This is a genomic window from Pseudomonas sp. HLG18 (assembly GCF_051903985.1).
GTDB lineage: Bacteria > Pseudomonadota > Gammaproteobacteria > Pseudomonadales > Pseudomonadaceae > Aquipseudomonas > Aquipseudomonas fluorescens_BT.
Genome location: NZ_CP195831.1, coordinates 5,461,932 through 5,516,776 on the forward strand (window position 1 = coordinate 5,461,932; position 54,845 = coordinate 5,516,776).

57 protein-coding genes and 2 tRNA genes (1 of these 59 only partly in view) are annotated in these 54,845 nt (G+C 59.8%); 26 read left to right on the forward strand and 33 right to left on the reverse strand.

The window, feature by feature from the left end; genetic code table 11:
- Window positions 1-3 precede the first annotated feature (3 nt).
- The gene (locus ACSPX5_RS25105; protein ID WP_085712711.1) at window positions 4-1,317 is read left to right on the forward strand and encodes an ATP-binding protein; all 1,314 of its coding nucleotides are present in this window, start codon (window positions 4-6) and stop codon (window positions 1,315-1,317) included.
- A 124-nt stretch (window positions 1,318-1,441) separates the two neighbouring features.
- Here the strand turns inward: ACSPX5_RS25105 and rimK are convergent, their stop codons facing one another.
- From rimK to rimA, 3 genes are read right to left on the reverse strand one after another with little or no spacing between them, the layout of a single operon-like run.
- A complete protein-coding gene (gene rimK, locus ACSPX5_RS25110) occupies window positions 1,442-2,347 on the reverse strand; it encodes a 30S ribosomal protein S6--L-glutamate ligase (RefSeq protein WP_007949201.1) in 906 nt (301 codons plus the stop codon).
- The gene (rimB, locus tag ACSPX5_RS25115) at window positions 2,344-2,823 is read right to left on the reverse strand and encodes a retropepsin-like aspartic endopeptidase RimB (protein ID WP_065257793.1); all 480 of its coding nucleotides are present in this window, start codon (window positions 2,821-2,823) and stop codon (window positions 2,344-2,346) included. Before rimB ends, rimK begins: the two co-directional genes overlap by 4 nt.
- Window positions 2,824-2,839: 16 nt before the next feature.
- A complete protein-coding gene (rimA, locus tag ACSPX5_RS25120; RefSeq protein WP_439820465.1) occupies window positions 2,840-3,619 on the reverse strand; it encodes a S6 modification regulatory phosphodiesterase RimA in 780 nt (259 codons plus the stop codon).
- Window positions 3,620-3,735: 116 nt separating this feature from the next.
- Between rimA and ACSPX5_RS25125 the strand changes: the two genes are divergently transcribed.
- Window positions 3,736-4,143, forward strand: a complete 408-nt coding sequence (locus tag ACSPX5_RS25125; RefSeq protein WP_439820466.1) for an RNA-binding S4 domain-containing protein — start codon at window positions 3,736-3,738, stop codon at window positions 4,141-4,143.
- A 68-nt stretch (window positions 4,144-4,211) separates the two neighbouring features.
- On the opposite strand, the gene ACSPX5_RS25130 is transcribed toward ACSPX5_RS25125, so the two are convergent.
- Window positions 4,212-5,012, reverse strand: coding sequence for a phosphatase PAP2 family protein (locus tag ACSPX5_RS25130; protein ID WP_169428401.1), 801 nt, complete (start codon window positions 5,010-5,012; stop codon window positions 4,212-4,214).
- Window positions 5,013-5,116: 104 nt separating this feature from the next.
- Here ACSPX5_RS25130 and hslO point away from each other — a divergent pair, with 104 nt between their 5' ends.
- Window positions 5,117-6,019, forward strand: a complete 903-nt coding sequence (gene hslO, locus ACSPX5_RS25135) for an Hsp33 family molecular chaperone HslO (protein ID WP_323161053.1) — start codon at window positions 5,117-5,119, stop codon at window positions 6,017-6,019.
- Window positions 6,020-6,200: 181 nt separating this feature from the next.
- Window positions 6,201-7,742, forward strand: coding sequence for a phosphoenolpyruvate carboxykinase (locus ACSPX5_RS25140; protein WP_323161054.1), 1,542 nt, complete (start codon window positions 6,201-6,203; stop codon window positions 7,740-7,742).
- 172 nt (window positions 7,743-7,914) lie between these two features.
- Here ACSPX5_RS25140 and ACSPX5_RS25145 read toward each other — a convergent pair whose 3' ends face one another.
- From ACSPX5_RS25145 to ACSPX5_RS25165, 5 genes are all read right to left on the reverse strand, one after another.
- Window positions 7,915-8,187, reverse strand: a complete 273-nt coding sequence (locus ACSPX5_RS25145; RefSeq protein WP_169428403.1) for a type II toxin-antitoxin system RelE/ParE family toxin — start codon at window positions 8,185-8,187, stop codon at window positions 7,915-7,917.
- Window positions 8,187-8,630, reverse strand: a complete 444-nt coding sequence (locus ACSPX5_RS25150) for a hypothetical protein (protein WP_134825142.1) — start codon at window positions 8,628-8,630, stop codon at window positions 8,187-8,189. The genes ACSPX5_RS25145 and ACSPX5_RS25150 overlap by 1 nt, the downstream gene beginning before the upstream one ends.
- A 158-nt stretch (window positions 8,631-8,788) precedes the next feature.
- A complete protein-coding gene (locus tag ACSPX5_RS25155) occupies window positions 8,789-9,088 on the reverse strand; it encodes a hypothetical protein (RefSeq protein WP_439820467.1) in 300 nt (99 codons plus the stop codon).
- A gap of 342 nt (window positions 9,089-9,430) precedes the next feature.
- The gene (locus ACSPX5_RS25160; protein ID WP_439820468.1) at window positions 9,431-10,558 is read right to left on the reverse strand and encodes a hypothetical protein; all 1,128 of its coding nucleotides are present in this window, start codon (window positions 10,556-10,558) and stop codon (window positions 9,431-9,433) included.
- Window positions 10,559-10,660: 102 nt separating this feature from the next.
- Complete coding sequence (locus ACSPX5_RS25165; RefSeq protein WP_169428406.1) at window positions 10,661-10,942, reverse strand: hypothetical protein; 282 nt, start codon at window positions 10,940-10,942, stop codon at window positions 10,661-10,663.
- A 304-nt stretch (window positions 10,943-11,246) separates the two neighbouring features.
- On the opposite strand from ACSPX5_RS25165, the gene ACSPX5_RS25170 reads away from it, so the two are divergent.
- The 4 genes from ACSPX5_RS25170 to ACSPX5_RS25185 all read left to right on the forward strand — a co-directional run bounded on the left by ACSPX5_RS25170 (window position 11,247) and on the right by ACSPX5_RS25185 (window position 15,858).
- Window positions 11,247-11,750, forward strand: a complete 504-nt coding sequence (locus tag ACSPX5_RS25170; protein WP_169428407.1) for a polysaccharide deacetylase — start codon at window positions 11,247-11,249, stop codon at window positions 11,748-11,750.
- Between the two features lie 383 nt (window positions 11,751-12,133).
- Window positions 12,134-14,062 (forward strand): RecQ family ATP-dependent DNA helicase, encoded by a 1,929-nt coding sequence (locus ACSPX5_RS25175; protein WP_439820469.1) that lies wholly within the window; start codon window positions 12,134-12,136, stop codon window positions 14,060-14,062.
- Window positions 14,063-14,171: 109 nt separating this feature from the next.
- Window positions 14,172-15,395: a 3-hydroxyacyl-CoA dehydrogenase NAD-binding domain-containing protein gene (locus tag ACSPX5_RS25180; protein WP_439820470.1), complete on the forward strand. Its 1,224-nt coding sequence runs from the start codon at window positions 14,172-14,174 to the stop codon at window positions 15,393-15,395.
- Between the two features lie 31 nt (window positions 15,396-15,426).
- Complete coding sequence (locus ACSPX5_RS25185; RefSeq protein ID WP_085712723.1) at window positions 15,427-15,858, forward strand: acyl-CoA thioesterase; 432 nt, start codon at window positions 15,427-15,429, stop codon at window positions 15,856-15,858.
- A gap of 64 nt (window positions 15,859-15,922) precedes the next feature.
- Here ACSPX5_RS25185 and ACSPX5_RS25190 read toward each other — a convergent pair whose 3' ends face one another.
- The 4 genes from ACSPX5_RS25190 to ACSPX5_RS25205 form a co-directional block, all read right to left on the reverse strand.
- Complete coding sequence (locus ACSPX5_RS25190) at window positions 15,923-16,402, reverse strand: glycine zipper domain-containing protein (protein WP_169428411.1); 480 nt, start codon at window positions 16,400-16,402, stop codon at window positions 15,923-15,925.
- A gap of 271 nt (window positions 16,403-16,673) precedes the next feature.
- Window positions 16,674-19,022, reverse strand: a complete 2,349-nt coding sequence (locus ACSPX5_RS25195) for an FdhF/YdeP family oxidoreductase (RefSeq protein ID WP_323161061.1) — start codon at window positions 19,020-19,022, stop codon at window positions 16,674-16,676.
- Window positions 19,019-19,858 carry a formate dehydrogenase accessory sulfurtransferase FdhD gene (gene fdhD, locus ACSPX5_RS25200; RefSeq protein ID WP_323161062.1) on the reverse strand — a complete coding sequence of 280 codons (840 nt, stop codon included), beginning with the start codon at window positions 19,856-19,858 and terminating at the stop codon, window positions 19,019-19,021. Before fdhD ends, ACSPX5_RS25195 begins: the two co-directional genes overlap by 4 nt.
- Before the next feature lie 92 nt (window positions 19,859-19,950).
- Window positions 19,951-20,838, reverse strand: a complete 888-nt coding sequence (locus tag ACSPX5_RS25205; RefSeq protein WP_169428414.1) for a LysR family transcriptional regulator — start codon at window positions 20,836-20,838, stop codon at window positions 19,951-19,953.
- Between the two features lie 137 nt (window positions 20,839-20,975).
- Here ACSPX5_RS25205 and lysM point away from each other — a divergent pair, with 137 nt between their 5' ends.
- On the forward strand, window positions 20,976-21,416 hold the full coding sequence (lysM, locus tag ACSPX5_RS25210) for a peptidoglycan-binding protein LysM (protein ID WP_439820471.1): 441 nt from the start codon (window positions 20,976-20,978) through the stop codon (window positions 21,414-21,416).
- A 41-nt stretch (window positions 21,417-21,457) separates the two neighbouring features.
- Here the strand turns inward: lysM and yrfG are convergent, their stop codons facing one another.
- A complete protein-coding gene (yrfG, locus tag ACSPX5_RS25215; protein ID WP_207866852.1) occupies window positions 21,458-22,120 on the reverse strand; it encodes a GMP/IMP nucleotidase in 663 nt (220 codons plus the stop codon).
- Between the two features lie 88 nt (window positions 22,121-22,208).
- On the opposite strand from yrfG, the gene nudE reads away from it, so the two are divergent.
- Complete coding sequence (nudE, locus tag ACSPX5_RS25220; RefSeq protein ID WP_169428417.1) at window positions 22,209-22,775, forward strand: ADP compounds hydrolase NudE; 567 nt, start codon at window positions 22,209-22,211, stop codon at window positions 22,773-22,775.
- 5 nt (window positions 22,776-22,780) lie between these two features.
- Window positions 22,781-23,614 (forward strand): 3'(2'),5'-bisphosphate nucleotidase CysQ, encoded by an 834-nt coding sequence (gene cysQ, locus ACSPX5_RS25225; RefSeq protein ID WP_169432583.1) that lies wholly within the window; start codon window positions 22,781-22,783, stop codon window positions 23,612-23,614.
- A 15-nt stretch (window positions 23,615-23,629) separates the two neighbouring features.
- Here the strand turns inward: cysQ and ACSPX5_RS25230 are convergent, their stop codons facing one another.
- From ACSPX5_RS25230 to rfbC, 4 genes are all read right to left on the reverse strand, one after another.
- Window positions 23,630-24,085 (reverse strand): YiiD C-terminal domain-containing protein, encoded by a 456-nt coding sequence (locus ACSPX5_RS25230; RefSeq protein ID WP_207866853.1) that lies wholly within the window; start codon window positions 24,083-24,085, stop codon window positions 23,630-23,632.
- Window positions 24,082-25,467 carry a sigma-54-dependent transcriptional regulator gene (locus ACSPX5_RS25235; protein ID WP_439820472.1) on the reverse strand — a complete coding sequence of 462 codons (1,386 nt, stop codon included), beginning with the start codon at window positions 25,465-25,467 and terminating at the stop codon, window positions 24,082-24,084. Before ACSPX5_RS25235 ends, ACSPX5_RS25230 begins: the two co-directional genes overlap by 4 nt.
- Window positions 25,464-27,272 (reverse strand): sensor histidine kinase, encoded by a 1,809-nt coding sequence (locus tag ACSPX5_RS25240; protein ID WP_207866854.1) that lies wholly within the window; start codon window positions 27,270-27,272, stop codon window positions 25,464-25,466. Before ACSPX5_RS25240 ends, ACSPX5_RS25235 begins: the two co-directional genes overlap by 4 nt.
- A gap of 104 nt (window positions 27,273-27,376) precedes the next feature.
- A complete protein-coding gene (rfbC, locus tag ACSPX5_RS25245; protein WP_169428421.1) occupies window positions 27,377-27,922 on the reverse strand; it encodes a dTDP-4-dehydrorhamnose 3,5-epimerase in 546 nt (181 codons plus the stop codon).
- A 309-nt stretch (window positions 27,923-28,231) separates the two neighbouring features.
- Between rfbC and ACSPX5_RS25250 the strand changes: the two genes are divergently transcribed.
- The 3 genes from ACSPX5_RS25250 to ACSPX5_RS25260 all read left to right on the forward strand — a co-directional run bounded on the left by ACSPX5_RS25250 (window position 28,232) and on the right by ACSPX5_RS25260 (window position 32,888).
- Window positions 28,232-31,144, forward strand: a complete 2,913-nt coding sequence (locus ACSPX5_RS25250) for an aminotransferase (RefSeq protein WP_439820473.1) — start codon at window positions 28,232-28,234, stop codon at window positions 31,142-31,144.
- 179 nt (window positions 31,145-31,323) lie between these two features.
- The gene (gene aguA, locus ACSPX5_RS25255) at window positions 31,324-32,430 is read left to right on the forward strand and encodes an agmatine deiminase (protein WP_169428423.1); all 1,107 of its coding nucleotides are present in this window, start codon (window positions 31,324-31,326) and stop codon (window positions 32,428-32,430) included.
- 245 nt (window positions 32,431-32,675) lie between these two features.
- Window positions 32,676-32,888: a hypothetical protein gene (locus ACSPX5_RS25260; RefSeq protein ID WP_169428424.1), complete on the forward strand. Its 213-nt coding sequence runs from the start codon at window positions 32,676-32,678 to the stop codon at window positions 32,886-32,888.
- Window positions 32,889-32,952: 64 nt separating this feature from the next.
- Here the strand turns inward: ACSPX5_RS25260 and ACSPX5_RS25265 are convergent, their stop codons facing one another.
- On the reverse strand, window positions 32,953-35,043 hold the full coding sequence (locus ACSPX5_RS25265; protein WP_439820474.1) for a TonB-dependent receptor: 2,091 nt from the start codon (window positions 35,041-35,043) through the stop codon (window positions 32,953-32,955).
- Between the two features lie 255 nt (window positions 35,044-35,298).
- Here ACSPX5_RS25265 and ACSPX5_RS25270 point away from each other — a divergent pair, with 255 nt between their 5' ends.
- From ACSPX5_RS25270 to ACSPX5_RS25295, 6 genes are all read left to right on the forward strand, one after another.
- Entirely contained in the window at window positions 35,299-35,967 is a 669-nt protein-coding gene (locus ACSPX5_RS25270; protein ID WP_439820475.1) for a DsbA family protein, read from the forward strand.
- Between the two features lie 299 nt (window positions 35,968-36,266).
- Entirely contained in the window at window positions 36,267-37,553 is a 1,287-nt protein-coding gene (locus ACSPX5_RS25275; RefSeq protein ID WP_169428427.1) for an OprD family porin, read from the forward strand.
- A gap of 232 nt (window positions 37,554-37,785) precedes the next feature.
- Complete coding sequence (locus tag ACSPX5_RS25280; RefSeq protein ID WP_169428428.1) at window positions 37,786-38,532, forward strand: 2OG-Fe dioxygenase family protein; 747 nt, start codon at window positions 37,786-37,788, stop codon at window positions 38,530-38,532.
- 79 nt (window positions 38,533-38,611) lie between these two features.
- A complete protein-coding gene (locus ACSPX5_RS25285) occupies window positions 38,612-38,989 on the forward strand; it encodes a GNAT family N-acetyltransferase (RefSeq protein ID WP_096821986.1) in 378 nt (125 codons plus the stop codon).
- The gene (locus tag ACSPX5_RS25290) at window positions 38,986-39,702 is read left to right on the forward strand and encodes an AzlC family ABC transporter permease (RefSeq protein ID WP_085702720.1); all 717 of its coding nucleotides are present in this window, start codon (window positions 38,986-38,988) and stop codon (window positions 39,700-39,702) included. Before ACSPX5_RS25285 ends, ACSPX5_RS25290 begins: the two co-directional genes overlap by 4 nt.
- Entirely contained in the window at window positions 39,681-39,998 is a 318-nt protein-coding gene (locus tag ACSPX5_RS25295) for an AzlD domain-containing protein (RefSeq protein WP_439820476.1), read from the forward strand. Before ACSPX5_RS25290 ends, ACSPX5_RS25295 begins: the two co-directional genes overlap by 22 nt.
- Here the strand turns inward: ACSPX5_RS25295 and ACSPX5_RS25300 are convergent.
- Window positions 39,915-40,841, reverse strand: a complete 927-nt coding sequence (locus ACSPX5_RS25300; protein ID WP_207866858.1) for a LysR family transcriptional regulator — start codon at window positions 40,839-40,841, stop codon at window positions 39,915-39,917. The genes ACSPX5_RS25295 and ACSPX5_RS25300 overlap by 84 nt on opposite strands.
- 379 nt (window positions 40,842-41,220) lie before the next feature.
- Here ACSPX5_RS25300 and ACSPX5_RS25305 point away from each other — a divergent pair, with 379 nt between their 5' ends.
- From ACSPX5_RS25305 to ACSPX5_RS25320, 4 genes are all read left to right on the forward strand, one after another.
- Entirely contained in the window at window positions 41,221-41,439 is a 219-nt protein-coding gene (locus ACSPX5_RS25305; RefSeq protein WP_007952610.1) for a tautomerase family protein, read from the forward strand.
- Window positions 41,436-42,080: a DsbA family oxidoreductase gene (locus ACSPX5_RS25310; protein ID WP_169428432.1), complete on the forward strand. Its 645-nt coding sequence runs from the start codon at window positions 41,436-41,438 to the stop codon at window positions 42,078-42,080. Before ACSPX5_RS25305 ends, ACSPX5_RS25310 begins: the two co-directional genes overlap by 4 nt.
- Before the next feature lie 33 nt (window positions 42,081-42,113).
- Complete coding sequence (locus tag ACSPX5_RS25315; protein ID WP_085608639.1) at window positions 42,114-42,824, forward strand: SDR family NAD(P)-dependent oxidoreductase; 711 nt, start codon at window positions 42,114-42,116, stop codon at window positions 42,822-42,824.
- Window positions 42,825-43,026: 202 nt separating this feature from the next.
- A complete protein-coding gene (locus ACSPX5_RS25320; protein ID WP_169428434.1) occupies window positions 43,027-43,257 on the forward strand; it encodes a hypothetical protein in 231 nt (76 codons plus the stop codon).
- 74 nt (window positions 43,258-43,331) lie between these two features.
- Here the strand turns inward: ACSPX5_RS25320 and ACSPX5_RS25325 are convergent.
- The 7 genes from ACSPX5_RS25325 to ACSPX5_RS25355 all read right to left on the reverse strand — a co-directional run bounded on the left by ACSPX5_RS25325 (window position 43,332) and on the right by ACSPX5_RS25355 (window position 48,856).
- Window positions 43,332-43,407: transfer RNA gene (locus ACSPX5_RS25325), tRNA-Thr, on the reverse strand.
- Between the two features lie 76 nt (window positions 43,408-43,483).
- Complete coding sequence (locus ACSPX5_RS25330) at window positions 43,484-44,299, reverse strand: FkbM family methyltransferase (protein ID WP_439820477.1); 816 nt, start codon at window positions 44,297-44,299, stop codon at window positions 43,484-43,486.
- A gap of 344 nt (window positions 44,300-44,643) precedes the next feature.
- On the reverse strand, window positions 44,644-45,879 hold the full coding sequence (locus ACSPX5_RS25335) for a methyltransferase (protein WP_439820478.1): 1,236 nt from the start codon (window positions 45,877-45,879) through the stop codon (window positions 44,644-44,646).
- Complete coding sequence (locus ACSPX5_RS25340; protein WP_439820479.1) at window positions 45,860-46,549, reverse strand: ABC transporter permease; 690 nt, start codon at window positions 46,547-46,549, stop codon at window positions 45,860-45,862. The genes ACSPX5_RS25335 and ACSPX5_RS25340 overlap by 20 nt, the downstream gene beginning before the upstream one ends.
- A complete protein-coding gene (locus tag ACSPX5_RS25345; RefSeq protein ID WP_169428438.1) occupies window positions 46,546-47,241 on the reverse strand; it encodes an ABC transporter permease in 696 nt (231 codons plus the stop codon). Before ACSPX5_RS25345 ends, ACSPX5_RS25340 begins: the two co-directional genes overlap by 4 nt.
- Window positions 47,242-47,319: 78 nt before the next feature.
- Window positions 47,320-48,069: an ABC transporter substrate-binding protein gene (locus ACSPX5_RS25350; RefSeq protein ID WP_169428439.1), complete on the reverse strand. Its 750-nt coding sequence runs from the start codon at window positions 48,067-48,069 to the stop codon at window positions 47,320-47,322.
- Between the two features lie 13 nt (window positions 48,070-48,082).
- Window positions 48,083-48,856: an ABC transporter ATP-binding protein gene (locus tag ACSPX5_RS25355; RefSeq protein WP_027922189.1), complete on the reverse strand. Its 774-nt coding sequence runs from the start codon at window positions 48,854-48,856 to the stop codon at window positions 48,083-48,085.
- Between the two features lie 552 nt (window positions 48,857-49,408).
- On the opposite strand from ACSPX5_RS25355, the gene gabP reads away from it, so the two are divergent.
- Complete coding sequence (gabP, locus tag ACSPX5_RS25360) at window positions 49,409-50,800, forward strand: GABA permease (RefSeq protein ID WP_169428440.1); 1,392 nt, start codon at window positions 49,409-49,411, stop codon at window positions 50,798-50,800.
- 70 nt (window positions 50,801-50,870) lie between these two features.
- On the opposite strand, the gene ACSPX5_RS25365 is transcribed toward gabP, so the two are convergent.
- Genes ACSPX5_RS25365 through ACSPX5_RS25375 form a run of 3 tightly spaced genes read right to left on the reverse strand, consistent with a single transcriptional unit; the run spans window position 50,871 to window position 52,716 of the window.
- Window positions 50,871-51,323 carry a hypothetical protein gene (locus tag ACSPX5_RS25365; protein ID WP_439820480.1) on the reverse strand — a complete coding sequence of 151 codons (453 nt, stop codon included), beginning with the start codon at window positions 51,321-51,323 and terminating at the stop codon, window positions 50,871-50,873.
- A gap of 6 nt (window positions 51,324-51,329) precedes the next feature.
- A complete protein-coding gene (locus tag ACSPX5_RS25370; protein ID WP_439820481.1) occupies window positions 51,330-51,743 on the reverse strand; it encodes a hypothetical protein in 414 nt (137 codons plus the stop codon).
- A 31-nt stretch (window positions 51,744-51,774) separates the two neighbouring features.
- Complete coding sequence (locus ACSPX5_RS25375; protein ID WP_439820482.1) at window positions 51,775-52,716, reverse strand: alpha/beta hydrolase family protein; 942 nt, start codon at window positions 52,714-52,716, stop codon at window positions 51,775-51,777.
- A gap of 264 nt (window positions 52,717-52,980) precedes the next feature.
- On the opposite strand from ACSPX5_RS25375, the gene ACSPX5_RS25380 reads away from it, so the two are divergent.
- Window positions 52,981-53,430: a carboxypeptidase regulatory-like domain-containing protein gene (locus ACSPX5_RS25380; RefSeq protein ID WP_169428444.1), complete on the forward strand. Its 450-nt coding sequence runs from the start codon at window positions 52,981-52,983 to the stop codon at window positions 53,428-53,430.
- Between the two features lie 119 nt (window positions 53,431-53,549).
- Here ACSPX5_RS25380 and ACSPX5_RS25385 read toward each other — a convergent pair.
- The 3 genes from ACSPX5_RS25385 to mutY all read right to left on the reverse strand — a co-directional run.
- A tRNA-Phe gene (locus ACSPX5_RS25385) sits at window positions 53,550-53,625 on the reverse strand.
- A gap of 91 nt (window positions 53,626-53,716) precedes the next feature.
- Complete coding sequence (locus ACSPX5_RS25390; protein WP_085712761.1) at window positions 53,717-53,989, reverse strand: oxidative damage protection protein; 273 nt, start codon at window positions 53,987-53,989, stop codon at window positions 53,717-53,719.
- A protein-coding gene (gene mutY, locus ACSPX5_RS25395) for an A/G-specific adenine glycosylase (protein WP_119428651.1) crosses the window boundary here: on the reverse strand, window positions 53,986-54,845 show its 3' portion. It continues 208 nt past the right edge of the window; 860 of the gene's 1,068 nt are visible here — the last part of the coding sequence; the start codon falls outside the window, past its right edge — the gene reads right to left on this strand; the stop codon is at window positions 53,986-53,988. Before mutY ends, ACSPX5_RS25390 begins: the two co-directional genes overlap by 4 nt.

The window sequence follows — 54,845 nt, forward strand, 5'->3', positions numbered from 1 at the left end:
TCCATGAAAACCCCTGTCTGGTTCCCCCAAAGTTTCTTCTCCCGCACCCTCTGGCTGGTGCTCATCGTCGTATTGTTTTCCAAGGCACTGACCCTGGTTTATCTGCTGATGAACGAGGATGTGCTGGTGGATCGCCAATACAGCCACGGCGTCGCCCTGACGCTGCGCGCCTATTGGGCCGCCGATGAAGAGAACCGCGCGAAGATCGCCGATGCCGCAACCCTGATCCGGGTGGTCGGTGCCGGTGTGCCGGAAGGTGAACAGCACTGGCCTTACAGCGAAATCTACCAGCGGCAGATGCAGGCGGAGCTGGGTGCCGATACAGAAGTCCGGCTGCGCATGCATTCGCCGCCGGCGTTATGGGTGCGCGCGCCGAGCCTGGGGGACGGATGGCTGAAAGTGCCGTTGTATCCTCATCCGTTGCGTGGCCAGAAAATCTGGAACGTGCTCGGATGGTTCCTCGCCATCGGGCTGCTCTCGACCGCTTCCGCATGGATTTTCGTCAGCCAGCTCAACCAACCGTTGAAACGTCTGGTCTATGCCGCCCGGCAACTCGGTCAGGGCCGCAGCGTGCGCCTGCCGATCAGCGATACGCCCAGCGAAATGACCGAGGTTTATCGCGCCTTCAATCAGATGGCTGAAGACGTCGAACAGGCCGGTCGTGAACGTGAACTGATGCTCGCCGGTGTTTCCCATGACCTGCGAACACCGCTGACCCGTCTGCGACTGTCACTGGAGTTGATGGGCGATCGCACCGACCTGACCGACGACATGGTGCGCGACATCGAAGACATGGACGCGATCCTCGACCAGTTCCTCGCGTTCATTCGCGATGGTCGAGACGAGTCGGTGGAAGAGGTGGATCTGAGCGATCTGGTGCGCGAAGTCGCGGCGCCGTACAACCAGAGTGAAGAAAAGGTGCGTTTGCGTCTGGAGCCGATCCAGCCGTTCCCGCTGCGTCGGGTGTCGATGAAACGTCTGCTGAACAACCTGATCGGCAACGCGTTGAACCATGCCGGCGGTAGCGTGGACGTCGCGGCCTATGTGTCCGGCGACACCAGCGCGCCGTATGTGGTGCTGAGCGTGATGGACCGTGGGGCGGGGATTGATCCGTCGGAGCTCGAGGCGATCTTCAATCCGTTCACCCGTGGCGACCGCGCGCGGGGCGGGAAGGGCACCGGGCTGGGCTTGGCGATCGTCAAGCGGATTGCGTCGATGCACGGCGGCAATGTCGAGTTGCGTAACCGGTCCGGTGGCGGGCTGGAAGCACGGGTTCGGTTGCCGCTGGGATTGATGTTGCCAAGAGATGCCGTTTAACGGCGGATATCCTGCCGGGTCTGACGGCCTCTTCGCGAGCAAGCTCGCTCCCACAGTTGAAATGCATCCCCCTGTGGGAGCCAGCTCGCGATGGCGGCCATTTGGCCGCCTCATCGCTTCAGGTCTAGCCCTTGCCTTTGGTGCGGGTCATGTTCGGCCCGCCATTCTTCTCAAGGTGTTCGATGATGATCCCCGCCACGTTCTTGCCGGTGGTGGTCTCGATCCCTTCCAGGCCCGGCGACGAGTTCACTTCCATCACCAGCGGCCCGTGATTGGAGCGCAGGATATCCACACCCGCCACCGCCAGGCCCATGACCTTGGCGGCGCGCAACGCGGTCATGCGTTCTTCCGGGGTGATCTTGATCAGGCTGGCGCTGCCGCCACGGTGCAGGTTGGAGCGGAATTCCCCGGGCTTGGCCTGACGCTTCATCGCCGCGATCACCTTGTCACCGACCACGAAACAGCGAATGTCCGCGCCGCCCGCTTCCTTGATGTATTCCTGCACCATGATGTTCTGCTTCAGGCCCATGAATGCCTCGATCACCGACTCCGCCGCCGTTGCAGTTTCACACAGCACCACGCCGATCCCCTGGGTACCTTCCAGCACCTTGATCACCAATGGTGCGCCGTTGACCATGTCGATCAGGTCGGGAATGTCGTCCGGCGAGTGGGCGAACCCGGTCACTGGCAGGCCGATGCCACGGCGGGAAAGCAGCTGCAGCGAACGCAGTTTGTCCCGGGAGCGGGCGATGGCCACCGATTCGTTGAGCGGGAACACCCCCATCATTTCGAACTGACGCAGCACCGCGCAGCCATAGAACGTCACCGATGCGCCAATCCGCGGGATCACCGCGTCGAAACCTTCCAGCGGTTTGCCGCGATAGTGGATCTGCGGTTTGTGGCTGGCGATGTTCATGTAGGCGCGCAAGGTGTCGATCACCACCATTTCATGCCCGCGTTCGGTGCCGGCTTCGACCAGACGACGGGTGGAATACAGACGCGGATTGCGCGACAGCACAGCGATCTTCATGCAACACCTGTGGAGGAGGTAGATACCGGGAACACCGGCTTGTCTTGTACATACTTGATGCCCGGATTGACCACCAACTGGCCGTCGATCAGGGCTTTGGAACCGAGCAACAGGCGATAGCGCATGGACTTGCGGCAGGCGAGGGTGAACTCGACCGGCCAGACCCGATCACCGAGGGCCAGGGTGGTGCTGATCACGTAGCGCACCTGGGCCTGGCCGTTGGAACTCTTGATGGTTTTGCGGGTGACCAGCGGCGCTTCGCAACGCCGGTGGCGCAACTGCACCACCGTGCCCAGGTGCGCAGTGAAACGCACCCATTTCTCGCCGTCCCGTTCGAACGGCTCGATGTCGGTGGCGTGCAGGCTGGAGGTGCTGGCGCCGGTGTCGATTTTCGCCCGAAGGCCCGCAACTCCCAGATCCGGGAGCGCCACCCACTCGCGCAGACCGACAACGGTCAAATGGTCAAATGTCTTCAATGGAAAAAACCAACAATTAACGCGTCCACGCTGCAGGGGAAACCTGAGCTAACGCTTTGAATGCAGGCTTGGCGAACCAGAATCCCTGCATCAGAAATATTCCACAATCCGCCAGGAAATCCCGTTCACCAGCGCTTTCTATGCCTTCGGCGATGACTGTAACGTCCAACTCCGCACAGATTGTGACAATCCCCCGAACGATAGCCTGACGAATACGGTCACGGTCGATATCGCGGATCAGCGCCATGTCGAGTTTGATCAGGTCAGGCTGGAAATCGGCCAGCAGATTGAGCCCCGAATAGCCGGCACCGAAATCGTCGATGGCCGTCTTGAAGCCGAATTCGCGGTATTCACGCAGAATATTGGTCAAATGGCGATAGTTATCTACGTGCTCGCTTTCCAGGGTTTCGAAAATCAGACGGTCGATCGGGAAATTGTGTTTCCTGGCGGCCTCCAGGGTGCTGCGAATGCATAACTCTGGACGATAGACGGCGTTGGGCATGAAGTTGATCGACAAGTGTGTCTGCATATTAAGCGCGGCCGCGCCTTCGATGGCGCGAGTCCGGCAGAGTTGGTCGAAACGGTAGCGGTTGTCTTCTGTAACCTGGTCCAGCACGGTTAACGCGCCTTCACCGGCCGGTCCACGAACCAGCGCCTCGTAGGCGTAAACCGACTCGTCACGCAGATCCACGATGGGCTGATAGGCGAAGGAAAAATCGAAGCCCAGCGGCTCGCTTTGCTGGCAGCCCAGGCACCCGGATCGGGGCGAGGTCAATGAAGACGGAAATTTGGTCACTCGATCACTCCATGCCGTTGAACCGGCGAAGATCACAGTTTATCTGGAGGGCCGGATCCTTGCGCCCGACAGAATCGGTAGTACAGTTCCGACTACTGGCTGAACGAGGAATTCATATGGCGCAAAAACAGGAAGAGGACGACAAGGTCCGTCTCGATAAATGGTTGTGGGCAGCGCGTTTTTATAAAACACGGGCCTTGGCCAAGGCTGCGATCGAGAGCGGCAAAGTGCATTGTCGAGGAGAGCGCTGCAAGCCTGGCAAAGAGCCACGCATTGGCGACGAATTCGAGATTCGTACCGGCTTCGAGGAAAAGACTGTAGTGGTCCAGGCCCTGTCGATCGTGCGTCGTGGCGCGCCGGAAGCTCAGACACTGTATGCGGAGACCGAGGCCAGTATCGCCAAGCGCGAGGTGGCTGCGGCGATGCGCAAGGCCGGGGCGATGGGCGTGACCACCGATGGCAAACCCAGCAAGAAGCAGCGGCGGGATCTGTTTAAATTTCGTGGGAACAGTAGCGGCGAATAAAAAATCGCAGCTGGCCGGTCCTGACTCAAGACCCGTCAAAGGCTGCGATTTTTTTCAGTGGTCGTCGATTATCGTGCGGACACGATGGTCATCCGCGAAATCACCGGCAACTTGCCCAGCAGCCCGAAAATCGGCGCCGTGACCTTCAGCCAGAAATTCGCCGCGTGATAGGCGAACGGCGTGTAGTAACCCCAACCCAGCGCCCACACCGCCAGCAGCAGACCACCGATGTAATCGTCCTGGCCCCAGTGTGCGCCGGCTACCAGACGCGGCAGCATGAACAGCAGCGCCAGGCCCCAGATCGTCAGGAACTGGCCGGCTGAACGACTGAACACCCCCATGAACAGCGCCCAGATCAGCAACACCGAAGCGTGGTCACCGGGGAAACTCTGGCTTGAGCGATCCTTCAGCTCAAAGGCCTTCTCCAGATGCGGGAAGTAATCGCTCATATGGACGGCGCCTTCGAGCACCATGGAGGGACTGTTGTGCTGCCAGCCCATGTGATCGGCGAATTTGGAAAACAGCGCGCGGATGACCACCATCAGCAGCAGGATCGAGAAAAATCCGAAGAAGGCGCGACGTACATCAATCGCCTTGAAGACCCAGTCGCCCTTGATCAGCAACGTCAGCAGAATCAGTCCGACGACAACATCGAACGGGCGCAGACTTGCAATTGCCCAGATGTGGAGCCATATGGGGTTGCTGGCCAGCGGAGTATTGAGTGAGCGGAACAGCCACTCGTCGAAAACCACACACAGCATCTGGCCTGTAGGCCATAACCAGAAAGCCAGTAGTGCCAATGGCACCGTATTGCACAGAAGCAGCCGGCCGAGGTTCCACCTTGATTGGAACAAACCCGGATTGTTCATAAAATGCCTCCCGTGGCTGAACACAGGCATCAAAATGGATGCCAGAAGCGCGGGATTTTCATTCTTTGTAACCATTTTGTCATTAAAATCAGATACCTAAACCTATGACCGATTTCCTCGATACCGATTACACCCAACGCTTCATCTTCGATGACAGCGACACGCGCGGCGAACTGGTGTCGCTGGAACGCAGCTACGCCGAAGTGCTCGCCAAGCACCCGTACCCGGAGCCGGTTGCGCAATTGCTGGGCGAATTCATGGCTGCCGCGTCGTTGCTGGTGGGCACCCTGAAATTCGATGGCTTGCTGATTCTTCAGGCGCGCTCCGAAGGCCCGATTCCGCTGTTGATGATCGAGTGCTCCAGCGAGCGTGAAATCCGTGGCCTGGCCCGTTACGAGGCTGACCTGATCGCCCCCGACGCGACCCTCGCCGACCTGATGCCTGACGGCGTTCTGGCCCTGACGATCGACCCGACCGTCGGCCAGCGCTATCAGGGCATCGTCGATCTCGACGGCGAAACCCTGTCCGACTGTTTCACAAACTACTTCGTCATGTCCCAACAGGTCGGCACCCGCTTCAAGCTCTGCGCCGATGGTCGTCGCGCCCGTGGCCTGCTGCTGCAGCAACTGCCTGCCGATCGCCTGAAAGATGAAGAAGAGCGCGCCGCCAGCTGGCAGCACATCACCGCGCTGGGCAACACCCTGACCGCTGATGAACTGTTGAGCCTGGACAACGAAACGGTTCTGCATCGTCTCTACCATGAAGAGCAGGTCCGTCTGTTCGATGTGCAGAAACTGCGCTTCCACTGCAGTTGCTCCCGTGAGCGTTCGGGCAATGCACTGGTCAGCCTGGGTCTGGAAGATGCGCAGCAATTGGTGGCCGAGCAGGGTGGCAGCGTCGAGATCGATTGCCAGTTCTGCAACCAGCGCTACCTGTTCGATGCGGCGGATATCGCTCAATTGTTCGCTGGCGCGGGCGTCGAGACGCCGTCAGATACCCGGCACTAAAACGGTTCAGCGCAGGTAAATTCACTGCTCAACGACGGAATAACGCCGTTACGACGGGAGGGCCCTACTCTTTTTGGGCTTTTCTGGCATAATCCGGCCCACTTTTTTCGCGGTAGTAGTGCACGACTTTCTACTACAAAACGTTTGGAGCACACTCGGCCACTGGCCGACGGGGAACCTCATGACGCAAGCCAATAACGCCGTGTACACCGATCTGAGTGTTGATGATCTGGTAAAAGAAGCCCTGAAACGCGGTGAAGGCGAGCTTGCCGATACCGGCGCTCTGGTTGTTCGCACCGGTCACCGCACCGGCCGTTCGCCAGTCGACCGTTTCATCGTTGAAGAGCCTTCCACCCAGGCTGCCATTGCCTGGGGCCCGATCAACCGCAAGTTCCCGTCCGACAAGTTCGACGCGCTGTGGGCTCGTGTTGAAGCATTCAACAACGCGCAAGAGCATTTCGTTTCCCACGTGCATGTAGGCGCGGCCGAAGATCACTACCTGGCCGTGAAGATGACCACCCAGACTGCCTGGCAGAACCTGTTCGGTCGTTGCCTGTTCATCAATCCGGCCCAGTACAACCCGGCCGGTCGCGAAGAGTGGCAAGTGCTGAACGTCGCCAACTTCGAGTGCGTGCCTGAGCGTGACGGCACCAATTCCGACGGTTGCGTGATCATCAACTTTGCCCAGAAGAAAGTGCTGATCGCCGGCATGCGTTACGCCGGTGAAATGAAGAAAGCCATGTTCTCGGTGCAGAACTTCCTGCTGCCGGCCGCTGACGTGCTGCCAATGCACTGCGCTGCCAACATCGGCGAAGAGGGCGACGTGACCCTGTTCTTCGGTCTGTCGGGCACCGGCAAGACCACCCTGTCCGCCGACGAAAGCCGTTACCTGATCGGTGACGACGAACACGGCTGGGGTGAAGGTGTTGTGTTCAACATCGAAGGCGGCTGCTACGCCAAGTGCATCGACTTGTCCGAGAAGAACGAGCCGGTCATCTGGAAAGCCATCAAGCACGGCGCTGTGCTGGAAAACGTCGTGATCGACGACGCCAAGCACGCCGACTACGCCGATGTCAGCCTGACCCAGAACAGCCGCGCAGCCTACCCGCTGGAGCACGTTGCCAAGCGTTCCGAGAAGAACCTGGGCGGCGAGCCCAATGCTGTAATCTTCCTGACCTGCGACCTGACCGGCGTCCTGCCGCCAGTGTCGATCCTGAACAACGAGCAGGCGGCCTACCACTTCCTGTCCGGCTACACCGCACTGGTGGGCTCGACTGAAATGGGTTCGGGCAGCGGCATCAAGTCGACCTTCTCCACCTGCTTCGGCGCACCGTTCTTCCCGCGTCCGGCTGGCGAATACGCTGAGCTGTTGATCAAGCGCATCAAGGGCTTCGGCTCCAAGGTCTACCTGGTCAACACCGGCTGGACCGGCGGTGGCTACGGCGTCGGCAAACGCTTCAACATCCCGACCACCCGCGCCGTGATCGCAGCGATCCAGAGCGGTGCATTGATCGGTGCTGAAACCGAGCACCTGGACACCATCAACCTGGACGTGCCACTGGCCGTACCGGGCGTCGAAACCAACCTGCTCAACCCACGCAACACCTGGGCTGACAAGGCTGCGTACGACGAAGCTGCCAAAGCACTGGCCGGTCTGTTCATCGAGAACTTCAAGAAGTTCGACGTGAGCGACGCGATCAAGGCTGCCGGACCTAAGTTGTAAGGCTTAGTTCTGGTGAATGAAAAAGCCGCCTCTTGAGGGCGGCTTTTTTGTGGGTGATTGGTTGGACTTCGTTGTCAGATCAACTGCCATTATTCCCGCAGAGTCCGCGCTAAACAGCCAGAGTAATGCTACTTAAGGAGCCTCGAACTCCTAAGCATTTTTTCTCCAGCCATCATGGCCATTGCCGTCTGGTATGCAGCACTCGCAGCACTTCCACAACATCAACTTTGATTGCGTAGATGATGACGTAGTTTGGGGTGACGACGATTTCGCGGGTGCCTTCCGCGATACCTTTTCGGTATATGGCTGGGTGCTGGCGAGCGCTTTCTCCTTTCAGTTCGAAAACCTCATCGAGCTCAATCGCTGCAACGGGATTTTCCTGTCCGATACGCTCCATGATGTTGTCTCGGTCATCCAGCGCCTCTTGGCGCCAGACTAACCTCATCAACGTACTCGCTGACGCAGGGCATCACGCTTGGCGGCAAATATCCTGCGAGCGTCTTCATCGCTGACGCTGGGTCTTGGGTCATCAATGCTGATTTGTACCTGTTGCTTGACCCATTCCTCATACGCAGCGGCTTCATGAGCTTGTTTCATCGCTTCGGCGCGATCAGGGCGAGCATAGGTTTTTATTTGAAGAGGATCATAACTGGAGGCGTCCACATCGAAGTGATTGATACCCACTCCTTGCAGGTAGGTCACCAGTGTTTCGAACCGCTTGAACAGCCGCACCTGACCACTGCGCTGTGCTGCCAGTGAATACTCTTTGCTTCCTTGCTGAACTTGAATCGACCAGCCACCGGGCTTGGCGACGATATGTGCGCTACTGATCGAACCGTTCTCAAACAGTCGCGTGAGAGTGCTGTGATCAATGGTTTCAGTGGTCATGAAAGCAAGCCCTTGGTTGAACAATGGCTCCCATCGTACGCAATCAATAATAGTTTGCAAAATTCAGATCCTTTATTTTTGCGCCGGAAATGCCAGCGTCAGTGTTCGAGATTAGGGGCAGGCAGTTCTAGCTGTGAACACGCCTGCCGAGGAGTTCGTCAGGCCGGGGCTTTCCAGCTGAGCATTTTCTGCTGGGCGACCTGGAGCAGGTCACAGCCGTCTTTGGTCAGCAGGTAGAGGGCGTGGGTGATGTGCGGGATGTCTTCGACGCCGGCGTGTTTGAAGCAGAGGCAGTAGAGAGTTTGCAGCAGGTCGCTGGAGGCACGCAGGCGCTGGACGGCGCATTCGAGGATATCTTGCGGGTTGGCCTCGGTGTCGATGACCAGGGGCTTGGTGTCGGTGAGATTGGAGTCGACGGGGCGGTAGCGATCGGAGTGGAGCTCGTTCCATGATTTCATTTTTTCTATCTCTGTAGGCATCGATGAACCGCTGCTACCGTGACCAAGCGGTGGAGGCGGACTGTGTTCAAGTTGGTCAAACCGGCAGAGATAACCCGGTACGCCGAAGCGTCCCAAACACAGCCCGCCATAAAGCATGCCGACAGAAAGAGCTCGGCAGCATACAAGGGCATGTATCAGTTATCTCTGTTTTTCAGGTGACCAAACCTGAATCGCTGATTGGGCAGCGACACTCACAACTATAGATTTGGGCTAACAGGCACCGATAGAAGACAAGGCGCCGCTGCCTGTAGGAACGGGATGCAGATCCGGGCAGGCCGTTCCTACAGATCAATCACGGTTTCAACGAATCGCCCGATACGCCTCAACATCCAGCACACTCGTCGTCAGCCCGCTCGCCGGGGTGTAGATCGTGCCTTTCACCGTCGAGAACGGAACGCCTTTGCTGCCCAGCGAAACGTAGCGTTCGCCTTGATCCAGTTCGGTGAACCAGGTGTAGGAGCACTTTTCCATGGCCTTGTATTTCGCTGCCGCATTGACGATGGCGGCGGCATGGTTGCGAAGGTCGGCGTCGGAGAGGTTGAGGTTTTTTTCGAGGACGGTGCCCCAGCGTTTCAGGCAGACCTCTGCAAAGTGGCGGACGATGAGACCCGGTTCGGCCAGCACTTTGGGACCACTGTTGCCATCGGCGGAGGCGTTGCCGACCAGGGTGGCGTGACGGCCGGGCATGGGGAAGATACTGGTCTTGGTGCTGGTCGCGGTTTGTGGGATGACGCAGCTGAAGCCTTTGGATCGTTCGTCCCGTGCATAGAAGCCCACGTACTCTTTTACGTTGGTGTTGAGCTTCACCCGGTGTTCCTGAAAGTTACCGATACCGGGCACGGGATCAATGGCGAAGATATTCACTGGAATGTTTTTCAGCGCAGTGTCGTTGAACATGGCATTGGCCAGCATGTGGCAACTTATGCCGCCACGGCTCCAGCCCACCAGATTGATTTTTGTTGGAATGACACCGTCCTTGCGGAAAGTTTTAATGATCTGCTCCTGTAACTTCTGTTGCGTGATGCTGCGGTCGCCGTAGTTGTACTTGCGCCATAGCCACGAGCCCTCGACTTTTACATCTTCAATGGGAATGCCTGCCGCTTTGAGGCGGTTATATTCTGCTTCGGTCAGTTGCTCGCGCTGCCAGTCGCATTTGCCTTTGATGATGTTCATCGCGTGCTGGACGTTTTCCTCCCAGCCCTTGCCGAACAGGGTTCCGCTGAGGCCATAGTCCTTGGATTTGGTGAACAGGTCATCGGCCTGCAGGTTACTGGTGCCGGGGCCATCGACCACGATCCATTCGGCGAACTCGCGACCAGAGTGATGGGAGGCAAGTGTGGAGACCAGTTCGCCATCCCAATAATTTTCGTGGGTGTTATCAAACTTTGTCGAACCTGTACCGCAAAAGAAAATAGTTAGCGTAGTCATGTTGTTGCTCTGGGTTGATGAAAGAGCAAACAGGCTAGTTCTGAACTTCGCAGTAATGGAAGTGAAGGGTTGTTTCGAACTTTGTAAGTTTGGCTGGTGGCGTTAATTATTTATTCGTTGTCTTGCAACTTCCAGCAAGTCGCAGCCGTCCTGCGTCAACAGATAAAGCGCATTGACGATGTTGGGGATGTCTTTGACATCGGCCTGTTTGAAACACAGGCAGTAAAGAGTTTCCAGCAGGTTGTTGGCCGCCCGCAGCCGCTGATCGGCGGCATCAAGGAGATCGCGGTGGCTCGCTTCGGTATCAATGATCAGCACGGGCGTTTCGCTATAGCTGGTTGTGAGTGCGCGGTATCGGGTGTTTGACGGTTTGAACATGTTCATGATCGGGGTGTGTCCTTTACGAAGTCGCTGTGGCGGGCCGACACAGTGTTTTCAGTCGCGCCGGCCACTATAGAAGGGTGCCCTCGAGCGGGACAAGACAGCCGCGATGGACAGAATTCGTAGGGGTTTTTCCGGGGTTCGGGCATTTGCCCTACGCATTTTTGCGGTGTTTTCACAGCCAAACCCTGACGGAAGAAATTTCCCACGCGTTTGTCGGGCGATTCCCGGTAAACCTCTGTATGGTGCGCGCCAGAATCCGTAGGGCGTTTCCAGACGTCCGACACACGCTTAAAGGGAATTAGGTATGCAGTGGCTACGAATGGCCTCGATCATCTTGCTGTGGGCCAGTGGTTGTCGTTTGACGGTGGCCTCCGACACGGGCAATGGGCTGGCGCTGGCCAACCTGGAGCGCAGCGGTTGGCCCGATGCACTCACCACTCAAGCCAACATTGACACAGCTTCCCGCGCTGAAGTGTTGATCTTCGGCAAGGCTCTGCTGGCGAGCGAAGCGCTGGACGAAACGGGACTCAAACAACGACTGGGCGTGCAGCAAATGCAGCTCAAGTCGATCCGGCAAGTGCGCGACGGTCTGTGGGATCGCTTGCTCCATACCTATCGCAACGCCAGTCAGAATTGCGACGAACAAGCGTTTTGCCCGCGGGTGCGCAGCGTCGCCGACTTGCGTCAGTTGGCTGCGGCATTTACGGGCGATATCAGCCCGGCCCATGCACTGTGGGCGAGCAAGAGCCTGGACGTGCATGAGCGAGTACTGGATGAGCAATTGCGGGTGGCCGTCCTGCGGCCATAGCGCTTTGGCGGGTGTCAGGTTGAAGAGGTTTCACCCGTTGTCACGGCGGAAGCCCAGGGCGGTGGAAAGTTGTCGGGAGAGGGCGTACATCCACCCAGTAACAGGGATGCAAGGATCAGGGCGAAGGGTAGTTTCAAAGGCTTTGACATGTTCACTCCTTGATAAAAATCCATGGGCATCGGCCGTCCTGGCTCGAGGCGTGACGGACATTACCTTCAGGTCGATTCACGCGGCGATGAACAAAGTGTTTCATTTGTTTGATCCCGTGGCGTGGCCGCCGACGCTGTATCATCCCGTATCGATTTGCCCCCCGACCTTTTCTCGATTCGCTGCGATCGCCCGCTAGGCTGTTGGCATCACGGCGGTCAACGGAGTGACAGCGAATGCACAACACCCTGGAACAGGTTTTCGGTTATCCACAATTTCGACCCGGTCAGGAAGCGGCAATCAGCGCTGTGCTGGCCGGGCGCTCGGCGGCGGCGATTTTTCCCACGGGTTCCGGCAAGTCCCTTTGCTACCAGGTCCCGGCGCTCCTGTTGCCGCACCTGACGCTGGTGGTTTCGCCGTTGCTGGCACTGATGCAGGATCAGCTTGAGTTCTTGCGGCGCCACGGCATTTCGGCGGGGAGCATCGACTCGGCACAGAGCCGCGAAGATGCCAACGACGTGATGACCCGTGCCCGTTCGGGCGAATTGAAGATTCTGATGATTTCCGTTGAGCGCTTGAAGAACGAGCGCTTCCGCAATTTTTTGCAGCAGGTGCCGATCTCGCTGCTGGTGGTGGATGAGGCGCACTGCATCTCCGAATGGGGCCATAACTTCCGGCCCGACTACCTCAAGCTGCCGGACTACCAGCGCCAGTTCAACATTGCGCAGACCTTGCTGCTGACTGCCACGGCAACGCCGAAAGTCATCGCCGACATGCAGGCGAAATTCGCCATCGCCGCCGAGGATGTGGTGACCACCGGTTTCTACCGGCCCAACCTCAATCTGCTGGTGGAGCCGGTACGCGGTGAGGACAAGCGTCGACGGCTGGTGCAGTGGATGGCCGAGCGTGCGGGTCAGCCGAGCATCGTCTACGTCACCCTGCAGAAAACCGCCGAACACATCGCCGAGCATCTGGAGCGCAATGGCATCCAGGCCGAGGCTTACCACGCCGGGTTGCCCCACGAACAACGTGAAGCGATCCAGAAGCGCTTCATGGGCGGGCAGTCCAATTGCATCGTCGCCACCATCGCGTTCGGCATGGGCATCGACAAGAGCGACATCCGCAACGTGGTGCATTTCGACCTGCCCAAATCCATTGAAAACTACAGCCAGGAAATCGGCCGCGCCGGGCGTGACGGGCAACCCTCCGACTGTCTGGTGCTGGCCAACCGCGACAGTCTCAATGTGCTGGAAAACTTCGTCTATGGCGACACGCCGGAGCGCGACGGCATTCGCCATGTGCTGGACGAGTTACAGGCCGCTGCACCTGAAGGTCAGTGGGAGTTTTTACTCGGGCCGTTGGCGGATCAGAGCAACATCCGTGCGCTGCCATTGAAGACGTTGCTGGTGCAACTGGAGCTGCGAGGGCTGATTGCCCCGCGCTACGCGTATTACGCCGAATACCGTTTCAAATACCTGCTGGAGCCCGAGGCGTTGCTTGAGCGTTTTGAGGGTGAGCGCAGGGATTTCGTCGCGGCGATCATCCAGACTTCGAGCCGCGCGCGGACCTGGGCCACGGTGAATTTCGAGGCGATGTATTCGCAATATTCGGCCGAGCGAAATCGTGTGGTGAAGGCGCTGGATTACTTCCAGGAGAAGGGCTGGGTCGAGCTGGAAAGCAAACAGATTACCGAGGTCTACAACGTGCTGCACAGCGCCTTCGACAGCCAGGTCCTGAGTGGCGAGTTGCATGATGACTTCTCCCGCCACGAACAGGCCGAAGTGGCGCGGATTCACGCGATGCTCGAATTGTTCGCCACCGAGCGTTGCCTGGGCCACCGACTGGCGGAGTACTTCGGTGATCACAATGCCCCCGAGCATTGCGGGCATTGTTCGGTGTGCCACGGGCAGGTCGCCCGGCTGCCGTCACCTCCGGCGTTGCCGGCGCTTGTGGATAAAAGTTTTCCGGCGTTGTGCGGCGATTTTATCCACAGGCATGAGCAACTGACCGGCAGTGTTCCTTCGGCGGAGCGGCTGACGCGGTTTCTGTGCGGGATCAGTGTGCCGCTGTTTACCAAACTCAAGGCGCGAACCATCTCCGGGTATGCGGCGCTGGAGGACTACCCCTACGCGGACGTGCGGGCGTGGGCTCAGGCGCATCTCTGAGGCATCGAATCCATTTGCTGAATGTCGATCATCACGGCAATAAACTTCAAAAATGCCCGGTGGCTGACTATGGTGAAGGCTGTCTTTGGATCGCCCACAAGAGAACAACATGAGCCAGACATCCTTCGAAATTCAGCGGGCCGCCGTGATCGGCGCCGGCACCATGGGCCGTGGCATTGTCATGTGTCTGGCCAACGCCGGCGTGTCAGTGCAATGGGTCGACAACAATCCACAGATGCTTGAGCAGGCGCTGAAGACGGTGGCCGATACCTATGCGCACAACGTACGTCAGGGGCGGATCGATCAGGCCGAGGCTGATGCGCGAATCGCCCGGGTCAGCGCGGCGGCGGATTATGTGGCGATCCGCAACGTCGACCTGGTGATTGAAGCGGTGTACGAGAACCTCGAGCTCAAGCAGAAGATCTTCCGTGAGCTCGATGGCGTGCTGAAGCCAGAGGCGCTGCTGGCGAGCAATACTTCGGCGCTGGACATCGACGCCATTGCCGCCGCGACACGGCGGCCGACTCAAGTGCTGGGCCTGCATTTCTTCAGCCCGGCGCACATCATGAAACTGCTGGAAATAGTCCGTGGCGCGCAGACCTCACCGGCTGTGCTTGAAGCCGCTCTGGAGTTGGGCAAGCGCATGGGCAAGGTCAGTGTGGTGTCGGGCAACTGCCACGGTTTTATCGGCAACCGCATGCTCCATCCATACGTGCTCGAAGCGCGCAAGATGTTGCTCGAAGGGGCGTATCCACATCAGATCGATGCGGCGTTGCAGAGTTTCGGTTTCGCCATGGGGCCGTTTCGCATGTACGACGTGGTCGGCATCGATCTTGAGTGGCGTGCCCGCGAGCTGGCCGGCAAAGGGCAGGACGCGCCCGAGGTTCAGGTGGATAACCGCTTGTGTGAACTGGGTCGCTTCGGTCAGAAGTCCGGCAACGGTTACTACCATTACGAACCAGGCAGTCGTCAGGCCGAGCATGACCCTGAAGTGGACGCACTGGTGTTGAGCGTCAGCGAAGGTCTGGGGTTTCATCGCCGTGAGATCGGGTCCGAGGAGATCCTTGAGCGCTGTCTGCTGGCGTTGGTCAACGAGGGCGCGAAGATCCTGCAGGAAGGGATTGCCGAGACGGCGCATGACATCGATCAGGTTTACCTGAACGGCTATGGCTTCCCGGCGGAGAGGGGCGGGCCGATGGCCTGGGCGGACGATCAGGGGCTGGCAGATATTCACAAGCGGCTGCTGGCGCTGGAAACTCGGCAGGGAGATCAGTGGCGACCGGCACAATTGATTGGCGAGCTGGCGGCGCGAGGAAAGGGTTTTTACCTTTAGACTGAGCCGATCACTCAAGGAATCGACACTGATGTCCAACCCGATGCCGCAACGCGCCGATTACCCGCATTTCCAGCCGATCACCACGCGCTGGCACGACAACGATGCCTATGGCCACGTCAACAACGTCACCTACTACAGCTTTTTCGATACGGCCGTGAATACCTACCTGATTCAGGTCGGTGGGCTGGATATTCACGATGGCGAGGTGGTGGGGTTTGTGGTGAGTTCGTCTTGCGATTACTTCGCCTCGATTGCGTTCCCGGACTTGATCGAAGTCGGCTTGCGGGTCGGCAAACTGGGCAACAGTTCAGTGCAATACGAGCTGGCCGTGTTCAAGGCTGGCGAGCATGAAGCCTGTGCGGCGGGGCGTTTCGTGCATGTGTTCGTTGATCGTGCATCGAACCAGCCGGTGGCGATCCCTGCGGGTTTGCGCGGAGCGCTGGAACGGCTGGCGATCTGACAGGCAAAAAAAATCGCAGCTCGGGGGAGCTGCGATTTGGCTGTACCGGCAACGAGGTCAGGCCTCAGTCGCGGTAGTAGCGGTGATGCTTGCGATGGCCGTACGCGTGGCCACGACCACGGTGATCGTCGCGGTAGTAGCGACCACGGTCACGGCCGCGATCGTAATAGCGGTCTTCGCGATTGCTCTCGTTGCCCATGTAGTTACCCAGCGCGCCACCGGCGCCGCCACCTGCTGCGGCGCCGATCAGGCTGCCGGTGGTGCCGCCCATGCTGCGGCCGACCACGTTACCGCCGGCTGCGCCCAATGCACCGCCAATGGCGGCTTCGCCACGGCTGTGTTTGTTGGCGCCCACCGCGCTACCACCCGCGCCACCCAGGGCCGCGCCAATGGTTGAACCTGTGCTGCCGCCTAAAGACTGACCGACGACCGAGCCAAGAACCCCGCCCAATGCGCCGCCCACACCTGCTTCGGTGGTGCCTCCGGCAGAAGCGAAGCCACTGACCAGGCCAAGGGACAACAAGAGAATCTGGGAGAACTTCATAGAGGAGCCTCAAAGGGATGACGGCGCGATCCTGAGGCTCTGCAATGGACGTGACAATCGAAATCCGACGAATAGCACGACCTGTATACAATTCTGCAAGCTACTGATTTTTGGGTGGAACTTAACCGTTTTTCGCCGGTCTTTAACTACTTCGGACAGGCCGCTTTGATCACAAAGCGGCCTTTTTTGTGGGCGGTTGAAAAGTGTTCGCGCAGGAAAAGATCATTGATTCGGCTGCCGCTTTCGCGAGCGGGCTCGTTCAGGCGCCGTCTCAGGCTGACTTGGCCATGATCAGTCCCGTCTCACTCGCCGCCTCCAACCTGATTGCGATGAACTTCGACGTCGGCGTATGGCTGCCATCGCCGGTGCTTTCCAGCGGCACCAACGGGTTCACTTCAGGGTAATAAGCCGCCGCTTGCCCCGCCGGTATATCGAACGCCAGCAGCGTGAAGCCCTTCACCCGACGCTCGCGTCCATCGTCCCACAACGACACGATGTCAGCCTTCTGCCCGGGCTTGAAGCCCAGGCGAATGATGTCCGCCTCGTTGGCAAACAACACGTCACGCTGTCCCTTCACGCCGCGATAACGGTCGTCGAGACCATAAATCGTGGTGTTGTACTGATCGTGAGAGCGCATCGATTGCAGGATCAGGTCCGGCAGTTTGCCGGTGGCGCGGGTGCGTTCGTGAATCAGGTCCTTGGGCAGCAGGTTCGGCTTGAAGTTGGCCCGGCCCGATGTGGTGTTCCACTTGCGCGCGCCGGCGCTGTTGCCCAGGTAGAAACCGCCCGGGTTCTTGACCTTCTCGTTGAAGTCCTTGAAGCCCGGAATGGTGTCGGCGATCAGTTCGCGAATGCGCCGGTAGTCGGCCACCAGCCAGTTCCAGTCCACCGGTTTGCTGCCCAGGGTTGCGGCGGCGATGCCGGCGATGATCGACGGCTCCGAGCGCATCTGGTTCGACAGCGGCTGCAGCTGACCATTGGAGGCGTGCACCATGCTGAACGAGTCTTCCACGGTGACGGCTTGCGGGCCCTCGGTCTGGATGTCGATGTCGGTACGGCCCAGGCACGGCAGGATCAATGCGTCCTTGCCGTGGGCGAGGTGGCTGCGGTTGAGCTTGGTGCTGATCTGCACGGTCAGGTCGCAGTTGCTCAGGGCCTGGAAGGTGCGCGGGCTGTCCGGCGTGGCCTGGGCGAAGTTGCCACCCAGCCCGATGAACACCTTGGCGCGACCTTCGGCCATCGCGTGAATCGCCTCGACCACGTTGTGCCCGTTGTGGCGTGGCACCTTGAACTGGAAGCGACGCTCCAGGGCGTCGAGGAACGCCACCGGCGGACGCTCGTTGATGCCCATGGTACGGTCGCCCTGCACGTTACTGTGGCCGCGCACCGGGCACAGACCGGCGCCGGGCTTGCCGATGTTGCCGCGCAGCAGCATCAGGTTGGCGATTTCCTGGATGGTCGGCACTGAATGGCGGTGCTGGGTGATGCCCATCGCCCAGCACATGATCACGTTCTTGCCTTTGGCGTACATGCGCGCCGCTTGCTCGATCTCGACCAAGGTCAGGCCGGACTGCGAGACGATCTGCTCCCACGGCGTGTCATCGACGACGCCCAGGTATTCCAGCACGTTGACGCTGTGTTCATTGAGGAAATCGTGATCGAACACCGCCGGTGCGCCGGCCTTCTGCGCATCGCGCTCCCATTGCAGCAGGAATTTGGCCATGCCGCGCAACACCGCCATGTCGCCGCCCAGTGCCGGGCGGAAATACGCGGTGTTGGTCGGTTTGTCGCCATTGGTGAGCATTTCGATCGGGTGCTGCGGGTGCTGGAAGCGTTCCAGGCCGCGCTCTTTCAGCGGGTTGATGCACACCACCTGAGCACCGCGCTTCACCGCTTCACGCAGCGGCTCAAGCATGCGCGGGTGGTTGGTGCCGGGGTTCTGGCCCCAGACGAAAATTGCATCGGCGTGTTCGAAGTCGTCGAAGGTCACGGTGCCTTTGCCGACACCGACACTTTGCGCCAACGCAACACCGCTGGCCTCGTGGCACATGTTCGAGCAGTCGGGGAAGTTGTTGGTGCCGAAGGCGCGCACGAACAGTTGATACAGGTACGCCGCTTCGTTGCTGGCGCGGCCCGAGGTGTAGAACTCGGCCTGATCCGGACTCGACAGCGCTTGCAGGTGTTTGCCGATCAGCGCGTAGGCATCGTCCCAGCTGATTGGCTTGTAGCGATCGGTTTCGGCGTCATACACGACCGGCTCGGTCAGGCGACCTTGATACTCGAGCCAGTAGTCGCTCTGCTCCAGCAAAGCGGTGACGCTGTGTTTGGCGAAGAATTTGCCGTCCACCCGACGTTTGGTCGCTTCCCAGTTCACCGCTTTGGCGCCGTTCTCGCAGAACTTGACCATGCCGCTTTCCGGGGAATCGCCCCAGGCGCAGCCCGGGCAGTCGAAGCCGCCGTTCTGGTTGGTCTTGAGCATCATGCGCAGGTTCTTCAGCGCATTGTCGCTGGTCAGCCAGGCCTGGGCCACGCTGATCAGTGCGCCCCAGCCGCCGGCAGCGCCCTTGTAAGGCTTGTAGCGCGGGACGGGTTTCTGGTCGGCTTGATGGTGTTGGCTCACGAGTGTTTCTCCATTTCTGGGCTATACACCCGCGGCGCGTTCTTCTGCGGCAGGTGGATGAGATTGAGGTGGTGGCGCCGGGCCCATTGCACGGCGAGGCCGGTGGGCGCGGACAGACTGACGAGGGTCTGGATGCCGGCACGCAAGACTTTCTGGATCAATTCGAGGCTGCAGCGGCTGGTGACGATCGCCAGGCCGCCGGTTGTGGATATCTTTTGTCGGATCAGGCCGCCGATCAGTTTGTCGAGAGCGTTGTGCCGGCCGATGTCTTCACGACCCAGCAGCAATTCGCCGCTGGCATTCATGAACACCGCCGCGTGCACCGCGCCGCAATGTTGGCCCAATGGCTGGAAGGCGCCGATGCGTTGGCGCAGACCGTCGAGCCATTCGGCGGGCGGCAACGGTGCGCCGGGCAAAACCTTGAGATCAGGCAGCGCCTGCTCCACCGCTTCGACGCCGCACAACCCGCAACCGCTGGTGCCGGCCAGTTGCCGACGCTGCTGCTTGAGGTTCCAGAAGGCGCGGTTGGCGATGGTCACTTGCGCGTATTGCGCCGAGCCGGCACCGGTCAGTTGCAGGTCGTAGATGTCCGAGGAGTCTTCGATGATGCCGCTACCGAGGCTGAAGCCGACGATGAAGTCTTCAAGGTCGGTCGGGGTGACCAGCATCACCGCCTGGCTGATGCCGTTGTAGGCAATCGCCAGTGCGACTTCTTCGGCCAGCGCGGTGCTGGCCGACTCCGCCAGGGGCAGGTCGCTGTAGCTGTAGGTCTGACTGGCGGCGGGCGCGGGCGTTTCGAGTGCAGGCGCCGCGCAGGCCGGGCGCTTGGCGTTCATGGCATCACCGAGGTATTGATCAACGTTAAGACTAGGCGCGGCAACTTGTCGCGTCTAATCGCTAGTGTCGATCTATCGATAGATGCCGTCGATCAAGCGGCCGCTGGCGATTTCTGATAAAGCGCGAAACAGGCCTCGGCCAATGCCGAACGCGGGGCGCCGCGGCGCATGATCAAGCCCAGGCGGGCGAGGGTCTGGGCGTTTTCGATCGGTTGCAGGCGCAGGTGATCGGTGAGGCTTTCGAGGCCGCCGTCCAGCGGCATGATCGCGCAGCAGAATCCGCCGTGCACAGCTTGTAACAATTGATGCACTGCGTCGGTCTGCAACAACGGCTGTGGTGTCAGGCCGCGGCTGTGGAAGTTGTGGTCGATGGACTGGCGAAAGTGCATGCCGCTGGTGAGCATGCCCAGCGGCAGTTCGATCAGCGCCTGCCAGCTCAGCGGTGCTTCGCCGAAACTGAAGGAACGCTGATCGTAGAGCAGGCCCATGCGGGTTTCGTCGAACGCCAGGGATTCGAAACGCTCATTGTCGAGACGATCCAGATAGGACACGCCGATGTCGATCCGGTTGTCCGCCAGTTGTTCGAGGATCTGCTCCGAACTCAGCGCCGACAGCTCGAAACGCAGGTCCGGGTGTGCGGCGTGCAAGCGTTGCATCAACGGCAGCGGGTCGAAACTCGACAGCGGCACGACCCCCAGACGCAAGGTGCCAATCAGGTTGCCGCGACAGGCTGCCGCTTCCGCCTGCAGGCCGTCATAAGCCGCCAGCACCGTGCGCGCCCAGGCCAGCACGCGTTCACCAGGTGCGGTGAAACCTTCGAAGCGCTGGCCGCGATTGACCAGCGGCAGATCGAGTTCTTCTTCGAGGCTGCGCAGGCGCATCGACAAGGTCGGCTGGGTAATGTGGCAGCGGGCGGCGGCCTGGCCGAAGTGGCGGGTTTCGTCGAGGGCGATGAGGAATTTCAGCTGCTTGATGTCCATCTTCGCTCCGGGGCGCTGGCAAGGGTGGGCGATTCTACCGCTTGCGCGGGGGCAGGGTCATTGGTCGGGCCGGAACCGGGCTGGTTCGCGGTGGTCTAGGCTTGGGCGTCTGGAACCTAAATCAAGGAGTGTGCGCTATGAGTCTTTTGAGCTTTGTAAAAGAAGCAGGTGAGAAACTGATCGACCTGCTGACCCCCGGCAACGCCAATGCCAGCGAGCAATTGAAGGAGCACATCAGCAAGGTCGGGTTGGGTAACCCGAATGTCCAGGCGACCGTGGACGGTGACAAGGTGACGGTCACCGGCGAAGTGGCAAGCCAGGAAGAGAAAGAGAAGATTCTGCTGGCCGTCGGCAATATCGAAGGCGTGGGCAGTGTCGATGACCAGATCACGGTCACCGGGCCGGTGGTGGCTGCCGCACGTTTCGTGGTGGTGAAAAAGGGCGACACCCTCAGCGCGATTTCCCTGGCGGTGTATGGCAATGCCAACCTGTACAACAAGATTTTCGAGGCCAACAAGCCGCTGCTCAAGGACGTGAACAAGATCTATCCGGGGCAGACGCTGCGTATTCCCGAGTAACAACAGGCTACGGGAGCTGCCTTCGGCAACTCCCGCAACATTCAGAGTCCGGCAATCAAATCCCGGTAATCCTCGACCGCCGCAAACTCCCCGGTGTCTTTCGGCCCTTTGCGGCTGTCCGGTTCCCTGACGGCCAACAGATGCGCCACGCCGAAATTCCGCGCACTGCGCAGGATCGACAAGGTGTCGTCGATGAACAGGCTGCGCGCCGGGTCGAAGTCGATGTCGGCCTGCAAGGCGTCCCAGAATTGCGGGTTCTCCTTGGGAAAACCGTAATCGTGGGAACTGATCAGCCGCTCGAAGTACGGCGCCAGCTCAATTCGTTCCAGTTTCAGCGACAGCGAATCACGGTGTGCATTGGTGATCATCACCACGCGTTTGCCGGCGCGTCTGAGGGCAGCCAGAAACGTGTCGGCGTCGGGACGCAGGGCGATCAGGTGGGCGGTTTCCAGCTTCAGTTCGCGCACCGACAGCTTCAGCTCCGCGCTCCAGAAATCCAGGCAATACCACTGCAATTGACCGGCATGGCGTTCGAACAACGGCTGCAACTCCATCTCCGCCATGGCCCGGCTCACGCCGTGCAGTTCGGCGTAGCGTTGTGGCAAGTGTTCCAGCCAGAAATGGTTGTCGAAGTGCAGATCCAGCAACGTGCCGTCCATGTCCAGCAGAACGGTATCGATGTCGGACCACGGTAATGAAGGCATGGCAACGTCTCGAACGGTAGAAAGATATCCGACGCAAACAATCGGAAAAGCCGCGTTATAGTAGCGCGTTCACGCCAAGGAGCTTTGCATGCGCCAGAAACCAACCGTACTCGCCCGGGAAATCGTCGCCACCAGCCGTCTGTTCTGCGTCGAAGAGCTGAAGCTGCGCTTTTCCAATGGCGTGGAGCGCACCTACGAGCGGCTGGTGGGCAAGGGCGCCGGTTACGGCGCGGTGATGATTGTGGCGATGCTCGATGCGGAGCACGCGGTGCTGGTCGAGGAATACTGCGGCGGCACCGACGAGTACGAACTGTCACTGCCCAAAGGGTTGATCGAACCGGGCGAGGACGTGCTGGCGGCGGCCGAGCGCGAGCTCAAGGAAGAGGCGGGTTACGGTGCCCGGCAACTGGAACACCTGACCGAGCTGTCGTTGTCCCCCGGTTACATGAGCCAGAAAATCCAGGTGGTGCTTGCCAGCAATCTGTATGAAGAGCGCCTGGAAGGCGACGAGCCGGAGCCGATGCGGGTGGACAAGATCAACCTGCGGGACCTTTCTTCATTGGCGCAAAATCCGCAATTTTCCGAAGGTCGGGCCTTGGCGGCGTTGTACCTGGCCCGCGATCTGCTGACCCAGCGCGGCTTTTTTCAGTCATGAGTGAGATGTCTATGAGTTTTCCCCATCCGTTGATGGCGCCGGTGGTTGAACTGGCGTTGCGGGCCGGCGAGGCGATTCTGCCGTTCTGGCGTGCCGATGTGGCGGTGACCGCCAAGTCTGATGATTCGCCGGTGACCGCTGCGGATATCGCCGCGCACGAGGTGATCGTGGCTGGCCTGACCGCCCTGGATCCGAGCATCCCGGTGTTGTCCGAAGAAGACGCCAGCATCCCGCAGAGCGTGCGCGCCGGCTGGCAGCGCTGGTGGCTGGTGGATCCGCTGGATGGCACCAAGGAATTCATCAGCGGCAGCGAAGAATTTACCGTCAACATTGCCTTGATCGAAAATGGCCGGGTAGTTTTTGGCGTGGTGTCGATGCCGACCAATGGGCGTTTCTACGTCGGTGGTGCGGGGCTGGGTGCCTGGCGTGGCGATAAGGGCGGTACGCCAGTGGCGATTCAGGTGCGTGACGTGCCGGGGCCTGGCGAAGCCTTCACCGTGGTCGCCAGCCGTCGCCATTCGAGTCCGGAGCAGGAGCGGCTGCTGTCTGGTTTGAGTGCAAGCCTGGGCGAATTGCAACTGGCCAATATCGGCAGTTCGCTGAAATTCTGTCTGCTGGCCGAAGGCGCAGCGGATTGCTATCCGCGGCTTGCGCCGACATCCCAGTGGGACACGGCGGCGGCGCAAGGCGTGCTGGAAGGCGCAGGTGGCGAGGTGCTGAGTTTGAACGGAGAAGCGTTCTGCTACCCGGCGCGGGAAACACTGCTGAACGAGTTCTTCCTGGCGCTGCCGGCAAAAGCCGCGTGGCGCACGAAGCTGCTGGAACTGGCCCGTTCGTAATCGCACTTACACACCTCAGCGGTGCAGGACGTACTGCCCGCTGAAGGTCACCGCATCCTCATCGCTACCCGCATTGACGACTCGCGTTTGCAGTGTCAATCGCGCCCGCCCGTAGCGCTGATACATCGTCAGAAACTTCTTCCACACGGCCGCATTCGGCGCTGCGCAGATGGCGTTGGCATCGCCGGTAACCGGCAGCGGATAACTGATCTGTCCTTCCTGGATCACGATGTGTCCGTCGGTGATGCCTTCTTCCTTCAAGCGCAGATGCAGCCAGCCCCAGCCGGCCAGCACTGCGCCGCAATACAGACTGCCGCCGAACATGGTGCTCTTGTGATTGACGTTGGCTTCCAGTGGCAGGTGCAGACGCAACTCATGCTCGTGCCAGTCAAGCACTTTGAGGCCCATGTCCCGGGTCAGCGGAATGTCGTGATGGAGGACAGATTCCAGATAGCGACTGTCACGATTCATTCGGATTCGTCTCCATGGCTGCTGCTGTCGGCGAAGTTCAGCCCGTGCTTGCGCAGTTTGTCGTGCAGGGTCTTGCGCGGAATACCCAGCGCTTCGGCGAGACTGCGCACCGAGCTGTGCGAACGGGCCAGTTCGGCGGCGATCAGCGACTTTTCGAAATTTTCCACCTGTTCACTGAGGCCTCCACTCGTGACCTCGATGGTGCCACTGCTGCCGTCGGTCTGAGTATTGTCCAGCGCCAGTTCCAGGCCGAGGGCGAAACGTTCCGCCGCGTTCTGCAATTCGCGCACATTGCCCGGCCATGAGTGACGCAGCAGCAACGCCCGTTGTGCCGGTTGCAGTTCATGAGGTGGCAGACCGTGGCGGGCGCTGGCTTCATCGGTGTAGTGCTGGAAGAGCACCAGCGCGTCTTCGCCCCGCTCACGCAGTGGCGGAATGCGCAGCGGCGCCACGTTGAGGCGGTAATACAAGTCCGCCCGGAACCGTCCTTGATCGGCGGCCTGGCGCAGGTCTTCCTTGGTCGCGGCGATGACGCGGATATCCAGCGGGATCAACTGATTGCCGCCCAGCCGTTCGACCACTCGTTCCTGCAGCATGCGCAGCAGTTTGACCTGCACGTCCATGCTCATGCTTTCGATTTCATCGAGAAACAACGTGCCGCCATTGGCGAATTCGAATTTACCGATCCGGCGTTTTTGCGCACCGGTGAATGCGCCGGGCTCGTGGCCGAACAGTTCGCTTTCCACGACCGACTCGGCCAGTGCCCCGGCGTTGATCGCCACGAACGGGCCGTTGCGCCGGCTCGACAGGTCGTGCAGTGCGCGGGCGACGACTTCTTTGCCGGCACCGGTTTCGCCGAGGATCAGGACATCAGCCTTGGTCGCGGCCAGTGCGCCGATCTGCTCGCGCAGACGCGCCATCGGGGCGGACTGGCCGACCAGTCGCGCGCTCAGTTCGTTGCGGTCGCTGAGGGCCATGCGCAGGCTGCGGTTGTCCAGCACCAGGCGCCGCAGGGCCAGTGCGCGGCGCACGCTGTCGAGCAGGGCGTCGCTGGCAAACGGCTTTTCGAGGAAGTCGTAGGCACCGGCGCGCATGGCCTGCACGGCCAGTGGCACGTCGCCGTGGCCGGTGATCAGCAGCACGGGCAGCTCAGGGTCCTGGGCGTGCAGTTCGCTCAATAATTCAAGACCGTCCATGCCGGGCATGCGGATGTCGCTGACCACCACGCCAGGCCAGTCACGCTCCAGTTGGGCGGCCAGGCCCTTGGCTTCGGACAGCGGAAGGATTTTCAGGCCGGCCAGATCCAGCGTCTGGCCCAGGGCCTGACGCAGGTGCGGATCGTCGTCGATCAGCACCACCTGAATGCGGTTGTCGATGGTCATGCACTTCGATCCTCGGACGGTTGCAGGCTGACCCCGGGCGCGCCGGCGCGCAGCCGCAGGGTGATCAAGGCGCCACCTTGCTTGTGGTTGGCGAACGACAGTTCACCGCCGAAGGCGCGCATCAGGGTTTCGCAAATGGCCAAACCCAGACCCAGGCCCTGCGTACGGGTCTTGGTGGTGTAAAACGGTTCGCTGGCGCGGCCCAGGGCTTCCATGCAAAACCCCGGGCCGTTGTCACGAATGTACAGATTGACGCCTTCACCGGTGGATTCGGCACTCAGCCACAATTTGCGCGGCGGGCCTTTCTCGGTCAGGGCATCGAGTGCGTTGGCCAGCAGGTTGCCGAGCACCTGGCGCAGACGGGTTTCCCCGGCCTCGACCCACAAGGTTGCGGCGGGCAGGTCGCGGATCAGCTCGACATCCATACTCCGACGACGTTTGGCCAGCAGCGCCAACGCATCGTCCAGCGCCGGTTGCAGGGCCACGCTTTCCGGGGCGTGACGATCGCGGCGGGCGAAGGCGCGCAGGTGAGCGATGATCGATGCCATGCGCCCGGTCAGTTCGCTGATCAATTTAAGGTTGCCGCGAGCGTCGTCGGTGCGCTGATGGTCAAGCAGCACCTCGGCGTTTTCCGCGTAACTGCGGATCGCCGCCAGCGGCTGATTGAGCTCGTGGCTGATGCTTGCCGACATGGTGCCCAGCGCCGACAGCTTGCCGGCCTGCACCAGATCGTCCTGAGCGCGCACCAGCTCCTGCTGGGCGTGCTCGCGTTCCAGCACTTCCTGTTTCAGGCGCCGATTGAGCCCCTCCAGATCGCTGGTCCGTTCGGCAACCCGACCTTCGAGTTCACGCCGGGCCTTGGCTTCGAAGGCAATCCGTTCCAGATAGTGTCGGCGGCGCTGCATCATCAGCCCGAGCAACAGCATGACCACCAACAGCGTGGCGCCGCCAACGGCCACCACGGTCCGCACCGGACGGTCGATCAAGGTGCGCGGAGCAAGAATGCTGACGCTCCAGCCGGTTTCCTCGATCGCCCGGGTCTGGGTCAGCCAGGCTGTCGAGCTGAGATTCAGCGGACGCGGTGAGCGAGTCGGATAGGGCTGAATGGCGGTGATCGCCGAGCGTTCATCGTCATTTAGCGGACGGGTCGAGCGGAATCGCCATTCCGGGCGCGACGTAAGGATGACCACGCCGTTGTGATCGGTCACCAGCAACTGTTCCGGGGTTTTTCCCCACAGGCTTTCGGTGTGGTCGAGATCGACCTTGATTACGAGCACGCCGATGATTTTTTCGCCATTGCGCACGGCCGCGGCAAAGAAGTAACCACGCTTGGCGGACGTGGTGCCAAGGCCGAAGAAGCGCCCCAGCCGCCCGGCCATCGCTTCGCTGAAGTAAGGCCGGAACGAGAAATTGCGCCCGACGAAACTGTCATGCTTGTCCCAGTTCGAGGCCGCCAGCGTCTTGCCGGTGGTATCCATCAAGTACATGACTTCGGCACCGGTCTGGGCGGCGATGTTCTTCAGCAAGCGATTGGCATTGCCCTGAGTGACGCCATCGTCCGGAGCACCGATGACCGCCCGCAGGGCCGGCAGGTCGCCGAGGATCTGTGGCAGCACTTCGTAGCGATGCAGGGTGCCCAGCAGGTTGGCGACGTAGAGGTCGAGTGTCTGGCGGTTCTGCCCGATCAGTTCACTGCGGTAATAGCGCTCGGCCAGATGTTGCAGCGGCCACAGCAGCGGGGCCAGGCACAGGGCCAGCAGGGCGAGGCTGCGCCAGCGAGGTCTGCGGGGAAGGGGTGGAGTCATGATCCTCAAGCGCCTGGGGGAACAGGCGCATTATGCCCGGGCCGGGCTTGATCTGTGCATCCGCTTTTTTCGGATACGCGTGCGTGGAAGATTCACACAGAGATTCAGGAAAAGACTTCGGCGTCCTTGAAAAAAGCTGCGGTCTGGTCCTTGGCAGACAGCGTCGGCGCTTCAGTCAATTGCCAGTCAATGCCCAGGTCCGGATCGTTCCAGCGAATGCTGCGTTCGGCCGCCGGGGTGTAGTAGTCCGTGGTTTTATAGAGGAACTCGGCGTAGTCGCTCAGCACCAGGAAACCATGGGCGAAACCTTCCGGAATCCACAGTTGGCGGTAATTGTCGGCGGACAGGTGTACAGCCACCCATTTACCGAAGTTCGGCGAGCTGCGGCGAATATCCACCGCCACGTCGAGAACTTCACCTGCGGTGACCCGCACCAGTTTGCCCTGGGTATGTTGCACCTGGTAATGCAAACCGCGCAGTACGCCTTTTTGTGATCGGGAATGGTTGTCCTGGACGAAATGCGGAGTGATACCGGTTGCGTCCTCAAAAGCCTTGGCATTGAAACTTTCGTAAAAGAAACCGCGCTCGTCACCAAATACCTTGGGTTCGATGATCAGAACACCCGGTAGGTCGGTGGTAATTACATTCATGAAAAAATTCCAAGTAAAGGTGGAATGACCGATATTTTTGCGCAAAGTGCCGGAGCGCGCGAGTTCTGATGTTTTTTATAGTCTATCGGGTCGCTACCGGCCATCGGGTAGACCACTACGGTAGTTCTGATCCTTCAGGGTGAGGTGGAGGGGCGTGGAACGCAATCTGAAAAACCTGTGGGAAAAGTCACCTTTAATGATAGTCGTGTGTATCGGCAGTCATTACCCGATCTGAACCGATTTAAGGGGTTGCTTATCGTCTGAAGCAATGGCGATATAAACGCCTTATAAAAATACAGGGGTCGCTTCATGTCGTTCGCCACGCTGATTCACCGCGCCAGTCTGCCCGGCCCGCAGGTCACTGCGGAGCAAGCCTTGCAAGTGTTGGAGCAACATTACGGGTTGGGCGGCACATTGCAGGCGCTGGGCAGCCAGCAGGATCTCAACTATCGCGTAGACAGCGAACGCGGGCGATTCGTACTGAAGATCTGTCGCGGCGACTATTCGCTGGTGGAGCTGCAGGCCCAGCATGCCGGCCTGAAATATCTGGTTGAACATTGCGATGTCCACGTTCCCCGGGTCATCCCGGCCAGTGACGGCCAGGACCTGTTGTCGCTGGAGATCGGTGGAGAAGCGGTGCATGTGCGGCTGCTCGACTACATCGAGGGCCAGTCTCTGACGGCCCTGGATCATCTCGGCCACGAGGTGGTTGCCGGATTCGGTCGACTCTGCGGTGAAATGGATCTGGCCCTGGCCGGGTTCGACCATCCAGGACTTGAACGTACATTGCAGTGGGATGCGCGCCATGCCGGCGCCCTGATCGAGCACCTGCTGCCAGTGATCGAGGACCGGCAACAGCGCGGTCTGATCGCCGATGCCGCCGAGCAGGCTGGACGGCGCCTGCAACCGCTGCTGGACAAATTGCCGGTGCAGGCGATCCACATGGACATCACCGATGACAACGTGGTCTGGCAGCGCGATGCCCGGCGTCACTGGCAAATGCAAGGCGTCATCGATTTCGGTGATCTGGTGCGCACCTGGCGCATCACCGATCTGTCGGTCACCTGCGCCGCGCTGCTGCATCACGCCGGGGGCGATCCGTTCGTGATCCTGCCGGCGGTACAGGCCTATCACGCAGTCAATCCGCTGCAACACGAAGAATTGCAGGCGCTGTGGCCGCTGATCGTGACGCGCGCGGCAGTGCTGGTGCTCAGTGGCGAGCAACAGGTCAGCATCGATCCGGGCAATACCTACAGCCGTGACAATCTTGCGCATGAGTGGGAAATCTTCCGGGTCGCCACTTCGGTGCCTCTGGCGCTGATGGAAGCGGCGATCCTCTCGGCGGTCGGGCAGGCGTTGCCAGCCATCGACAGTGAAGGTTTCGCACCTTTGTTGCCGGAGCTGGTGGGGCGCGAATTCGCGTTGATCGATCTGGGTGTTCTGAGCGCGCACTTCGAGGCGGGCAACTGGGAGCAGCCGGGCATCGATCAACGTCTGTTGAGTGAAGCCGCCGCGATCCATGGTCTGGCTGCCAGTCGATACGGGCAGTACCGTTTGTCCCGCACCCGGCCTGACAGCGCCGGGGAACCTGAGACGTTTCCGCTGCACGTCGAGTTGCGTGTGCCTTGCGGGGCAGCAGTCGAAGCGCCGTTTGCCGGCGTGCTGCATCTGTCGGCTGACGGCGCGCTGCGACTCGACGGCCCGAATCTGAGCGTGCGCCTGTGGGGTGTGACGCCCTCGCTGCACAGCGGCGCGGCGCTGGTCAAAGGACAGGTGCTGGGATCGGTGGACGGTCCGTTGATTGTGCAACTGGTCCGCGATGCGCATCTGGAGGCGCCGCTGTTCTGTACGCCGACCCGTGCTCTGGCGTGGCAGGTACTGTCGCCATCGCCGGCAGCGCTGCTGGGCCTGGCCTGCGACGCCGAGCCCGAGCTGGATGCGAAAGCCCTGCTTGCCCGTCGTGACGCCAGTTTCGCCCGCACTCAAAAACATTATTACGTCGACCCGCCGCGTATCGAACGCGGCTGGCGCAATCACCTGATCGACATGCAAGGCCGTTCCTACCTCGACATGCTCAATAACGTCGCGGTGCTCGGGCACGGTCATCCACGCATGGCGGCGGTCGCGAGCCGACAGTGGTCGTTGCTCAATACCAATTCGCGGTTCAACTATGCGGCGGTCGCCGAGTTTTCCGAACGTTTGCTGAAACTGGCGCCGGAGGGCATGGACCGGGTGTTCCTGGTCAACAGCGGCAGCGAAGCCAATGATCTGGCGATTCGCCTGGCCTGGGCCTACAGCGGCGGGCGCGACATGCTCAGTGTGCTGGAGGCCTATCACGGCTGGACGGTCGGCGCAGATGCGGTGTCGACCTCGATCGCCGACAACCCGCAGGCTCTGAGCAGTCGTCCGGACTGGGTGCACCCGGTGACCGCGCCGAATATCTATCGGGGCGAATTCCGGGGGCTCGATTCGGCGCCGGACTACGTGCGCAGCGTCGAACACAACCTGGCCAAAATCGACGAGCAGAAACGCCAACTGGCCGGGTTCATCTGCGAGCCGGTCTACGGCAATGCAGGCGGGATCTCGCTGCCACCCGGTTATCTGAAAAAAGTTTATGAATTGGTGCGTGCTCGAGGCGGTGTGTGCATCGCCGATGAGGTACAGGTCGGTTATGGGCGTATGGGGAATTTCTTCTGGGGCTTCGAAGAGCAAGGCGTGGTGCCGGACATCATCACCATGGCCAAGGGCATGGGTAATGGCCAGCCGCTGGGCGCCGTGATCACCCGGCGGGAAATCGCCGAAGCGCTGGAGGCCGAGGGTTACTTCTTCTCGTCCGCTGGCGGTAGTCCGGTGAGCTGCCAGATCGGCATGGCCGTGCTCGATGTGATGGAAGAGGAAAAACTCTGGGAAAACGCCCAGGTGGTCGGCGGGCACTTCAAGCAGCGGCTGGAGGCATTGATCGATAAACATCCGCTGGTCGGTGCGGTGCATGGCTCGGGGTTCTATCTGGGGGTCGAACTGATCCGCAATCGCCAGACCCTGGAGCCGGCGACCGAAGAAACCATGCTGCTGTGTGATCGCCTGCGGGAGCTGGGGATCTTCATGCAGCCGACCGGCGATGACTTGAACATCCTCAAGATCAAACCGCCGATGGTCACCTCGCGTCAGAGTGTGGATTTCTTTGTCGACATGCTGTCGAAGGTGCTGGAAGAAGGCCTCTGAGACTGTGATAGTCCGATTAATACCGATTTCTATCGGTATTAATCGGTGAAAACAAAACTCGATATTTGTTTTCAGCTTTTAAAGTCGATATTTATCGTTTATAAAGTCGCTATCGTCCGTCGTCCAAACCTGTTCGGCGCGTTGAACAACCTCGACCGTTCCCTGGAGTCCTGATCGACATGACCACCTTGAAAAGTACCCCACGCGCCGATGGCTTCTACATGCCGGCTGAGTGGGCGCCGCAAACCCAGACCTGGATGATCTGGCCCGAGCGTCCGGACAACTGGCGTCTGGGCGGCAAGCCGGCGCAGGTCGCTCATGCAGCCGTGGCCAAGGCCATCGCGCGTTTCGAACCGGTGACCGTGGCGGTGTCCGCCGGCCAGTACGAAAATGCTCGCGCGCGCCTTGATGTGCCGAATATCCGCGTGGTCGAGATGTCCAGCGATGACGCCTGGGTCCGCGACAGCGGCCCGACCTTCGTGATCAATAACAGCGGCGAAGTGCGCGGTGTGAACTGGGACTTCAACGCCTGGGGCGGTTTTGACGGAGGCCTGTATTCGCCGTGGAACCGCGATTCCCAGGTCGGTGGCAAGATCCTCGAGATCGAGCGCAGCCCGCGCTATCGCACCGAAGGCTTTGTGCTCGAAGGCGGCTCGATTCATGTCGACGGTGAAGGCACCCTGATCACCACCGAAGAATGCCTGCTCAACCGCAATCGCAACCCGCACCTGGGTCGTGAAGAAATCGAAGCGGTGCTGCGCGACAACCTGTCCGTGGACAAGATCATCTGGCTGCCGGATGGCCTGTTCAACGACGAAACCGACGGCCATGTGGATAACTTCTGCTGCTATGTGCGTCCGGGTGAAGTGCTGCTGGCGTGGACTGACGATCCGCAGGATCCGAACTACCCGCGCTGCCAGGCTGCGATGAAAGTGCTGGAAAGCAGCACCGACGCCAAGGGGCGCCCGTTCACGGTGCACAAGATGCCGATTCCGGGGCCGCTGTTTGCCACCGAAGAGGAATGCGCAGGCGTGGACCCGGTGGATGGCACTCAGGAGCGCAACCCGAGCGTGCGTCTGGCCGGTTCCTACGTGAACTTCCTGATCGTCAACGGCGGCATCATCGCGCCGAGTTTTGACGATCCAATGGATGCTCCGGCCCGTGAGATTCTGCAGAACCTGTTCCCGCAACACGAAGTGGTGATGGTGCCGGGTCGCGAACTGTTACTGGGGGGCGGCAATATTCACTGCCTTACCCAACAGCAACCCGCTCCGCACAAAGAGTGAGTGCAGATGTAACAGCTTGAGTTGATTGAAAAATCGACCGGGCAGTCATTTGTTGCCTACGCTTGAAGAGAAACCCGCAGCCCGTCAGGACTGCGGGTTTCTTTATATCCGCTTGTCGGCAGTTTCAACACATTGGCATAGCTCTTGTATCGCTTATGACGCACTAGGGAGGGGGGAGAACTTCAACAGTTCTGTCATAAACCTTGGATAACGTAGCCGCTCACGAACGGGGAGAGAGCGCGGAAATGAACGCCGAAGTGAACGTAATCAGCGAGCGGACGATGCATCCCATGGCTGTAAATAGTGAGTCGCTCCAGATTGTCGCGCACTGGTTGAAGTCCAATGGAACGCGTCAGATCAGGGAACCTGATCCGCGCCGGATGATGATCGAGCGTTACCCCGCTGGCCTGTTCAGCGAGGCCGAATTGGACGCATTGTGGGATGTGATGGAAGGATAAGAAGAACAGACAAGGATTGTAAAAAGCGCTGCCGGGATGGCAGCGCTTTTTTTATGGGCGTGAATCAGAAGCTGTAGGTGCCGGTCATGACCAGGCTGCGCGGCGCGCCTGGCTGGATCTGGAAGGCGCTGGTGGCCGACGCGTAATACTCGCGGTCGGTGATGTTGTTCAGCGCTGCGCGCAGGTCCCAGTCCTTGTGGCGGTAACCGACCAGAGCGTCCCAACGCCCATAGCCCGGCAGCACGGTGGTGTTGGCGTTGTCGGCGTAACGCTGGCCGACCAGGGTCAGGCCGGTTTCGCCGTACCAGCCCATCTCCGGTTTCCAGGTCAGGAACAGGCTGCCGTTGTGCTTGGCGACATTGTTGACGCGTTTGCCTTCCAGGCCGTTGTTGTCCTTCTCGATGGTCGCGTCCTGCACGCCGAAGCCGCCGCGCACGTACCAGTTGCCGACGATCTTGCCGGTACCGGTCAACTCGATCCCCCGCGAACGCTGCAGACCGCTGAGTACGGTCAGGGTCGGGTCGTTCGGATCGGTGGTGCGACGGTTGTAGAGTTCCAGCTCGTAGATGGCCAGGGTGGTGCTCAGGCGATCGTCGAGCCAGTCGCTCTTGACGCCGATTTCCTTCTGCTTGGTCAGCTCCGGGCTCAGGTCGTTGGTGTTGCCGGCTGCGCCCGGAGTGATACCGATCAGACCGCCGCCCACCGGCGAGAAGGTCTTGGTCCACGAGGCGTAGAACGAGTGGTTCTGCAGCGGCGTCCAGACCACACCGAAACGCGGGCTGGTGCTGTGGCTGTCACGGTCCTCGGAGATGTTGCGCAGTTTGTTGGTCGACTCGATATCGAAGGTGTCATAGCGCAGGCCTGCCAGCAGTTGCCATTGATCGTTCAGGCGCAGTTGGTCCTGAACGTAGATCGCGCGACTTTCGACTTCTGTATGGCTGCTGCTCGACACCTGCATACGGCCGGTGTGGCGCAGATTTCGATCCGGGTTGTACAGGTCCAGCGAAGGCACTGCGGAGCTGCCGCGTCCGGAGGTTGCCGCGTTGTACAGCGTCGGGTCGCGGCGCTGGCTGCCGGTTTCGACGCCGGTCAGCAAGCGGTGTTCGAGGCCGAAGGTGTCGAATCCACCTTCCAGTTCGACGTTGTTGAATACGTTGCGGGTGGTCAGGTCCTGTTGCCAGTGCTGGCGGGTGACCTTGTTGGTCTTCGCATCGAAACCGGTGAGGTAGGTGTTGTCGAAATCGCTGTCGAGCTTGAACACACCGAGGGTGTGGCGCAGTTGCCAGTTGTCGTTGATTTCATAGCTCAGCTTCGAGCGCAGGGACTGTGCCTTGTCATCGATGAAGTCGTGATCGTTGCCGTAGGTCGTGTCTCGGCCAACATCCGCCGGACGTCCACCGACGCCGGGAATGCCGCGATCCGGCGTACGGTTGTAGCGGCTGTATTCGTACTGCACCAGCCAGTTCAGGTCAGGCGTAAGCTGCCAGCTCATCGACGGCGCAAACAGTTTGCGGTTGCCGCTGACACCGTCGCGGAAGCTGTTCTCGTCCATGTTGCCCATGTTCAGGCGCAGGCTGATGTTCTCGCTCGGGTCGGCGCTGAGGTCGGCGTACAGGCTGCGCAGATCTTCGCTGCCGCCCTGGGCCTCAATGGTCGAGCGGCGGCCGGATTCGGGCGCCTTGCTCACACGGTTGACGATCCCGCCCTGGCTGCCACGGCCATACAGCACGGCGGCCGGCCCCTTGAGCACTTCGACGCGTTCGATGTTGTGCAGATCGCGCTTGTACTGGCTGTCGTCGCGGATGCCGTCCAGATAGAAGTCGTTGCTGGCGTCGAAACCCCGGATGCGCAGGCTGTCGAAGCGCGTATCGCCTGCGCCGCTGACGTTGGGAATCCCGCTCAGGGCGTCTTCGATGTCATTGATGCCGTAATCCGCGACGTTGGCAGTCTTGATCGAATCGATCGCCTGCGGCACGTAGCGCACGGGGGTGGACGTACGGGTTGCGGTGTTGCTGACCTTTACGCGCGGGTCGTCGGCCTGCGCTTCAGCGCTGATCGAAGTGGCGGGAAGTTCGGTCGCGGAGTAAGCGAAACCGGAGGACAAAACGGCAGAGAGCCCAAGCGTGACGGGCGTAAGACGGAACGGGGCAGGCATTGAAAAGCGCATCCGAAAGGGTGAAAGAATTCAAACGCGCGGATGGTAATGCTTTGCATTTGCTTCCGTTAATTATTCCTGAAAGGTTCCTTGGTTGGATTGTGTCAATTTATTTCATGTTTGTGTCGGAGCGGACAATGAGCGCATTTGACCGATTGCCGAAACAGACTGAAAGCCATTCCGGCGTTTTTCCGCAACGACCCATGGACTAATGTGCCGGCATCATTTTTCCCATCTTCCAGCCGGAGCTTTTCGATGACTCTTCATTACATCTACGACCCGCTGTGTGGCTGGTGCTACGGCGCCAAGCCGCTGGTACAGGCCGCACAGCAAGTTCTGCCGGTGATCGCCCATGCTGGCGGCATGATGACCGGTGCCAACCGTCAGAGCGTTTCACCGCAACTGCGCAATTACGTGATACCTCACGACCGACGCATTGCCGAATACACCGGACAGCCGTTTGGCGAAGCCTATTTCGAAGGTCTGTTGCGTGATCACACGGCGGTATTTGATTCCACGCCACCGATTGCCGCTGTCATGGCAGCAGAACGCCTCGATGGGCGTGGCCTGGAACTGCTGGGTCGTTTGCAAACCGCACACTATGTAGAAGGCCGGCGGATTGCCGATGAGGTCGTGCTCGTGGACTGCGCGGTAGAGATAGGCTACGAGGCGGACACTTTCCTCAAAAACCTCAAGGCCACTGATACCGATCAACACATAAAGAACAGCCGCGCATTGTTGGCGAAACTCGGTGGTCAAGGCTTTCCAACCTTTGCACTGGAGCAGGACGGTCAGTTCACTCTGATCGATATCGGCCCGTGGCTCGGCAAACCGCAGGCCTTTGCACAATGGTTGAGCGAGTCGGTTCCGTCGGCACCCGTGGTGCAAGCCTTGCCGGTCTGTGGCCTCGATGGTTGTGCGTGAGCGGACATCAAAATCCCTGATTACAGGCAATTCCCAGCACGCAACCATCGTAAAATTTACTTTTATTAGACGATTTTTGCCTATTTAAAGACGATTCTTGAAATTGACACATTGTTCAGGGCGCGGCTACGATTCGGCCCAACGCCTGTGGCTAACCGCCATGACTCAAAATCAGGAGCAGGCCCGCCATGACATTGTCTTGAGCGGGTCTTTTTGTTTCGGGGTGAATAAAAGAGTGCAATAAGCGCCGTTTCAGCCGTTCGACACAGCGCGTTTCAACCCGCAATAAGGAAAACAAGATGTTGAACAAGCGAATCAGTTTGATCGCACTGGGGATGTTGAGTGCCACTTCGGCCATGGCTAACGACCAGGCAGAGTCCAAGGGTTTTGTTGAAGACAGCAGCCTCAAAGTGCTGCTGCGCAATGCCTACATCAATCGTGACTACAAAGACGGCAACCAGGACAAAGCGGAATGGGGCCAAGCGGCCATCGGTACGTTCTCGTCCGGTTTCACCCAGGGCACCGTCGGTGTCGGTGTGGATGCCTTCGGTCTGTACGCACTGCGCCTGGATGGCGGCAAGGGCCGCAGCGGTGCGGGCGGTATCGACTTCTTCAAGCGCGGTGACAGCGGTAACGCTGCCGACGACCTGTCGAAGGGCGGTGCAGCCGTCAAATTCCGTATCTCCAACACCGTACTGACCTACGGCGACCAGATGCCGGCCCTGCCGGTGCTGAGCTACGACAACGTGCGCCTGCTGCCGGAAAGCTACACCGGTACCTTGATCACCTCCAAAGAGATCAAAGGTCTGCAACTGGATGCCGGTCGTTTCACCGCCGAATCGCGTAAAAGCGCTGAAGGCCGTGACAGCGGTGGCCTGAAGTCGATCAACGTGTTGGGCGGCAGCTACCAGTTCACCGAACAGTTCAAGGCTGCGCTGTACGCTTCCGACGTCGAAGACGTGCTGAAGAAGCAATACGTGAACGCCAACTACGTGTTCCCGATCGACAAGGATCAGTCCCTGACCCTGGACTTCAATGGTTACCGCACCAAGCTGGACAACTCCTATGTCCGCGAAAACGGCGTAACCGGCGACGACAACAAGATCTGGAGCCTGGCAGCCACTTTCGCCACCGGCCCGCACTCGTTCACCGTGGCGCACCAGCGCTCCACCGGTGACAGCAACCTGGGTTACGCCTATGGCGGCTACCAGAAAGGCCAAGGTCGCGTGGGTGACGGTGGCAACACCATCTACCTGGCCAACTCCTACTGGTCGGACTTCAACGCTGAAGACGAGCGCAGCTGGCAACTGGGCTACGGCCTGGACTTCGGCGCATTCGGTGTTCCGGGTCTGAGCTACAACTTCGCTTACGTGCGTGGCGACAACATCACCACATCCACCAGCGAAGGCGGCACCGAGCGCGAAATCTTCAACCAGTTCAAGTACGTCGTGCAGAGTGGCCCGGCCAAGGACCTGAGCGTGAAAGTGCGTAGCTCGATCCTGCGTGTTTCGCAGAAATCCAGCGAATACAACGTCAGCGGCAACGAGTTGCGTGTGTTCGTGGATTACCCGATCAACATCTTCTGATGATCGTTTGAAGCCGCGACACGCGTCAGAAAAACCCCGACTGGTTCGGGGTTTTTTTTGACGTTTTTTGCGAAAACAGCATAAAAACCCGTGTTTTTGTCATTTGAAATGCACTTTCAAGGCGTTTCAAATCGCGTTTCAAACAGCGCTTTAAATGCCTGAAATTCTTTCTCATGGACGCAAATTCTCCACCTAATAGATTAGGCCGTTCAATGCAGCGGAGAATTGGGTAATGATCGTTTTAACCAGAGAAGTGGGCGAATCGCTACGGCGCGACAAATACGCCAATGTGCAGGGTGCTGACTTCAATCTCTACGGTCATTTCGCCGACTTTGTCAGACTGACCAAAAGTTGGGAAAACATGGAGCCTGACAGTTACTACGGTCAGGCCGAAGCCGGCATGCGTTACCGTCGTTACAGCGACTTTGAATACAACCCCAAGACGCGCGAGCTGAAGCAACTGGAACACCGCGCGTACGTGCAGTCCAAGGAGAACAACGCCTACGTGGGCGGCGTTGTGCGGCACTTCCAGGACTTCTCCGACGAAGTGATTACTTCGCCGGTGATGCGCAGCCTGATCGACACCGATTTCGAAGTGTACAAAAGCGTGTTGCCGGAAGAGTTGCACAATGAAATCTGGCAATGCCAGATCCATCAGATCCGCATCGAGATCAAACCCGGCAAACAGCTGGAAATCACGCCGGAAGGCATCCACTGCGACGGTTACCCGTTCAGCGGTGTGCACTTCTGGGGTCGCAACAATGTCGAGGGGGCCGAAAGCCGCCTGTACGACATTCACGAGCAGCAACTGGCGTCGACCACCTACCAGGAAATTCTCGACACCACTTACTTCCTCGACCGCGACATGCGCCACTACGTCACGCCAGCGCGCAACACCCACTCCCATGCCATGGCGTACCGGCAGATTCTGGCGATTTCCTTCTCGCGGCCCGGGACCGCTTTCGACATTGTTCGCTAATCAGATCACCCCAATCGACGGCGTCGAGTGCTCGACGCCGGTGGTGCTGCGGCGTGCGACGGCCAAGGACGCGCAGCGCATGGAGCGTTTCTTCCGCCAGTTCGACGAAGTGTCGTTCTGCGAATGGCAGGATGCCAAATGCCTGCGCGGCGTGCTGATCCAGAAAACCACCACGGCCTATCTCGCCTTCGATGTCGAGGGCGAGATCGTTGGCGCAGTATTGGGCGGCATGCTCGGCAGTCGCGGCACCATCAACCATCTGGCTGTCAGCGCGCGCTATCGCAGCCAGGGTGTGGGGCAGCGGCTGGTGGAAGCGGCGTCGGCCGACATGAAACGGGTCGGTGTGCTGCGGATGTTTCTGTTCGTTGACGATGCTAACCTCGCGGGCAAGCGTTTCTGGACGGCCCAGGGTTTTTGCGAGCCTCACGGCGAACGGACATTTGAGAGGGATCTATGAATGAAACATCCGGCAGTGCGCCGCTGATGGTCGACCGTCAGCCATCGCGCACCTTTGCCGAAGCCAGCCCGGTGGTGGCCGGCTACTTCACCGTGTCGTTCGTCTTCGGGCTGATGGCGGTCAACGCCGGGCTGCCGCTGTGGCTGCCGGTGGCCATGTGTCTGTTCGTGTATGCCGGGGCTTCGCAATTCGCGGCGCTGGCGCTGATCAGCAGCGGTGCGTCGCTGACCACCATCGTGCTGACCACATTTCTGATCAATGCGCGGCACATGCTGATGTCGGTCTACATGGCGAAGGCCCTGCGGGCGCTGGGCCTGAGCCGCATGGAGCGCTGGTGCTATGCCGGCGGGCTCACCGATGAATCGTTCGCCTTTCACAGCGTCAAGCTGGGCACCGGGGCGCCGGTGAACATCCGTTATCTGATCGGCTTCAACCTGTTCTGCCACACCTCGTGGGTGATCGGCGGATTGCTCGGGGCCCTGTGTGCGCAATACGCTTCGCACCTGATCAAATACCAGCTCGACTACGCGCTGACCGCAATGATGCTCTACGTGCTGGTCTCGCTGTGCAACACCCGCAACAAACTCATCGCCGCTATGGCCGCAGTCGTCTGCATGGGCGCACTGAGTCTGGTGGGCAGCTCGCCGTTCAACGTTTTCATCGCCACGTTTGTGGGCTGTGGAGTGGGTGTATGCCTGACCAAACGTTCCTGATCCTGGTGGTCGCGCTGATGATGGCCGTGACCTTCCTGCCACGGGCCTTGCCGCTGCAGGTCAACACCGAGCACTGGCCGCCCTTCGTCGCCCGGGCGCTGGAATACCTGCCGGTGGCGATCGTCGCTGCGATCAGCCTGACCCCCTTGTTGATCAAGGAACAGCACATACAGCTCGATCGCCCGGAACTCTATGCAGCGATTCCGACGCTGTTATGTGCGTATTTCAGCAAAAACCTCTTTCTCAGTGTGGCGGTTGGGACGGCTGCGTACATTGCGCTCGGCTCGTTCATGTAACGGCAGGTCGACCACGTCGTTCAACGCCTGGCCGGACAGATCCGGGTTGTTCACCGCCAGGCGCACTTCGAGGAAATCCTCGAACCCGGGGAAAATCGTCAGGCCGTTCTTCTGCGCGGCCTCGCGGGAGACCATGCCGACCGCGTCCATCTGCGTGATGAGTGACAGGGTCAGCGTTTCGCTGCAGGAGTAAATCGTCCGCTGGCTGTTCTCGAAATTGCCCAGCCCGGCGTCGAGAAAACGCAAAAAGCTGTGGGAATACGGGCAATCTTCTGCAGGACGCACCTGAAACTTGTTGCCGAGCAACGTCAGCGGATCGTTCTCCTGACCGCAATGAGCGCCGACCACCTGTACCTGCACTTCCGGCAGGACAATGCTCGGCAACCCCGGACGCTGCGGGCCGATCAGCACCGCCAGGTCGAAGTCCTCGTTCTTCAGCTTGCTGAGATTTTCCATCGACTCGGCGTAGCTGAATTCCATCTGGTAGTCGGGGAACACATCGATCAAGCGCCCGATCAATCGTCGGTTGAAGTCCGGGTCCAGCGTGGTGTTCAACGCCACTTTCAACGTGCGCTGTCCCGGCACCTTCAGCGCCTCGACTTTCTCTTCCATCTGCCGCGTGGCAATCAGCACTCTGTCCATATAAGGCGTCAGCTCTGTGCCTTGCGGCGTCAGCGTCAGTCCTTTGTTGGAACGGCGAAACAAGCGGAAACCGAACTGTTCTTCGACCTTGTTCAACTGCGCGGCCAGGGCCTGCACAGTCAGGCACGAATGCTCGGCTGCGGCCGACAAGGAGCCGGTCTGCACGATGCGCATGAGGTTGCGTAAGGTTCTGCTATCCATGGGTAATGCCCTCTGAAGTGGGCTGGGTATTGTTGTGTACGTGACGGCCTGAACGGCGCCATTTGCCGGCTATATTCCTGTACCTGAGCATAGTTGTCGCGCAATTAGTAGCGAATCGATGTCCCCGCCGATGGCTGGAGGCTGACACAGGATCGGGGTTTTTGGTGACGTGGGGGTGATTGGGGTCAAAAAAAGTGCACGGTTTGGGTGCGTCTTCGTGTTTTTTCAAAGGAATTTTGGCGCGATTTTGACAGGCTATTCATTACACCACCTCACAAATGAAGTACCCCACCCCTACTTTTTCCCCTCCTGGCACACGCCTACATTGAGCTCCAACACCTGACCATCATCCCGAGGGCAGGTCACTGGAGTAGTCGTCATGCCATTTGTCAGCGTACGCATCACCCGCGACGGCGTTACCCGTGAGCAGAAAGCTCAGGTGATCGCCGAAATCACTGAAACCCTGGAACGCGTCCTCAACAAACGCCCGGACCTGACCCACATCGTGATCGAAGAAGTCGACACCGATAACTGGGGCTACGCCGGCATCACCACCACCGAATACCGCCGACAACTGGCGGAACGGGGCCAGTCATGACCCCGACCGTGACCATCGATTTCGTCTCCGACGTGGTGTGCCCCTGGTGCGCACTCGGGGCGACGGCGCTGGAGCAGGCGATCGGCAATCTGGCCGGCGAGGTTTCGGTGGAGCTGACCTACAAACCCTTCGAACTCAACCCGGACATGCCCGCCGAAGGCGAACCGGCCGTGCAGCACCTGATGCGCAAATACGGTCGCACCGCCGAAGACGTTGCCGCCGGCAAAAAGATGCAAATCGAGCGCGGCAAGGCCATCGGTTTCGAGTTCGACCTGGAAAAACGCACGCACTTTCACAACACCTTCGATGCCCATCGATTGCTGATGTGGGCAGCGCAGGAAGGGCGGCAAGTCGTGCTGAAAAAGATCCTGCTGCGCGCTTACTTCCGCGACGGCGACAACCCCAACGATCACCCGACGCTGATCCGTCTGGCGACCGAAGCGGGGCTGGAGGCGGCGAGGGCCCGCAAGGTGCTGGCCAGCGACGAATTCGCCAGCGAAGTGCGGCAACTGCAGGCGTTTTACCGACAGCACGGGATCAACTCGGTGCCCGCGCTGATCCTGAACGGCAAGCACCTGGTCTCCGGTTCGCAATCGGTCGAGTACTACGAACAAATGCTGAAACAACTGGCTAGCGCCTGATTCAACACTTATTTATTGATTGAGGATTTCATCATGAGCAACTCGAAAAAAACCGTCGTTATCACTGGCGCCTCCCAAGGTCTGGGCGAAGGCATGGTCAAGGCCTTCCGTGAGCTGGGCTACAACATCGTCGCCACTTCGCGCTCAATCAAGCCGTCGAACGATCCGCAAATCCTGACCATCGCTGGCGACATCGGCGACCCGGCCACCGCTCAACGCGTGATCAGCGAAGGCGTGGCACGCTTCGGCCGCATCGACACCCTGGTCAACAACGCCGGCATCTTCGTCGCCAAACCGTTCACCGCCTACACCCCGGAAGACTACGCGGCGGTGCTGTCGGTCAACCTCAACGGCTTCTTCTACATCACCCAACTGGCCATCGCCGAGATGGAAAAACAAGGCAAGGGCCACGTGGTCAATATCACCACCAGCCTGGTCGACCACGCCATCGACGGCGTGCCCTCGGTCCTCGCGTCGCTGACCAAGGGCGGCCTCAACGCCGCCACTAAATCCCTGGCCATCGAATACGCCAAACGCGGAATCCGGGTAAACGCGGTATCGCCGGGCATCATCAAAACGCCGATGCACGGCGAAGAAACCCACGCGGCACTGGGCGCGCTGCATCCGGTCGGGCACATGGGCGAGATCGACGATATTGCGCAGGCGGTGGTGTATCTCGATAACGCGAACTTTGTGACTGGCGAGATTCTGCATGTGGATGGTGGGCAGAGCGCTGGGCATTGATTGATGCGGTAACACAAAGCCCTTTCAGTGATGCGAGGGCTTTTTTGTGGGCGACGGTTTGTGGATCGTCATCGACCAGCGCCTTGCGAAGCTCCCGCGAGTTCAAGGGGAACTCAGTGAGCCTAAGCCTGAGGATATGCTGAGAGTCGTCTATTTTGATTAGAAACAGTTACTCGTGATCGTACGGTCGGGGAAGGACGTTATGGCGCAGTATAAGAACCTGGCTGGAGATTCAGGCGTGATTGCTTATGAACTAGGGCGGGGATCAATCACGATTCAATTCGCAAAGGGTGCTTACAGAACTTATCTTTATGATTCGCTCAAGCCCGGCGCTGTGATTGTGGCAGAGCTAATACGTTTGGCTGTGGCAGGGCAAGGTTTAAACAGTTACATCAACCGTTACGTGAAGAAGAATTACGCCAGCAGATGGTAAACGGTTAAACACAGGCCGTCATAATGCCGAGAAACAACAAAGCCCCTGCATTTCTGCAGGGGCTTCGTTTTGTATGGTGCCGGCACCAGGAATCGAACCCGGGACCTACTGATTACAAGTCAGTTGCTCTACCATCTGAGCTATACCGGCGTGTGGGCGACGATTATAGCGACTCGGGTGCTTCTGTAAACCCCTGAATTCAGACTATTTTTGCGCGCTCTGCGAATCACGCCCGGCGCAGGACGTTGCGCAGTTTTTGTACAGCGCGCCAGGTGCGGCTGTTTTGCATGGCGCGCAGTTCGGCTTCGGCGTGTTCGGCGCGTTGCAGGGCGGTTTCCAGGGCCGGGTTTACCGGGTGGGCGAGGTTGTGGCCTTTGCACAGCTGAAAGTTGTCGAGGTTGCACGGTGGCAGGTCGAACGCGGGTTTGAGGTTGATGTGTTCGTTGGCGAGGAAGAAGCTGTTGAGGCCGTCGAACAGGACGTTGGTGTAACCGGCGTCGGTCACCAGGTGTTCCCAGGTGTGGTCGCGCTCCCATGGGGTTTCGATGAGGATGATCCAGGGGCGGAAGCGGCCGAAGTCCATCCCGCGCAGGACGGTTTCTTCGTGGCCCTCGACGTCGATTTTCAGGAAGTGGATCGGCCGCTCGGCGGCGTGTTCTTCGCAGATCGAGGTCAGTGTGCGTGCGGTGACGGTGAGGCTTTGCACGTCCATGCCGAGGTTTTTGCGCTCTTGCGCAACGACCGGGTCAGCGGTGGACAGGCCGGTGTCGGGAATGCCGTAGAAGGTCAGTTCGCCCGGCTGGTCGCTGGCCACGCATTGCAGCGTGGTGTCGCGGGGGCGATGGTGGCGGAGCGCGTCGTAATAGTTCTGCATCGGTTCGACATTGATGCCCTGCCAGCCGCGATCGTAAAAGGCTTTGGTGACCGAGTCGTGGATCGGGTCATTGGCGCCGACGTCGATATAAAAACCGTTTTCAAAATACTGCAGGGCGCGCCAAAGGCGAACGTCCTCGAAATTCTGTGCGTAAGAAATGAACGTCACGGTCGCTTCCTGTCGGTCGATTTTTTCTTGTTCGGGCCTGCGCTACCTGCACGGCGTAGGTCTGTATAGCAAGGGTGGCTGGCCGGCGCAATTTTCCGTTCCCTGCGTCCATGATTCGGCGGATATGTCCTTTTGCTTGGGGGCTTATGCACAACAGGCTTTGAAGAGGGTGGGCTTAGAGGGGATTTTGTGAAAGGGTTCTCATTTGGTGCGCAAATCCCTGTTTTATCGGTTTTTTATTCATGTGAACAAAAAATGACCAAGGCTGTTAGTGGCCTGAAACAGGCGCGGATATGGGATCCAAGAGAAATCCATCAACAGAGTTATCCACAGGCCGTAAAGATTTAAGCGCGTTCTGCCAACAGCAGGAAATTACGCGGTGTGAGCGGCGCTTCGCAGAAGGTGCCGAGACGTACGACGTATCCCTGTTCGGTGAGGAAAAGTGCCCGATCAAGATTCAGCCAAAGCTCCAGCGGGCGTCGGAAGAGTCCGCGCAGCAATTCCAGGTTGCGAACTTCGGCCAACCGCTGCCAACCGGCGGCTTCGAGAGCTACCCAATCCGGCGAGCCGATTGTGGATAACTCTTTCAACGCTGCCAGGTCGCAGCAGTAATCGGCGAACGGTTTGTCCAGCCATGCGCTCGGCAGCGACGGCGTCGGCAGGTATTCGTCGGTGCCGCGCACTTGCCGCTGCAGCAAATCGAAAGCCAGCCGGCGGGCCATGGAAGTGTCGCGCTGACGTCGGACACGGGCACCGGCGGTGACGGTTTCGCTCATCGGCAGGGACAGATCTTCCAGCGACAGCTGTAGGGCAGAGTGCGAGCCGGCGGAAGATAACGCCTGATACTCCGCTCGATTGATCCGGTTATAGCAGCACGGAGCGATTGCCAACTGTCGGCAACCTGCGGCGCTGGCCAGTTGCATCAGCCGCACATGCAGATCACCACAAGCGTGCAGGGCAACAGGTGTGTGTTCGGCGTTCAGCAATAAAGCGGTGTTCGCGGCGAGTACATCCTGCTCGACATGCAGTGCGTGCAACTGATGACGCTGACTCAGCGCCTGACCGCTCGCGACCAGCGCTGGATCATATTCCAGGCAAGTGAGTTGCTGATCGGCACCGAGCAGACGCCGCCCCAAATGGCCTTTACCCGAACACCAGTCCAGCCAGTGCTTCGGTTGCGCGGCAAACGACAAGCGGCTGGCGAAGGCCTCGATCTGCTGCCATTTGCGCCCCGGTACATCGACATTCTGGCGATGGCCGGCAGCTTCCAGTGAGTGTGCAGGCAACTCACCCACCGCACTCAATTCAAGCGACAACGCTGCCAATGAAGCAAAGGGCTCGGGTGCATCCAAAAGTTCGGCAGGGTTGTTGTGGGCGTTTTCCGCCTCTTCCAGCGATCGTCCGCGTAGCCACGAAGCCAGCTCCGGGCAGGATGCTTCCCAGGGTAAATGCAGATGAGTAAACGGGCGGGGTTTCCACAGCGCCTGATGCGTTGTGAGAAATGTATCCAGTGCGGTGAAGCGGGCGAGTAAGTCCTCGCCCGTCAGCACGTAAGAAGAGTCAGCGTCCCTGGCACGCATCGACGCGCAGCCAGCGTTCCAGCAGTTTGAAACCGCGAACCAGCACGTAGGCCATCACCAGGTAGAACAAGCCGGCAGCGAAGAAGATCTCCACCGGCAGGTAAGTACGGGCAATGATCGTGCGCGCCATGCCGGTCAGCTCCAGCAGCGTTACGGTGCTGGCCAGGGCGCTGGCCTTGAGCATCAGAATCACTTCGTTGCTGTAGGCCGGCAAGCCGATGCGCGCAGCGCGCGGCAGGATGATGTAGAACAGCGCTTTCGGCCGGGACATGCCCAGAGCCCGCGCCGCTTCGATTTCACCCGGCGGAATGGCCTGGATTGCGCCGCGCAGGATCTCGGCGATGTACGCCGCGGTGTGCAGTGTCATGGTCGCGGTCGCGCACCAGAACGGATCACGCAGGTAGGGCCACAGCGAGCTGCTGCGTACCGCGTCGAACTGCGCCAGGCCGTAATAGACAAGGAACAGTTGAACCAGCAACGGCGTGCCACGGAAAAAGAAGATGTAGGCGTAGGGCAAAGCGCGCACGTACCACAGCTTCGAAGAGCGGGCGATGCCCAGCGGGATCGCCAGCAGCAGACCGGCGATGACTGCGATGGCCACCAGTTCCAGAGTCAGGGTCGCGCTCTGCGCCAGTTTCGGCAGCCACTTGATAATGACTTCCCAGTTCATTGAGCGCTCCTCGCGAAGCCGCGTGCGGCGCGTTTTTCCAGGAAGTGCATGCCTGTCATCGCCAGCACCGTCAGGCACAGGTACATGAGGGCGGCGACCATATAAAAGGTGAACGGCTGTTTGGACACGGTCACGCCGATCTGTGCGTGACGCATGATTTCTTCCAGGCCGATGACTGACACCAGGGCGGTGTCCTTCATCAGGATCATGAACAGGTTACCCAGACCGGGCAGGGCGATGCGCCACATCTGCGGCATGATCAGCTTGGTGAAGATCCGCCATTTCGACAGGCCCAGGGCCACACCAGCCTCACGGTGCCCTTTGGGAATGGCGAGAATCGCACCACGAAACACTTCCGTGGCGTAGGCGCCGAAGCACAGGCCCAGCGCGATGACGCCGGCGGCGAAGGCGCTGAGTTCCAGATCGGGATTGCCGAAGAACTCCCCGAGCGCGCGCATCGCATTGACCGTACCGAAGTAGATCAGCAATACCCAGAGCAATTCCGGGACGCCGCGTACCAGGGTCGAATAAGTGCCGCCAAGCCATTGCAGCGGCTTGTACGGGGAAGTCTTGGCCAGGGCGCCGAGCAGACCGAGCACCAGCCCGAGACACAGAGCCGTAAGTGCCAGTTTGACGGTCATCAGCGCACCGGCGGCGAGCGCCGGGCCGAATCCGTAGAGGTCGATAATCATGGATTTCTTTTCAAATCGCGGCAGGCAAGGCCGGGAGCCTGCACCGTCAGAGCACGGTGCAGGTCCCGCACGTCAGGATCAGTAGATGCTGAACGGGAAGTACTTGTCGTTGATCTTCTTGTAGGTACCGTCGGCAACGATTTCCTTCAATGCGGCGTTCAGCTTCTCGCGCAGCGGGTCACCTTTGCGCACGGCGATGCCGATCTTGTCGCTTTCCACGACCGCGTTGCCCTTGAACTCGTAGTTCTTGCCTGCGTCGGTTTTCAGCCAGTCATAGTTGGCGTACTTGTCGGCCAGAATCGCGTCGACACGACCGGACGTCAGGTCCAGGTAGGCGTTTTCCTGAGTGTCATAGAGTTTGACTTCGATATCGCTACCGTAAGTGTCTTCAAGCCAGGTGCCGGCCAGGGTCGCGCGTTGCGTACCGATGATCTTGCCTTTGAGCGAGTCCTTGTCGGTTTTGAAATCGACGTTTTTCGGCGCGATGAACTGCAGCTTGTTCGAGTAGTACGGGTCGGTGAAGTCCACCGCGCCCTTGCGCTCGTCGGTGATCGACAGCGAGGAAATCAGGAAGTCGAACTTTTTGGCGTTCAGGGCCGGGATGATGCCGTCCCAGTCGGAAGTCACGACGCTGCATTCGACTTTCATCTTGGCGCACAGGGCGTCGCCGATGTCTTTGTCGAAACCGACGACCTGGCCACTGGCGTCTTTATTGTTGAACGGCGGGTAAGCGGCTTCGATGCCCATCTTCAGGGTCTCGGCCATGGCGCCGGCGCTGAACGCCAGGGAGACGGCGGCGGCCAGGAAGACCTTTTTGTAGTTCTGCATGCGGGTAGCTCCGTTAGCGGTTGCTGGACATGAATTGTTTGCAGCGCGCCGAAAGCGGGTTGTCGAACACCTGCTGTGGCGATCCTTGCTCTTCGACCAGGCCCTGGTGGAGGAATACCACTTCACTGGACACCTGACGGGCGAACCCCATTTCGTGGGTCACGAGCAGCATGGTGCGGCCTTCTTCGGCCAATGCGCGGATGACATTAAGTACTTCCTGGACCATTTCCGGGTCAAGGGCGGAGGTGGGCTCGTCGAACAGGATCACCTTGGGCTGCATCGCCAGTGTGCGGGCAATCGCCGCGCGCTGTTGCTGGCCGCCGGACAGCTGCGCCGGGTAGGCGTGGCGCTTGTCGGCGATGCCGACCTTGGCCAGCAGGGCTTCGGCGACTTCGATGGCTTCGGCCTTGCTCTGGCCGAGCACGCGGCGCGGGGCTTCGATGATGTTGTCGAGCACACTCATGTGCGGCCACAGATTAAAGTTTTGAAATACAAAACCAATCTCGGAGCGCAGGCGATTGATCTGCTTGCCGTCGGCGGCAACCAGTTCGCCATTCTTGGCGGCCTTGAGCTTGAGTTCTTCGCCGGCGACCAGGATCTGGCCCTGGTGCGGGTTTTCCAACAGGTTGATGCAACGCAGGAACGTGGACTTGCCGGAACCGGAGGAACCGAGGATCGAGATCACATCGCCGTCGCGGGCGGTCAGCGAGATGCCTTTGAGCACCTCAAGCTGTCCGTAGCGTTTGTGCAGGTTGCGGATTTCAAGCGCGGGCGTGGCCTCAGCCATGTGCGTTCCTCATATATGTTGCGCTCCAGCTGTTGGTTGGCCTTCCTGGCGAGGCGGCCAAGCTAGCATAGCGTTTCAATGGCAGCCAACAGCGCTACGAGCGGTAAACGGATGGCGTGTGGCAGGTTGTCGCATCAGCGCAGCAGACTGTCGCCCCGTCAACAACCGAACGGGCGTTTGACGTTGATTCCCGTGGGTGTCGCGTAAAAAAAGGCGCGATGTTGCCACCTTTGGCGGGGTGTTGGAAGCGCTATCCGGCCGAACGTTCCTCATTCGCCCTTTTATTGTGCATCCCGCACCTTTTCAGTGTGTTTCTGGTGCGCCCGTTCGTTTTGAAAAGTGAGTCGCAGGGTAACGCTTTGGCGAAAGGCCAGTATTCTCAAGGACTTGCGATGACTGTCCGGTCGTAGTGAAAACCGCGGGCCAGAAGACTTTGAAACATTTTGGCGCAATTATTGCGTGCAGAATCTGGAACGCCCCGTTGGATTCTTTTTACGAGAAGGAACGCCAGACGGGCCGGACGCAATCGCTTTCCTCGCAAAGGTAGTTCCAATGAGCAGTACCCAAAGCTCCAATGGCCTCGAACAGGGGCTCAAACCGCGTCATGTGACCATGCTGTCGATCGCCGGGGTGATCGGTGCAGGTCTGTTCGTCGGCTCCGGCCACGCGATCGCCGCCGCCGGCCCGGCCGTGCTGCTGGCCTACGCCGCTGCCGGCATGCTGGTTGTGCTGGTCATGCGCATGCTCGGCGAAATGGCCGTTGCCTCGCCGGATACCGGCTCCTTCTCGACTTATGCCGACCGCGCCATCGGTCATTGGGCCGGTTTTACCATCGGCTGGTTGTACTGGTGGTTCTGGGTTCTGGTGATCCCGCTGGAGGCCAACGCCGCCGCGACCATCCTGCATGCCTGGTTCCCGAGCGTGGAGATCTGGGCCTTCGCGCTGATCATCACCATGCTGCTGACGGTGACCAACCTGTTCAGCGTAAAAAACTACGGTGAGTTCGAATTCTGGTTCGCCCTGCTCAAAGTCGTGGCGATCATCGGTTTCATCATTCTGGGTGTGGCGGCGATTTTCGGTTTCCTGCCGAACAGCCAGGTGAGCGGCGTGTCGCACATTTTTGACACCCAGGGCTTCCTGCCAAACGGCCTGGGCGCTGTATTGGGTGCGATCCTGACCACCATGTTTTCCTTCATGGGTACCGAGATCGTGACCATCGCGGCCGCGGAATCGAAGAACCCTGGCAAGCAGATTTCCAAGGCCACCAACTCGGTGATCTGGCGGATCGGTTTGTTCTACCTCGTATCGATTTTCATCGTCGTGGCCCTGGTGCCATGGAACGATCCAGCGCTGGCCAGCCTTGGCTCCTACCAGACTGTGCTTGAGCGCATGGGCATCCCGAACGCCAAGATGATCGTCGATATCGTGGTGCTGGTCGCTGTGACCAGCTGCCTGAACTCGGCGCTGTACACCTCTTCGCGCATGCTGTTCTCCCTCGGCAAACGTGGCGATGCCCCGGCCATGGCGACCCGCACCAACAAGAGCGGCACCCCTTACTGGGCGGTGATGTTGTCCACAGGCGCAGCGTTCCTGTGCACCTTCGCCAACTACGTGGCTCCGGCTGCGGTGTTCGAGTTCCTGTTGGCCAGCTCCGGCGCCATCGCGCTGCTGGTGTACCTGGTGATCGCGATTTCGCAACTGCGCATGCGTAAGCAGCGCATGGCTCGCGGTGAAAAAATCGTCTTCAGCATGTGGCTGTTCCCGGGCCTGACCTACGCGGTGATCGTGTTCATCGTGGCGGCCCTGACCATCATGTTGTTCCAGGACGCCCACCGCGTGGAAATCCTCGCGACCGGCCTGCTGAGCCTGGTGGTTGTTGCGACCGGCATGCTCGTGGCGCGTCGTCGCAAGGCAGAAAAGCGTGGTGCGGTGGTGTTGAACTGATCCGGATCGCGTAATGCAAAACGGCCGCTGTCAGCGATGACAAGCGGCCGTTTTTGTTTGCGGGCGAGGTTTATTCGCTCTTCTCTTCAGGCGCTTCGAGCGACTGGCCGTAAGTATCCAGTGCCATCCCGAAATCGGTGATGAACTGCGGCTCGCTCAACCAGGCCTGGGCTGTCTCGCGATCCATGCCATCGGCCCACATGCGATAGTCGATCAGCATGTCGGCGGCCAGGTGGGTGGCGGCCATGCCTTCGTCGTCGGCGTTTTCCATGTCCAGCAGTTCAGGATGGTCGACGATGATGAACGCCAGCTCCTGCAGCAGGGTCAGCAGCATGTTGTTGCGGCTGACGGCTTCGGCGTCGCGCATCTTGCTGAACATCGCCAGGGTGTATTCCGGGATCGGCTCGGCCAGGTGACCGAGGTCATCGTCCAGGGCCAGGGGTTTGCGGCCGACCATGCGGATCTGCTTGGCCTTGGCCTTGGCGCGCTTGGCGCGTTTCTGTTGCTTGTTCAGGGATGCCATGGGAACTCAGTCTTTCTGTTGGGTTTGTGCGGCGATCGCGTCGGACGCGGCCACATAGTCTTTCTGGAAGTCAGGCGACTCGATCCACGCCAGGGCGCCGGCCTCGTCGGTCTCGGTGGACCACTGGCGGTACTCGATCAGTGCGGCGAGGATGAAATCCATCGCGCCTTCTTCACCTTCCTGTTCATACACCAGCTCCAGCAGCGGGTCCTCAAGGAATGCCGTGCACATGGCCTGCTGGCTGAACTTCTCGGCGTCGATCATTTTCTTGAACAGTTCGGTCAGGTCCACCGACTCGAAATCGATGCGGTCGTCGTTCGGGTCCAGTTCGACCGGTGCCTCGGCGCGTTTGGTGCGGTTCTGCTTGGCCTTGGTCTTGGCCCGGGCGGCGCGTTTTTGCTGCTTGTTGGCGGAAGCCATGGTGTGTGTTCCGTGATGCGTTGGAGGGGACTCAACTGCGCGGCACTTGCCGCCCCGGTGTATCGGGGGCCAGTGCGCCGGTCTGCAGCCAGGTCAGCGCGATGGGCCATAGTGTGGCTTGGTATGCGCTACGAAAAAAGGCGAAATGTCCGACTTCTTGTTCGCCGATGTCCTGCGGCTCGATTCGCAGGTGGGTCTTTTGCGCGTTGTGGAAGTAATCGAGCAGGCGTTCGATGGCGGGAATCGTGCCGTAGGGATCGTCGCTGATGCTGATTGCCAGGGCTTTGGCCCGGACGTTGGCGAAGGGCAAGTCGGCGATCGTTCTACCGCTCGGGCGCCGCTCATAACGTGCGTCGGGCGTGCTCCAGTCGCGGACCACGCCAGCGGGCGTGTCTTCCAGCCAGCCAAGTCGCTTGCCCGGAAAGTAGCCACAGAACAGCGTGACCAGCGGCATCAGCAGGTGCCATTTGCCGAACATCCGCCAGCGGTGCTCGGGCGCGTAATCGCGCCAGTAAGCGAACTGCGCGCCGACCGTCACCAGTCGTCGGATCAGATGTCCGGATGCCCCCAGGCCTGCTGCACAGCCACCGAAACTGTGCCCGACCACATCGATCGGCTGACCGGGAAACTCCCGCTGTGCTCGTTTGAGCATCGCTTCGAAATCCAGCGCGCCCCAATCCGTCCATGAAGCCTGCAAATGCCTCATCGACTTTGGCCGCGACTCACCAATGCCCCGGTAGTCGTAAATGATCACGTCGAAGCCGTTGGCGAACAGATACGCCGCGAAGCGCGAGTAGTGGCGGCAGCGCACGGACGTGGCGGCGTTGATGATCACCAGCGGGCGCTGTGGATCCGGTGACGCGTGACGCCAGGTGAAACCGCCGAGCAGATAGCCGTCGGCGGCGGGCTCGTGGAAGGGCTCGCTTTCCGCTGACAGCTGACTGAGTGGCAGTGTCGCGCTTTGTAGGTTCATGGCGATCCAGACTTTCGGGGACGGTTCGAGGATGAACTTCAAGCGGGTGGGTATGCAACGAATCGGAACGCAGTGAGTACCAAATTTGCAGGTTGATCAGGCAATCGCTAATTCGAGACGCAATGCGGCGCGAATCGTTGGTGGAGTTTTCTGTAGTCCTTTTCGTATCTACCGCAACTCCCAATCGTTCTAAAACTCACCTCACGAGACAAAATCTAAAAAGAGGTAACGATTGGGTTCCGCGAGAGCCCGGGAGTCGTCCTCATGAAACGCGTTCTTAAATTCGTGCTGCCCGTTGCCGCTGCGGCGGTGTTGCTGTTTCCGCTCATGACGCAGGCTGCAAGTCTGGAGCCGATCGACAATTCCGCTGTGCAGGCTCAGCAGCAAGAGCAAAACGGTATTCGCTATCTGGCCGGCGGGATTGGCCTGGATGAGTCGAAAGCCATTCAGCAATCCGCTGGCTACAACCTGCACATGACCTTCGCCGTCGGCATGCAAAACCTGTACACCGCCGATGTCGATGTGATGATCCAGAAAGCCCCCGGGCAAACCGTGCTGACGCTGAATCAGACCGGGCCATTGGTGTATGTGCAGTTACCGCCCGGCAAGTACACGGTAGTCGCTACCCGCAATGGTGAAACGCGTCGGGATGCGGCCGAAATAGGCGGCGGTGCAGCGCGCAATCTGGTGTTCCACTGGAACGACAACAGCTAGGGACGTTGCCGGTCGCGCCGGGATGGCGCGACCGTTGCCGATGCGTCCCTGAATCGGGCCGTCATCAAATCGCAGGCATAAAAAAACCCTGAATCTTGCGATTCAGGGTTTTCGGTATTTGGTGCCCAGAGACGGAATCGAACCGCCGACACGGGGATTTTCAATCCCCTGCTCTACCGACTGAGCTATCTGGGCAACGGGGCGCATTAAAAGGGTTTTTCGGATTTACGTCAACGACTTTTTTAAAATTTCTTAAATTAATTCCGTCGCTTACGAAATCCGGGGGTTATTCGGCCGGTGGAACGTAGCCTTCGGCCTGGGCGTATTCCTCGCCGGAGAAGTACTTGTCCATTTCGCCCTGCAGATATTTGCGGTCTTCGGCGTTCATCATGTTCAGGCGTTTTTCGTTGATCAGCAGGGTCTGGTGTTTCTGCCAGTCGGCCCAGGCCTTGGCCGAGACGTGTTCGAAGATGTCCTGGCCCTTGGCGCCCGGGTACGGTGGGCGCTCCAGACCTTCGAGTTGTTCTTTGTACTTGCGGCACATTACGGTGCGGGTCATGTCGACTCTCCTGCATTCAAGACGGCGGCCGCGCGTTCGAGCAAGGTCTTGACCGGGGCGGCGAGGCCCAGGCGCGGCGGGGTGGCGAGGTTATACCAGAGCCAGTCGGCCTCGGCCACGTGACCGCCGGCTTCCTGCACCTGAACCAGCCAGGGTTCGATGGACAGCTGGAAATGGCTGAAGGTGTGGACAAGGCTCGGCAGCGCCTGCTGCTCGCCCAGTTCCAGCGAGTGCTGCGCGGCGAGGTGTTGCAGGTCGTCGAGGTCGTCGAGTTCCGGCAGGCTCCACAAACCGCCCCACAATCCGCTGGATGGGCGGCGATAAAGCAGAATCGCGCCGTCCTCGTTGGCCAGCAGCGGCATCAGCGTGCGCTTCTGCGGGATGGCCTTGCGCGGCTTGGGGATCGGGTAACGCGTTTCCAGGCCGAGCATGTGCGCTTCGCAGCCCTTCTTCAGAGGACACAGCAGGCAGCTCGGCTTGCTGCGGGTGCACAGCGTGGCACCCAGATCCATCATCGCCTGGGTGTAGGCGTTGACCCGATCCTGCGGCGTGAAGCGCTCGGCGTTGGCCCACAGCTGTTTGGCGACCTTCGGCTCGCCGGGGTAGCCTTCCTGTGCGGTAAAGCGCGCGAGCACTCGTTTGACGTTGCCGTCGAGGATTGGCGCGCGCAGGCCCATGCTGATGCTGGCAATCGCGCCAGCAGTGGACAGGCCGATGCCCGGCAAATCCGTGAGCTTCTCGACATCGCGGGGAAATTCGCCGCCGTACTGGCTGACGACGATCTTCGCGGTCTTCTGCAGATTGCGCGCGCGGGTGTAGTAACCCAGGCCCGTCCACAGGTGCAGCACTTCGTCCT

Coding starts and splice junctions, on each gene's coding strand:
- aguA (WP_169428423.1), top strand. CDS start 31,324: ATGACCACCTTGAAAAGTACCCCACGCGCCGATGGCTTCTACATGCCG.
- cysQ (WP_169432583.1), top strand. CDS start 22,781: ATGTCTATGAGTTTTCCCCATCCGTTGATGGCGCCGGTGGTTGAACTG.
- ACSPX5_RS25300 (WP_207866858.1), bottom strand. CDS start 40,841: ATGGATAGCAGAACCTTACGCAACCTCATGCGCATCGTGCAGACCGGC.
- rfbC (WP_169428421.1), bottom strand. CDS start 27,922: ATGAATGTAATTACCACCGACCTACCGGGTGTTCTGATCATCGAACCC.
- ACSPX5_RS25185 (WP_085712723.1), top strand. CDS start 15,427: ATGTCCAACCCGATGCCGCAACGCGCCGATTACCCGCATTTCCAGCCG.
- ACSPX5_RS25390 (WP_085712761.1), bottom strand. CDS start 53,989: ATGACCCGCACCGTAATGTGCCGCAAGTACAAAGAACAACTCGAAGGT.
- ACSPX5_RS25380 (WP_169428444.1), top strand. CDS start 52,981: ATGAAACGCGTTCTTAAATTCGTGCTGCCCGTTGCCGCTGCGGCGGTG.
- gabP (WP_169428440.1), top strand. CDS start 49,409: ATGAGCAGTACCCAAAGCTCCAATGGCCTCGAACAGGGGCTCAAACCG.
- ACSPX5_RS25355 (WP_027922189.1), bottom strand. CDS start 48,856: ATGGCTGAGGCCACGCCCGCGCTTGAAATCCGCAACCTGCACAAACGC.
- ACSPX5_RS25205 (WP_169428414.1), bottom strand. CDS start 20,838: ATGGACATCAAGCAGCTGAAATTCCTCATCGCCCTCGACGAAACCCGC.
- ACSPX5_RS25170 (WP_169428407.1), top strand. CDS start 11,247: ATGCAGTGGCTACGAATGGCCTCGATCATCTTGCTGTGGGCCAGTGGT.
- ACSPX5_RS25155 (WP_439820467.1), bottom strand. CDS start 9,088: ATGAAATCATGGAACGAGCTCCACTCCGATCGCTACCGCCCCGTCGAC.
- ACSPX5_RS25125 (WP_439820466.1), top strand. CDS start 3,736: ATGGCGCAAAAACAGGAAGAGGACGACAAGGTCCGTCTCGATAAATGG.
- ACSPX5_RS25295 (WP_439820476.1), top strand. CDS start 39,681: ATGCCTGACCAAACGTTCCTGATCCTGGTGGTCGCGCTGATGATGGCC.
- ACSPX5_RS25160 (WP_439820468.1), bottom strand. CDS start 10,558: ATGACTACGCTAACTATTTTCTTTTGCGGTACAGGTTCGACAAAGTTT.
- ACSPX5_RS25240 (WP_207866854.1), bottom strand. CDS start 27,272: ATGACTCCACCCCTTCCCCGCAGACCTCGCTGGCGCAGCCTCGCCCTG.
- ACSPX5_RS25310 (WP_169428432.1), top strand. CDS start 41,436: ATGACCCCGACCGTGACCATCGATTTCGTCTCCGACGTGGTGTGCCCC.
- ACSPX5_RS25235 (WP_439820472.1), bottom strand. CDS start 25,467: ATGACCATCGACAACCGCATTCAGGTGGTGCTGATCGACGACGATCCG.
- ACSPX5_RS25320 (WP_169428434.1), top strand. CDS start 43,027: ATGGCGCAGTATAAGAACCTGGCTGGAGATTCAGGCGTGATTGCTTAT.
- yrfG (WP_207866852.1), bottom strand. CDS start 22,120: ATGCCTTCATTACCGTGGTCCGACATCGATACCGTTCTGCTGGACATG.
- ACSPX5_RS25275 (WP_169428427.1), top strand. CDS start 36,267: ATGTTGAACAAGCGAATCAGTTTGATCGCACTGGGGATGTTGAGTGCC.
- ACSPX5_RS25175 (WP_439820469.1), top strand. CDS start 12,134: ATGCACAACACCCTGGAACAGGTTTTCGGTTATCCACAATTTCGACCC.
- ACSPX5_RS25345 (WP_169428438.1), bottom strand. CDS start 47,241: ATGATTATCGACCTCTACGGATTCGGCCCGGCGCTCGCCGCCGGTGCG.
- ACSPX5_RS25230 (WP_207866853.1), bottom strand. CDS start 24,085: ATGAATCGTGACAGTCGCTATCTGGAATCTGTCCTCCATCACGACATT.
- ACSPX5_RS25340 (WP_439820479.1), bottom strand. CDS start 46,549: ATGAACTGGGAAGTCATTATCAAGTGGCTGCCGAAACTGGCGCAGAGC.
- ACSPX5_RS25260 (WP_169428424.1), top strand. CDS start 32,676: ATGAACGCCGAAGTGAACGTAATCAGCGAGCGGACGATGCATCCCATG.
- ACSPX5_RS25165 (WP_169428406.1), bottom strand. CDS start 10,942: ATGAACATGTTCAAACCGTCAAACACCCGATACCGCGCACTCACAACC.
- ACSPX5_RS25370 (WP_439820481.1), bottom strand. CDS start 51,743: ATGGCTTCCGCCAACAAGCAGCAAAAACGCGCCGCCCGGGCCAAGACC.
- ACSPX5_RS25130 (WP_169428401.1), bottom strand. CDS start 5,012: ATGAACAATCCGGGTTTGTTCCAATCAAGGTGGAACCTCGGCCGGCTG.
- ACSPX5_RS25350 (WP_169428439.1), bottom strand. CDS start 48,069: ATGCAGAACTACAAAAAGGTCTTCCTGGCCGCCGCCGTCTCCCTGGCG.
- ACSPX5_RS25190 (WP_169428411.1), bottom strand. CDS start 16,402: ATGAAGTTCTCCCAGATTCTCTTGTTGTCCCTTGGCCTGGTCAGTGGC.
- fdhD (WP_323161062.1), bottom strand. CDS start 19,858: ATGAACGCCAAGCGCCCGGCCTGCGCGGCGCCTGCACTCGAAACGCCC.
- rimK (WP_007949201.1), bottom strand. CDS start 2,347: ATGAAGATCGCTGTGCTGTCGCGCAATCCGCGTCTGTATTCCACCCGT.
- ACSPX5_RS25290 (WP_085702720.1), top strand. CDS start 38,986: ATGAATGAAACATCCGGCAGTGCGCCGCTGATGGTCGACCGTCAGCCA.
- ACSPX5_RS25375 (WP_439820482.1), bottom strand. CDS start 52,716: ATGAACCTACAAAGCGCGACACTGCCACTCAGTCAGCTGTCAGCGGAA.
- ACSPX5_RS25265 (WP_439820474.1), bottom strand. CDS start 35,043: ATGCCTGCCCCGTTCCGTCTTACGCCCGTCACGCTTGGGCTCTCTGCC.
- ACSPX5_RS25305 (WP_007952610.1), top strand. CDS start 41,221: ATGCCATTTGTCAGCGTACGCATCACCCGCGACGGCGTTACCCGTGAG.
- ACSPX5_RS25150 (WP_134825142.1), bottom strand. CDS start 8,630: ATGACCACTGAAACCATTGATCACAGCACTCTCACGCGACTGTTTGAG.
- lysM (WP_439820471.1), top strand. CDS start 20,976: ATGAGTCTTTTGAGCTTTGTAAAAGAAGCAGGTGAGAAACTGATCGAC.
- ACSPX5_RS25280 (WP_169428428.1), top strand. CDS start 37,786: ATGATCGTTTTAACCAGAGAAGTGGGCGAATCGCTACGGCGCGACAAA.
- ACSPX5_RS25140 (WP_323161054.1), top strand. CDS start 6,201: ATGACGCAAGCCAATAACGCCGTGTACACCGATCTGAGTGTTGATGAT.
- hslO (WP_323161053.1), top strand. CDS start 5,117: ATGACCGATTTCCTCGATACCGATTACACCCAACGCTTCATCTTCGAT.
- ACSPX5_RS25145 (WP_169428403.1), bottom strand. CDS start 8,187: ATGAGGTTAGTCTGGCGCCAAGAGGCGCTGGATGACCGAGACAACATC.
- ACSPX5_RS25270 (WP_439820475.1), top strand. CDS start 35,299: ATGACTCTTCATTACATCTACGACCCGCTGTGTGGCTGGTGCTACGGC.
- ACSPX5_RS25315 (WP_085608639.1), top strand. CDS start 42,114: ATGAGCAACTCGAAAAAAACCGTCGTTATCACTGGCGCCTCCCAAGGT.
- ACSPX5_RS25105 (WP_085712711.1), top strand. CDS start 4: ATGAAAACCCCTGTCTGGTTCCCCCAAAGTTTCTTCTCCCGCACCCTC.
- ACSPX5_RS25285 (WP_096821986.1), top strand. CDS start 38,612: ATGGAGCGTTTCTTCCGCCAGTTCGACGAAGTGTCGTTCTGCGAATGG.
- ACSPX5_RS25335 (WP_439820478.1), bottom strand. CDS start 45,879: ATGCGTGCCAGGGACGCTGACTCTTCTTACGTGCTGACGGGCGAGGAC.
- ACSPX5_RS25250 (WP_439820473.1), top strand. CDS start 28,232: ATGTCGTTCGCCACGCTGATTCACCGCGCCAGTCTGCCCGGCCCGCAG.
- nudE (WP_169428417.1), top strand. CDS start 22,209: ATGCGCCAGAAACCAACCGTACTCGCCCGGGAAATCGTCGCCACCAGC.
- ACSPX5_RS25365 (WP_439820480.1), bottom strand. CDS start 51,323: ATGGCATCCCTGAACAAGCAACAGAAACGCGCCAAGCGCGCCAAGGCC.
- ACSPX5_RS25180 (WP_439820470.1), top strand. CDS start 14,172: ATGAGCCAGACATCCTTCGAAATTCAGCGGGCCGCCGTGATCGGCGCC.